52 protein-coding genes (1 of these 52 running past the window's edge) are annotated in these 57,092 nt (G+C 64.3%); 21 read left to right on the top strand and 31 right to left on the bottom strand.

What is annotated here, in order from left to right:
• The 7 genes from CR105_RS17905 to CR105_RS17875 all read right to left on the bottom strand — a co-directional run.
• Positions 1-519: the 5' portion of a class I SAM-dependent methyltransferase gene (locus tag CR105_RS17905; RefSeq protein ID WP_099790659.1), read on the bottom strand. The gene continues 54 nt to the left of window position 1, outside the view; only the first 519 of its 573 coding nucleotides appear in the window; the start codon lies at positions 517-519; its stop codon lies beyond the left edge, outside the window.
• Positions 519-1,721: a tryptophan--tRNA ligase gene (locus tag CR105_RS17900; protein ID WP_099790657.1), complete on the bottom strand. Its 1,203-nt coding sequence runs from the start codon at positions 1,719-1,721 to the stop codon at positions 519-521. Before CR105_RS17900 ends, CR105_RS17905 begins: the two co-directional genes overlap by 1 nt.
• Before the next feature lie 6 nt (positions 1,722-1,727).
• Entirely contained in the window at positions 1,728-2,381 is a 654-nt protein-coding gene (locus CR105_RS17895; RefSeq protein ID WP_099790655.1) for a site-2 protease family protein, read from the bottom strand.
• A 70-nt stretch (positions 2,382-2,451) separates the two neighbouring features.
• Positions 2,452-3,072, bottom strand: coding sequence for an L-threonylcarbamoyladenylate synthase (locus CR105_RS17890; RefSeq protein WP_099790653.1), 621 nt, complete (start codon positions 3,070-3,072; stop codon positions 2,452-2,454).
• Between the two features lie 10 nt (positions 3,073-3,082).
• The gene (gene htpX / locus CR105_RS17885; RefSeq protein ID WP_099790651.1) at positions 3,083-3,964 is read right to left on the bottom strand and encodes a protease HtpX; all 882 of its coding nucleotides are present in this window, start codon (positions 3,962-3,964) and stop codon (positions 3,083-3,085) included.
• 127 nt (positions 3,965-4,091) lie between these two features.
• On the bottom strand, positions 4,092-4,925 hold the full coding sequence (locus tag CR105_RS17880) for a 3',5'-nucleoside bisphosphate phosphatase (RefSeq protein WP_099790649.1): 834 nt from the start codon (positions 4,923-4,925) through the stop codon (positions 4,092-4,094).
• A 117-nt stretch (positions 4,926-5,042) separates the two neighbouring features.
• Positions 5,043-5,927, bottom strand: coding sequence for an alpha/beta fold hydrolase (locus tag CR105_RS17875; protein WP_099790647.1), 885 nt, complete (start codon positions 5,925-5,927; stop codon positions 5,043-5,045).
• 148 nt (positions 5,928-6,075) lie between these two features.
• Here CR105_RS17875 and CR105_RS17870 point away from each other — a divergent pair, with 148 nt between their 5' ends.
• From CR105_RS17870 to CR105_RS17860, 3 genes are read left to right on the top strand one after another with little or no spacing between them, the layout of a single operon-like run.
• Positions 6,076-6,600, top strand: a complete 525-nt coding sequence (locus CR105_RS17870) for a gamma carbonic anhydrase family protein (RefSeq protein WP_099790645.1) — start codon at positions 6,076-6,078, stop codon at positions 6,598-6,600.
• Between the two features lie 3 nt (positions 6,601-6,603).
• Entirely contained in the window at positions 6,604-7,566 is a 963-nt protein-coding gene (gene hslO / locus CR105_RS17865; protein WP_099790643.1) for an Hsp33 family molecular chaperone HslO, read from the top strand.
• Positions 7,567-7,573: 7 nt separating this feature from the next.
• Positions 7,574-8,014, top strand: a complete 441-nt coding sequence (locus tag CR105_RS17860) for an acyl-CoA thioesterase (RefSeq protein ID WP_218968720.1) — start codon at positions 7,574-7,576, stop codon at positions 8,012-8,014.
• A 33-nt stretch (positions 8,015-8,047) separates the two neighbouring features.
• Here the strand turns inward: CR105_RS17860 and CR105_RS17855 are convergent, their stop codons facing one another.
• Positions 8,048-8,281, bottom strand: coding sequence for a hypothetical protein (locus CR105_RS17855; protein ID WP_131021756.1), 234 nt, complete (start codon positions 8,279-8,281; stop codon positions 8,048-8,050).
• 257 nt (positions 8,282-8,538) lie between these two features.
• A complete protein-coding gene (locus tag CR105_RS17845; protein WP_099790635.1) occupies positions 8,539-8,739 on the bottom strand; it encodes a hypothetical protein in 201 nt (66 codons plus the stop codon).
• A 259-nt stretch (positions 8,740-8,998) separates the two neighbouring features.
• Here CR105_RS17845 and CR105_RS17840 point away from each other — a divergent pair, with 259 nt between their 5' ends.
• The 4 genes from CR105_RS17840 to CR105_RS17825 all read left to right on the top strand — a co-directional run bounded on the left by CR105_RS17840 (position 8,999) and on the right by CR105_RS17825 (position 13,092).
• Positions 8,999-10,135, top strand: coding sequence for a sensor histidine kinase (locus CR105_RS17840; RefSeq protein ID WP_099790633.1), 1,137 nt, complete (start codon positions 8,999-9,001; stop codon positions 10,133-10,135).
• Positions 10,132-10,887 carry a LytR/AlgR family response regulator transcription factor gene (locus CR105_RS17835; RefSeq protein WP_099790631.1) on the top strand — a complete coding sequence of 252 codons (756 nt, stop codon included), beginning with the start codon at positions 10,132-10,134 and terminating at the stop codon, positions 10,885-10,887. The genes CR105_RS17840 and CR105_RS17835 overlap by 4 nt, the downstream gene beginning before the upstream one ends.
• A 3-nt stretch (positions 10,888-10,890) precedes the next feature.
• Entirely contained in the window at positions 10,891-12,027 is a 1,137-nt protein-coding gene (locus CR105_RS17830) for a sensor histidine kinase (protein WP_099790629.1), read from the top strand.
• Between the two features lie 63 nt (positions 12,028-12,090).
• Complete coding sequence (locus tag CR105_RS17825) at positions 12,091-13,092, top strand: formylglycine-generating enzyme family protein (protein ID WP_099790627.1); 1,002 nt, start codon at positions 12,091-12,093, stop codon at positions 13,090-13,092.
• Positions 13,093-13,176: 84 nt separating this feature from the next.
• On the opposite strand, the gene CR105_RS17820 is transcribed toward CR105_RS17825, so the two are convergent.
• The 5 genes from CR105_RS17820 to CR105_RS17800 all read right to left on the bottom strand — a co-directional run bounded on the left by CR105_RS17820 (position 13,177) and on the right by CR105_RS17800 (position 15,579).
• Positions 13,177-13,767 carry an RQC-minor-1 family DNA-binding protein gene (locus CR105_RS17820; protein WP_099790625.1) on the bottom strand — a complete coding sequence of 197 codons (591 nt, stop codon included), beginning with the start codon at positions 13,765-13,767 and terminating at the stop codon, positions 13,177-13,179.
• Between the two features lie 172 nt (positions 13,768-13,939).
• Complete coding sequence (locus CR105_RS17815; RefSeq protein WP_099790623.1) at positions 13,940-14,485, bottom strand: DUF2867 domain-containing protein; 546 nt, start codon at positions 14,483-14,485, stop codon at positions 13,940-13,942.
• A gap of 41 nt (positions 14,486-14,526) precedes the next feature.
• Positions 14,527-14,820 (bottom strand): type II toxin-antitoxin system RelE/ParE family toxin, encoded by a 294-nt coding sequence (locus CR105_RS17810; protein WP_099790621.1) that lies wholly within the window; start codon positions 14,818-14,820, stop codon positions 14,527-14,529.
• Position 14,821: 1 nt separating this feature from the next.
• A complete protein-coding gene (locus tag CR105_RS17805) occupies positions 14,822-15,106 on the bottom strand; it encodes a type II toxin -antitoxin system TacA 1-like antitoxin (protein ID WP_099790619.1) in 285 nt (94 codons plus the stop codon).
• Between the two features lie 77 nt (positions 15,107-15,183).
• Positions 15,184-15,579 (bottom strand): DUF3224 domain-containing protein, encoded by a 396-nt coding sequence (locus tag CR105_RS17800; RefSeq protein WP_099790617.1) that lies wholly within the window; start codon positions 15,577-15,579, stop codon positions 15,184-15,186.
• Between the two features lie 178 nt (positions 15,580-15,757).
• Here CR105_RS17800 and CR105_RS17795 point away from each other — a divergent pair, with 178 nt between their 5' ends.
• Positions 15,758-16,573 (top strand): AraC family transcriptional regulator, encoded by an 816-nt coding sequence (locus CR105_RS17795; RefSeq protein ID WP_099790615.1) that lies wholly within the window; start codon positions 15,758-15,760, stop codon positions 16,571-16,573.
• A 43-nt stretch (positions 16,574-16,616) separates the two neighbouring features.
• Here the strand turns inward: CR105_RS17795 and ftsB are convergent, their stop codons facing one another.
• The 4 genes from ftsB to pyrG all read right to left on the bottom strand — a co-directional run bounded on the left by ftsB (position 16,617) and on the right by pyrG (position 20,906).
• A complete protein-coding gene (ftsB, locus tag CR105_RS17790; protein WP_099790613.1) occupies positions 16,617-16,970 on the bottom strand; it encodes a cell division protein FtsB in 354 nt (117 codons plus the stop codon).
• Between the two features lie 42 nt (positions 16,971-17,012).
• Complete coding sequence (gene eno, locus CR105_RS17785; RefSeq protein ID WP_099790611.1) at positions 17,013-18,296, bottom strand: phosphopyruvate hydratase; 1,284 nt, start codon at positions 18,294-18,296, stop codon at positions 17,013-17,015.
• A 76-nt stretch (positions 18,297-18,372) separates the two neighbouring features.
• Entirely contained in the window at positions 18,373-19,227 is an 855-nt protein-coding gene (gene kdsA, locus CR105_RS17780) for a 3-deoxy-8-phosphooctulonate synthase (RefSeq protein ID WP_099790609.1), read from the bottom strand.
• Positions 19,224-20,906 carry a CTP synthase gene (gene pyrG, locus CR105_RS17775; protein WP_099790607.1) on the bottom strand — a complete coding sequence of 561 codons (1,683 nt, stop codon included), beginning with the start codon at positions 20,904-20,906 and terminating at the stop codon, positions 19,224-19,226. Before pyrG ends, kdsA begins: the two co-directional genes overlap by 4 nt.
• A gap of 163 nt (positions 20,907-21,069) precedes the next feature.
• Here pyrG and CR105_RS17770 point away from each other — a divergent pair, with 163 nt between their 5' ends.
• Positions 21,070-21,471, top strand: a complete 402-nt coding sequence (locus CR105_RS17770; RefSeq protein ID WP_099790605.1) for a PRC-barrel domain-containing protein — start codon at positions 21,070-21,072, stop codon at positions 21,469-21,471.
• A gap of 21 nt (positions 21,472-21,492) precedes the next feature.
• Here CR105_RS17770 and CR105_RS17765 read toward each other — a convergent pair whose 3' ends face one another.
• A complete protein-coding gene (locus CR105_RS17765; RefSeq protein WP_099790795.1) occupies positions 21,493-24,672 on the bottom strand; it encodes an error-prone DNA polymerase in 3,180 nt (1,059 codons plus the stop codon).
• 363 nt (positions 24,673-25,035) lie between these two features.
• Between CR105_RS17765 and CR105_RS17760 the strand changes: the two genes are divergently transcribed.
• Positions 25,036-25,566 (top strand): hypothetical protein, encoded by a 531-nt coding sequence (locus tag CR105_RS17760; RefSeq protein WP_229413991.1) that lies wholly within the window; start codon positions 25,036-25,038, stop codon positions 25,564-25,566.
• 211 nt (positions 25,567-25,777) lie between these two features.
• Entirely contained in the window at positions 25,778-28,174 is a 2,397-nt protein-coding gene (locus CR105_RS17755) for a TonB-dependent receptor plug domain-containing protein (protein ID WP_307189641.1), read from the top strand.
• A 61-nt stretch (positions 28,175-28,235) separates the two neighbouring features.
• On the opposite strand, the gene CR105_RS17750 is transcribed toward CR105_RS17755, so the two are convergent.
• From CR105_RS17750 to CR105_RS17735, 4 genes are all read right to left on the bottom strand, one after another.
• A complete protein-coding gene (locus tag CR105_RS17750) occupies positions 28,236-29,564 on the bottom strand; it encodes an ATP-binding protein (RefSeq protein WP_099790601.1) in 1,329 nt (442 codons plus the stop codon).
• Entirely contained in the window at positions 29,561-30,223 is a 663-nt protein-coding gene (locus CR105_RS17745) for a response regulator (protein ID WP_099790599.1), read from the bottom strand. The genes CR105_RS17750 and CR105_RS17745 overlap by 4 nt, the downstream gene beginning before the upstream one ends.
• A 42-nt stretch (positions 30,224-30,265) precedes the next feature.
• Positions 30,266-31,795, bottom strand: coding sequence for a DegQ family serine endoprotease (locus CR105_RS17740; RefSeq protein WP_099790597.1), 1,530 nt, complete (start codon positions 31,793-31,795; stop codon positions 30,266-30,268).
• Between the two features lie 180 nt (positions 31,796-31,975).
• The gene (locus tag CR105_RS17735) at positions 31,976-32,428 is read right to left on the bottom strand and encodes an Hsp20 family protein (protein WP_099790595.1); all 453 of its coding nucleotides are present in this window, start codon (positions 32,426-32,428) and stop codon (positions 31,976-31,978) included.
• Between the two features lie 225 nt (positions 32,429-32,653).
• Here CR105_RS17735 and CR105_RS17730 point away from each other — a divergent pair, with 225 nt between their 5' ends.
• Both CR105_RS17730 and CR105_RS17725 read left to right on the top strand, forming a co-directional pair.
• The gene (locus CR105_RS17730) at positions 32,654-34,555 is read left to right on the top strand and encodes a M61 family metallopeptidase (protein ID WP_099790593.1); all 1,902 of its coding nucleotides are present in this window, start codon (positions 32,654-32,656) and stop codon (positions 34,553-34,555) included.
• Positions 34,556-34,580: 25 nt separating this feature from the next.
• Positions 34,581-34,931, top strand: coding sequence for a hypothetical protein (locus tag CR105_RS17725; protein ID WP_099790591.1), 351 nt, complete (start codon positions 34,581-34,583; stop codon positions 34,929-34,931).
• An 86-nt stretch (positions 34,932-35,017) separates the two neighbouring features.
• Here the strand turns inward: CR105_RS17725 and CR105_RS17720 are convergent, their stop codons facing one another.
• Positions 35,018-35,590 (bottom strand): TetR/AcrR family transcriptional regulator, encoded by a 573-nt coding sequence (locus CR105_RS17720; RefSeq protein ID WP_099790589.1) that lies wholly within the window; start codon positions 35,588-35,590, stop codon positions 35,018-35,020.
• Between the two features lie 118 nt (positions 35,591-35,708).
• Here CR105_RS17720 and CR105_RS17715 point away from each other — a divergent pair, with 118 nt between their 5' ends.
• On the top strand, positions 35,709-36,422 hold the full coding sequence (locus CR105_RS17715; RefSeq protein ID WP_099790587.1) for an ABC transporter ATP-binding protein: 714 nt from the start codon (positions 35,709-35,711) through the stop codon (positions 36,420-36,422).
• The gene (locus CR105_RS17710; protein WP_099790585.1) at positions 36,419-38,830 is read left to right on the top strand and encodes an ABC transporter permease; all 2,412 of its coding nucleotides are present in this window, start codon (positions 36,419-36,421) and stop codon (positions 38,828-38,830) included. Before CR105_RS17715 ends, CR105_RS17710 begins: the two co-directional genes overlap by 4 nt.
• A gap of 79 nt (positions 38,831-38,909) precedes the next feature.
• On the opposite strand, the gene CR105_RS17705 is transcribed toward CR105_RS17710, so the two are convergent.
• Positions 38,910-39,668 (bottom strand): alpha/beta hydrolase family protein, encoded by a 759-nt coding sequence (locus tag CR105_RS17705; RefSeq protein WP_099790583.1) that lies wholly within the window; start codon positions 39,666-39,668, stop codon positions 38,910-38,912.
• 284 nt (positions 39,669-39,952) lie between these two features.
• On the opposite strand from CR105_RS17705, the gene CR105_RS17700 reads away from it, so the two are divergent.
• Positions 39,953-40,246 carry a helix-turn-helix domain-containing protein gene (locus tag CR105_RS17700; RefSeq protein WP_099790581.1) on the top strand — a complete coding sequence of 98 codons (294 nt, stop codon included), beginning with the start codon at positions 39,953-39,955 and terminating at the stop codon, positions 40,244-40,246.
• Positions 40,239-41,537 carry a type II toxin-antitoxin system HipA family toxin gene (locus CR105_RS17695; RefSeq protein WP_099790579.1) on the top strand — a complete coding sequence of 433 codons (1,299 nt, stop codon included), beginning with the start codon at positions 40,239-40,241 and terminating at the stop codon, positions 41,535-41,537. Before CR105_RS17700 ends, CR105_RS17695 begins: the two co-directional genes overlap by 8 nt.
• Positions 41,538-41,585: 48 nt before the next feature.
• Here CR105_RS17695 and CR105_RS17690 read toward each other — a convergent pair whose 3' ends face one another.
• The 4 genes from CR105_RS17690 to CR105_RS17675 form a co-directional block, all read right to left on the bottom strand.
• Positions 41,586-43,067, bottom strand: a complete 1,482-nt coding sequence (locus tag CR105_RS17690) for a Y-family DNA polymerase (protein ID WP_099790577.1) — start codon at positions 43,065-43,067, stop codon at positions 41,586-41,588.
• Positions 42,997-43,704, bottom strand: a complete 708-nt coding sequence (gene imuA, locus CR105_RS17685; protein ID WP_099790575.1) for a translesion DNA synthesis-associated protein ImuA — start codon at positions 43,702-43,704, stop codon at positions 42,997-42,999. Before imuA ends, CR105_RS17690 begins: the two co-directional genes overlap by 71 nt.
• A 99-nt stretch (positions 43,705-43,803) precedes the next feature.
• Positions 43,804-46,146, bottom strand: coding sequence for a hydrogen gas-evolving membrane-bound hydrogenase subunit E (gene mbhE / locus CR105_RS17680; protein ID WP_099790573.1), 2,343 nt, complete (start codon positions 46,144-46,146; stop codon positions 43,804-43,806).
• Positions 46,147-46,178: 32 nt separating this feature from the next.
• Positions 46,179-46,682, bottom strand: coding sequence for a sodium:calcium antiporter (locus CR105_RS17675; RefSeq protein WP_099790571.1), 504 nt, complete (start codon positions 46,680-46,682; stop codon positions 46,179-46,181).
• Positions 46,683-46,955: 273 nt separating this feature from the next.
• Here CR105_RS17675 and CR105_RS17670 point away from each other — a divergent pair, with 273 nt between their 5' ends.
• The 3 genes from CR105_RS17670 (at position 46,956) to hepT (ending at position 51,037) form a co-directional block, all read left to right on the top strand.
• Entirely contained in the window at positions 46,956-49,052 is a 2,097-nt protein-coding gene (locus tag CR105_RS17670; RefSeq protein WP_099790569.1) for a TonB-dependent receptor, read from the top strand.
• A 270-nt stretch (positions 49,053-49,322) separates the two neighbouring features.
• A complete protein-coding gene (locus tag CR105_RS17665; protein ID WP_370660694.1) occupies positions 49,323-50,579 on the top strand; it encodes a putative Na+/H+ antiporter in 1,257 nt (418 codons plus the stop codon).
• Between the two features lie 26 nt (positions 50,580-50,605).
• Complete coding sequence (gene hepT, locus CR105_RS17660; RefSeq protein WP_099790565.1) at positions 50,606-51,037, top strand: type VII toxin-antitoxin system HepT family RNase toxin; 432 nt, start codon at positions 50,606-50,608, stop codon at positions 51,035-51,037.
• Here hepT and CR105_RS17655 read toward each other — a convergent pair.
• Complete coding sequence (locus tag CR105_RS17655; RefSeq protein WP_099790563.1) at positions 51,017-52,150, bottom strand: extracellular catalytic domain type 1 short-chain-length polyhydroxyalkanoate depolymerase; 1,134 nt, start codon at positions 52,148-52,150, stop codon at positions 51,017-51,019. The genes hepT and CR105_RS17655 overlap by 21 nt on opposite strands.
• A gap of 284 nt (positions 52,151-52,434) precedes the next feature.
• Here CR105_RS17655 and CR105_RS17650 point away from each other — a divergent pair, with 284 nt between their 5' ends.
• Positions 52,435-53,016, top strand: coding sequence for a PRC-barrel domain-containing protein (locus CR105_RS17650; protein WP_099790561.1), 582 nt, complete (start codon positions 52,435-52,437; stop codon positions 53,014-53,016).
• 65 nt (positions 53,017-53,081) lie between these two features.
• Here CR105_RS17650 and hrpA read toward each other — a convergent pair.
• Positions 53,082-57,092, bottom strand: a 4,011-nt coding sequence (gene hrpA / locus CR105_RS17645) for an ATP-dependent RNA helicase HrpA (RefSeq protein WP_370660693.1), incomplete at its 5' end; no start/stop codon positions are given.

The following is a 57,092-nucleotide window of genomic DNA, read 5'->3' as shown; positions in this document are numbered from 1 at the left end:
GCCGCCGGCGCACAGGCGCTGCAGCATGGCCGGCTTCGGCGCGGCCGAGAAACCATCCTCGAAAGCGAGCACGGCCAGACCGTGCGCCTGGGCGAAGCGCAGCAGTTCGCCGCGCGCCAGCAGGAAGGCGGGATTGGACGGCTTGCCGAATGCCTCGTTGCCGATGACGAAGGTTTCGTACAGCAGCACGCCGTCCGGGCGCAGGCTCGCCGCAATCTGCGCCAGCAGCGATCGGTGCAGGTAATTGGTGACGACGATGCCGGCGAAGCGGCCGGCATCGAACGGCCAGGCGGCGCCGTCGGCTTCGAGGTCGTACTGCATCGTCGTGATGCCGGGGCCGGCGGCCAGCGCCAGCGCGGCGGCGTCGCGGTCGAGCGCGGTGACCGGGTGGCCGAGCGCGGCCAGGTGGCGCGCGTGGCGTCCGCTGCCGCACGCCAGGTCGAGCACTTCGCCGGGCGGAATGATCGTCGCGAAACGCGCGACCCAGTTTGACACTTGCGTTTGCGCGTGGGATGCCATCACGAGTACGCCAAGCCCATCGCCTCGCGCACGTCGCGCATGGTTTCCTGCGCCAGCTTGCGGGCAGTGTCGCAGCCGTCGGCGACGATCGCGCGCACCAGGGTCGGGTCGTCCAGGTATTGCTGGGCGCGCTCGTGCATCGGCTCCTGCTCGCGCACGATGGCGTCGATCACCGGCTGCTTGCAGTCGAGGCAGCCAATGCCGGCGCTGGTGCAGCCCTTCACCACCCACTCCTTGGTGGCCGGGTCGGAATAGACTTGGTGCAGCTGCCAGACCGGGCACTTTTCCGGCGTGCCGGGGTCGGTGCGGCGCACGCGCGCCGGGTCGGTCGGCATGGTGCGCACCTTCCTGGTGACGGACGCCTTGTCTTCGCGCAGCGCAATCGAGTTGCCGTAGCTCTTGGACATCTTGCGCCCGTCGAGCCCTGGCAGGCGCGACGCCGCCGTCAGCTTCGCCTGCGGCTCGACGAGGATCAGCTTGCGGCTGCCCTCGAGGTAGCCGAACAGGCGTTCGCGGTCGATCATCGAAATGTTCTGGGCGTCGTCGAGCATCGCGCGCGCCTGGTCCAGCGCGGCGTCCTTGCCTTCCTGCTGGTATTCGGTGCGCAGTTCGAGGTACAGCTTGGCGCGCTTGCTGCCGAGCTTTTTCACCGCCTCCATCGCTTTTTCCTCGAAGCCTTTTTCCTTGCCGTACAGATGATTGAAGCGGCGCGCGATCTCACGCATCATTTCGATGTGCGGCACCTGGTCTTCGCCGACCGGCACCTGGCTGGCGCGGTAGATCAGCACGTCGGCCGCCTGCAGCAGCGGGTAGCCGAGAAAGCCGTAGGTGGCCAGATCCTTGCTCGTCAGGTTGTCGATCTGGTCCTTGTAGGTCGGCACCCGCTCGAGCCAGCCAAGCGGCGTGGCCATCGACAGCAGCAAGTGCAGCTCGGCATGTTCGGGCACCTTCGACTGGATGAACAGCGTTGCCTGGGACGGATCGATGCCGGCGGCGAGCCAGTCGATCAGCATTTCCCATACGCTCTTTTCTATGATGGCCGGATCGTCGTAGTGGGTCGTCAAAGCATGCCAGTCGGCCACGAAGAACAGGCACGGCTGCGACGACTGCATCCTGACCCAGTTCTTCAGGGCGCCATGGTAGTGACCGAGGTGCATCGAGCCGGTTGGCCGCATACCGGAAACGACACGTTCGGGATACATGGTCGGTTATCTCAGCAGAAAAGAAATGGGGGTGGTGATAACGCCCAGCACGAACTTGGTGGCGGCGCTCATCGGCAAGAACCAGTAGTTCAGGATGTTGAAATATAACAGGCCAAGCACGATGAAAAAGCCGTACGGCTCAATCTTGGCGAACTTATACGCCATCCGGTTCGGCAGCATGCTCGTCAGGATGCGCCCGCCGTCGAGCGGCGGAATCGGCACCAGGTTGAACACGAACATCAGCACGTTGACGACGATGCCGGCGTGCGCAACCTTGTGCGGGAAGGCTTCGCCGACCTGGGTCGCGGTCAGCACGATCGCCAGCACCAGCCAGCCGAACGCCATGACGAAATTGGCCGCCGGACCGGCCAGCGCCACCCATGCCATCTGCTTTTTCGGATTGCGCAGGCGGTTGAAGTCGATCGGCACGGGCTTGGCGTAGCCGAACACGAACGGGGTGAACGCATACATCAGTATCGGCAGCACGATGGTGCCGAAAGGATCGATGTGGCGCAGCGGATTCATGCTCATGCGGCCGGCCGCGTAGGCCGTGGAGTCGCCGAAATACTTGGCCGCGTAGGCGTGGGCGGCTTCGTGCAAGGTGATGGCAAAGATGACCGGCAGTGCATAGACGGAGATCGCCGAGATAATTTCGTTCATGGGTGCGATTCTATCAGAGCAAGGTCGTTGGCCGACCTTGCGGGCAAAGGTTGAGAGGTACGAGGAATGCTTACAGGCCGAACATGGCGGCGTCGCCGCGGCCCTGGCGAACCAGCACGGGCTCGTCGGCAGAGAAGTCGATGACGGTGGTCGGCTCCATCGAGCAGGCGCCGCCGTCGATGATCAGGTCGATCTGCTTGGCAAGCAGCTCGCGGATTTCTTCCGGGTCGTTGAGCAGGACGTCGTCAGGGGTGATCAAGGTTGTGCCGATCAGCGGCTGGCCCAGTTCGGCCAGCAGCGCCTGGGCGATGGCGTTCTCCGGCACCCGCAGGCCGATCGTCTTGCGCGACGGATGCGACAGCCGGCGCGGTACCTCGCGGGTCGCTTCGAGGATCACCGTGTACGGACCCGGCGTGGCCGCCTTGAGCATGCGAAACTGCTTGTTGTCGACGCGCGCATACTGGGCGATTTCGGACAGGTCGCGGCACAGCAAGGTCAGGTGATGCTTGTCGTCGATGCCGCGCACGCGGCGCAGCTTTTCCACCGCCGCCTTGTCATCCAGATGGCACACCAGCGCATAGCAGGAATCGGTCGGCAGCGCGACGATGCCGCCGCTGCCGACGATTTGCGCGGCCTGCTTGATCAGGCGCGCCTGCGGATTGTCCGGGTGGATCTGGAAAAACTGACTCATGTAACTCCTGTTATCGAAGCTGCAGGCTCTGCAGCGCGGCGATGCGTTGTTCCATCGGCGGATGGGTGGCGAACAGCGCGCCCCAGCCGGTGTTGCCGCCGGAAATGCCGAGGGAATTCATGCCCTGCGGCAGTTCGCCCGGAGGAATGCCGCCCAGCCGCGCCAGCGCATGCTGCATCGGCACCGGGCTGCCGAGCAACTTGGCCGAGCCGGCGTCGGCGCGAAATTCGCGATGGCGCGAGAACCAGGCGACGATGATCGACGCGAGCAGGCCGAACACGATCTCGCAGACGAACACGGTGACCATGTAGCCGATGCCGAGGCGTTCGCCATTATTGCGCAGCAGTACCTTGTCGACGAAGAAGCCGACCACGCGCGCCATGAACACGACGAAGGTATTGACGACGCCCTGGATCAGGGTCAGCGTGATCATGTCGCCGTTGGCGACGTGGGCGATTTCGTGGCCGAGCACGGCTTCGACTTCGTCGCGGCTCATGCTTTCCAGCAAACCGGTGGAGACGGCGACTAGCGCCGAGTTCTTGAAGGCGCCGGTGGCAAATGCGTTCGGCTCGCCATCGTAGACGGCCACTTCCGGCATGCCGATGCCGGCGCGATCGGCCAGCTGGCGCACCGTGTTGACCAGCCACAGCTCGGTTGAGCTCGATGGATTGTCGATGACGCGCGCGCCGGTACTCCACTTGGCCATCGGCTTGCTCACCAACAGCGAGATGATCGAGCCGGTAAAGCCGACCACCACCGAAAACACCAGCAGCGCGCCGACGTCGATGCCGGCGCCGGTGACCGCCCTGCCCACGCCCAGCACATTGAGCACGAGCGACAGCACCAGCACGACGGCCAGGTTGGTTGCAAGGAACAGGACGATGCGTTTCATTTTCTACAGGCTCCGAGAAATGCTCGCTCAGCAGGGCTTCCCGCCTGCGCGGGAACCCCTGCCACACGTGAATAGTGATGACACAAGGCTAAGATATGGCCGCAACTGCTGAATTTCAAGAGGCGCGTCAGAACCAGTCGTGCCAGACCGGCTTGAGGCCGGACGGCAACGGCGGCAGCAGCGCGAATTCGGCGCGCGACTCGCCCGGCGCGTGAAAATCGGTGCCGCGCGAGGCAAGAAAGCCGTAGCGCCGGGCAAGTTCGGCATACACCGGGTACTGGTCCGGCGTGTGGCTGCCGGTGACCACTTCGATGGCGGTGCCGCCGATCTGCTTGAACTCGTCGAACAGCGCCCCTTCAGCCACCGGGCTGAACTTGTAGCGGCCCGGGTGGGCGATGACGCCGATACCGCCGGCGGCGGTAATCCAGCCGAGCGCCTGTTCCAGCGAGGCCCAGCGATGCGGCACATAGCCCGGCTTGCCTTCAGTGAGGTACTTGCGGAACACGTCGGGGATGTTGGCGCAGACGCCGATCTCGACCAGATAGCGGGCGAAGTGGGTGCGCGACATCAGGTCGGGGTTGGCGACATACTTGAGCGCGCCTTCATAGGCGCCGGCGATGCCGGCGCGCGCCAGTTGCGCCGCCATCTCGCGCCCGCGCGCGTCGCGCCCGTTGCGGGTGTCTGCCAGGCCCTGCAGCAGCACCGGGCTGGTTTCATCGACGCGCAGGCCGACGATGTGGACGGTCTGGCCGGCCCAGGTGATCGAGATTTCCACGCCGGGGACAAATTGCATGCCCACTTGCGCCGCCGCCACGCGGGCGGCGGCAATGCCGCTGACCTCGTCATGGTCGGTCAGGCCCCAGACGTCGACGCCGGCCTTGCGCGCGTACTGCGCCACCGCGGCAGGCGCCAGGACGCCGTCGGAAACGTTCGAGTGACAGTGTAAATCTACGTTCAGCATGGGAACAATATGGCTTGCAATCAGCGGCTTAGTGGCGAAACGTCCATTGTACGCTGTAGGGTCGGACCTCGGCTTTTCTGCGTGCCGCGGGGGCTGACCCCGGTGTTGCCAACGCCGCTAGCGCGCCGCTGTCAGAAAATCCTCAATCAATTTCGCCAGCTGTTCGGGCTGGTCGTGATGCAGCATGTGGCCGGCGTCGGCGATCATCTTCGCCTGCACGTTGTTCAGGTGACCGAGCCGGCGGTCGACCTCGATGCGCGCCTGCTCCTTCGGCCCCATCCATTGCCACATATTGGTGTCCTCGGCCTCGACCCACAGCACCGGCGCGGTGATGGCGCTCCAGCACGCCATCACTTCTTCGATCCGGTAGAGCATCGGACTTGGCTTCTTGTGCGCCGGGTCGCCCAGAATCTCCCATTCGCCGGCGTCGTTCTGCGCCGACCAGTGCGGCGCGAGGAAGGCGGCGCGCTGGTCCGACAGGCGCGGATTGGTCTTTTGCAGGCGCCCGGCCACCGCGGCCACGCTCGGATACGTGCGCAGCACCGGCGGCTCGCGCAACTGGTCGAGCCATTTGGCGTACTGGCGCGGCGCCTGGTCCGGCCGGGTCGCCGGCATGCCGAAGCCTTCGAGGTTGATCAGGCGGCGCACACGCTCCGGCCGTACCCCGGCGTAGATGCCGGCAACGTTGCCGCCCATGCTGTGGCCGAGCAGGTTGACCGCCGCGCCAGGCGAGTAATGGTCGAGCATGACGTCGAGGTCGGCGATGTAGTCGGGAAACCAGTAGGTGTCGGCGTGGGCGCGCTCGGTCAGGCCGAAGCCGCGCCAGTCGGGCGCGATGACGTGCCAGTTGCCGGCGAGGCTGTCGGCAACGAACTGGAACGAAGCGCCGACATCCATCCAGCCGTGCACCATGAAGAGAATCGGCGCGTCATCCGCGCCCCAGTGGCGCACGTGGGTGCGCAAGCCGCGCACGGTGATGAATTCGGATCTGGATGGTTTCATGGGCTGCCTGGAATGAATAAAAGAACGACCGTTCGAATTATACGCCGCTGTTGATTTCTTGCCATACGGCCCCATTTGCTCTCGTCGGACCGCAATGCGCGCGACGGCGTAAAATAACCCCATTCCAACGAACCCTTCCCTACACACCATGGCTATCTATCAACTCGGCGACGACGCACCCCAGATCGATCCTTCGGCATGGGTCGCAGACACGGCCAACCTGATCGGCAAGGTCAAGATCGGCGCCAACGCCACGGTGTGGTACGGGGTGACGATCCGCGGCGACAATGAACTGATCAACATCGGCGCCGACAGCAATGTGCAGGAAGGCACCGTGATGCATACCGACATGGGCTTTCCGCTCGACATAGGCGTCGGCGTGACGATCGGCCACCAGGCCATGCTGCACGGCTGCACGATCGGCGACGGTTCGCTGATCGGCATCCAGGCCGTCGTCATGAACGGCGCGGTGATCGGCAAGGGTTGCCTGGTCGGCGCCGGCGCGCTCGTCACCGAAGGCAAACAATTTCCCGACCACACGCTAATCCTCGGCAGCCCGGCGAAGGCAGTGCGCACGCTGGCCGAGGCCGACGTTGCCCGCCTCGGCGAAAGTGCCGCCGGCTACGTCGCCCGCGGCAAGCGCTATCGGACAGAACTGAAGAAAATCGGATAACACATGCTCAAAGACATCAACACCAGCCAAGACACCCTGCAAAAATTTATCTTCGACAATGCCGCCGTCAAGGGCGAGTTCGTTGAACTTTCCGACACCTGGCGCGAAGTCCAGGCCCGCCACGATTACCCGCCGGCGGTCAAGACCGTGCTCGGCGAGATGCTCGCGGCGGCCGCGCTGCTGTCGGCCAACCTGAAATTCAACGGCGCCATCATCATGCAGATCCATGGTGACGGCCCGGTGCGCCTGCTCGTCGTCGAATGCGACTCGGACCTGCGCCTGCGCGCCACCGCCAAGCTCGGCGAAGGCGTCACCGTGGCCGACGACGCCAGCCTGACCGACATGCTCAACGTCAGCGGCAAGGGCCGCTTCGTCATCACGCTCGACCCGCTCGAAAAGATGCCGGGGCAGCAGCCGTACCAGGGCATCGTCCCGCTCGACGGCGACGACATGGCCACCGTCATCGAAAACTACATGCTGCGTTCCGAGCAGCTCGACACGCGCCTGTGGCTGGCTGCCGACGGCACCGTCTCGCGCGGGCTGCTGCTGCAAAAGCTGCCGCGCCACAGCGGCAAGGACGACCAGGTCGAGCAGGCCAGCGAAGCCGACGAGCTCGAGACGTGGAACCGCGCCGTCATGCTGGCGTCGACCTTGAAGCAGCAAGAGCTGCTGTCGACCGACATCCAGACCTTGATGAATCGGCTGTTCTGGGAAGAGACGATCCGCGTGTTCGAGCCGGCCCATCCGCATTTTCATTGCAGCTGCACGCGCGAAAAAGTCGGCAACATGCTCAAGATGCTGGGTCGCGAAGAAGTCGAAGACGCGCTCTCCGAGCTCGGCCACCTCGGCATCAATTGCGACTTTTGCGGCAAGCACTACGAGTTCGACAAGGTCGACTGCGCGCAACTGTTCGTCAGCGACACGCCGGTCGAAACCATGATCGCCGCCAGCGACATCAAGCACTAAGGACACAATGCGCGATTCGCCCCGCTCGTCATTTCCCCACTTCCTGGCCATTCCGACCAGGTGGATGGACAACGACAGTTACGGCCACGTCAACAACGTGCAGTACTACAGTTACTTCGACACCGCCGTGAACCAGTTCCTGGTCGCGCGCGGGGTGCTCGATATTCACAAGGGCGAGGTGGTGGGCTTCGTGGTCGATTCGGGCTGCGCGTATTTCAACTCGATTTCGTTTCCAGACACGGTGCATGCGGGCATCCGCGTGGCCAAGCTGGGCAACTCGAGCGTGCGCTACGAAATCGCGCTATACCGTAATGACGATCAAATGCCATGCGCAGCGGGACACTTTGTACACGTCTACGTCGAGCGCAGTAGCAACCGTTCTGTGCCGATTCCAGACAGTGTCAGAACCGTCCTGTCGACAATATGTTCCGCAACGGCGAAGTCATAGCGACCATATGGCAAGGAAAACAGTTTGTTGCTTTTACGCTTCCGGCGCGGACTCGGCTGTAGTGAGCTTCACGTACTGAACATTAAGCGTCTTCACATCCTGGTATCGAAGCACGAAAGAATCGCCATCGATGTCGTAAAACCGCTCCTCATTAGCGCCACCTTCCGGGGAAGCCGCAGTTTTATCAACACTCAACGGACGCCGTGCCACACTCTGCAAAATCAAGCGATCAAGATTCCCATCTGAATCGAAAAAGATGTCATCCAATACGCTGGTGCGGACGAGAGCAACTTCAAGAGCACTGCGGGCTCAAACCGCTGAGAGAACATGAAAAAGGACAGGAGCAGCCACAGAAGGTGCGCGAAAATCGCCCATAGTATTGCGTCAGCAGCGACGCGACCGAACGGAGAGAAGTCGAGCGAAGTCCGCTCTGCCAGTTTAAAGCGAGCCCGAAAAAATAAACCCTGGAAGCAATAATAAAAATGCGACAAATGCGGGGAGCGCAATATTCATTCAGGATGAATCTACGCCGTTCTTGCTTTGGGCACCAGCACCGCCGTGACGGAACCTCCGCTTTCACGCTCGATCTTGGTAACGTCGCTAACCGCCCGCCGGTGCGACGCAGCAGCACCAAGGCGCTTGGCGACCATGAAGCGCCGAAGCTGCTCTCTCGCTTTGGGGTCAGCGAGCAATTCCGAAGCGAGCTGGCTTTTGAGTGCTTTCATACGCCTACTATGCCATGTGTAGGAAAAATGCGCAGTAAAGCTTGATTGACACTGATTGAACCGGAAGAGCATCGTCAGTCATGCCGCCTCCAGCCACGTCCACGAACGCCGACGACCTGATTGCGGTCAGCTTCCGCAACCGGCGCACCTGCCCGCGCACGCGAGACGCCGGATTGATTCGGACGCGCTCTGTCGGCCCGGCTGTCGATTCGTCGCACGCCAGTTTGCTGCCCGGCTTGCCCCATATAAAATAGCGGCAATGAAACTTTTGCCCATTCTCGTCGCCGCCTGGCATTCCCTATGGGTGCTGCAGAAGCAGCACAACGTACCGGCCTGGGCGCGCGTGCTGGTCTGCACCGGCATGGCAGCCGGTGCTGGCGCCGTCATGATGCTGCTGGCCGGCTTGCTGACCGGCCTGGCCAGCGATGGCAACTGGTGGCTTGCGATGGCGCCGGTTAACCTTACTATTTGCGTAGTCATCTCCAATACCGTGCTGGCGCTGTTTCGACTGCTCGAACTGACGCTGCCGGCGCGCGCGCTCGCATCGATTGCCGACGGCGGCGACCGGCGCACTACCTTGCTGCTGAACGCGATTGGCCTGGCCGGTCTCGTACTCGGTTTCGTGATCTCCATGCTGCTGCTGGCCACAACGGCCCAGCGCAGCCTGGAGCAGGTATATCGAAACATCGCCCAACAGGGCATCCAGGTCAGGATGCTGTTGTTCGTGATCGTGGTTGGCGCGGCGAACTGGTTCTGGTGGCGCCTGCGCGCCAATCGGCGCGCCCAGCGGCAACAGGCGACCGAATCCCAGCTGCGCCTGCTGCAGGCGCAAATCGAACCGCATTTCCTCTTCAACACGCTCGCCAATGTGCAAAGCCTGATCGGACACGACACGCCCGGCGCGCGCCAGATGCTGGTCGACTTCACCGCCTACCTGCGCGTCGGCCTGGACCAGTTGCGCCATGCCGACAGCACGCTGGCGCAGGAACTCGACATGGGGCGCAGCTACCTGCAGCTATTTCAAATCCGCATGGGTGAGCGCCTGCGGTTCAGCATCGATGCCGACGCACAGGCACGCGCCGCGATCCTGCCGCCGCTGTTGCTGCAACCATTGATCGAAAACGCCATCACCCATGGCCTCGAGCCGAAAGTCGAGGGCGGCGCGGTGCACATCCATGCCAGCGTGCGCGCCGGGCGGCTCGAAATCGCGGTGACCGATGACGGCCTCGGCCTTGACGGGCCAAGGCGCCAACGGCGCGCCGGCAACGGCATGGCGCTCGACAACATTCGCGCGCGGTTGCGCACGCGCTATGCCGGCAATGCGGCATTGAGCGTGACGGCGCGCGCCGTCGGCACCCGCGTTTCGCTCCACCTTCCGTACACGGCAAAACCATGACGACCGCCCTGATTGCCGACGACGAACCGCACCTTGCCCAGCACCTCAAGGAGCAGCTCACGCAACTGTGGCCGGACCTGCACATCGTCCACGTTGCCAGGAACGGCATCGAGGCGGCGGCCAAAATCGCCGAACTGCAGCCGGACCTGGCCTTTCTCGACATCCAGATGCCGGGCTTGAACGGACTCGAGGTGGCGCAGGACATCGAAGGGCCCACCCGGGTCGTCTTCGTCACCGCTTATGACGAGTACGCGGTGCAGGCCTTCGATCACGCCGCGCTCGACTACTTGCTCAAGCCGCTGAAAAACGAGCGACTGGCGCGCACGCTCGAGCGCGTCAGGCTGGCGCTGGCCACCGCGCAGGCACCGGACGCCACGCTCGCGCAGGCGCTGCAGCGACTGCTGACAGCCCCTGCCCACGCGCGCCAGCGCCTGCGCTATGTGCGCGCCGCGCAAGGCGCGCTGACGCACCAGGTTGCAGTCGGCGACATCATGTTCTTTCACGCCGACGACAAATACACGGTCGTGCAAACGGCCGCAGGCGAGCACCTGATCCGTACCCCGATTGCCGAACTGGCCAGCCAGCTCGATCCGGAGCAGTTCTGGCAGGTGCACCGTGCCACGCTGATCAATCTCGATTTTCTGGCCGGCACCCGTCGTGACGAGGCGAGCCGCCTGTTCGTGCGCCTGACCGGCCACGATGCCGAACTGCCCGTGAGCCGCGCCTTCGTGCACTTGTTCAAGGCGATGTAAGCGATGGGCATGATCGCGGGCGTGCGCCAGGCCTGGCCGGTATTCTGGATCCTGCGCAAGCAGCGACGCGAGCCGGCATGGGCGCGTGTCCTGATCGCCACCGCGCTCAGCTTGGCGCTCAGCTTCGCACTGGTCATGCTGGCCGGACTGTTACGGCTCAGCTGGTTCGACCCGGGCTGGTGGCGCACAGTCGCGATTCCGCTCATATGCGTGGGCGTCGCGATCGGCAATACGCTGCTGGGCTTGTTTCGGGCATTCGAACTCGGGACTGAAGAAGCCGCGCTCGAACACGTGCACGCGCAGGCGAGCTGGCGCTCCGGCCTCATCCTGAACGCCCTCGCCGCCGCCGGCATTTTGCTCGGCTGCTCAATCGGCATGGGCCTGGTCGGCATCGTTTACGATCCTGCGGTCTGGAACCGGCTTGCCGATCCACGCCAGCGGATCAACTTTGCGCTATTCGTGCTGGTGTTGGTGGCGGCGAATGTCGTGGCCTGGTCGCTGCGCGCGCGCCAACTGGCAATACAGCGTCGCGCGACCGAGGCGCAACTGCATCTGTTGCAGGCGCAAATCGAGCCGCAATTTCTGTTCAACACGCTGGCCGACGTGCAAAGTCTGCTCGAGCACGACACCGAACGGGCGCGCCAGATGCTCGAGGAATTTACCGACTATCTGAGAGCCAGTCTCGGCCAGTTGCGGCGGGCCGACAGCACCCTCGCCGCGGAACTGGACATGGCGCAGTGTTACCTGCAGTTGCTGCGGCTGCGCATGGGGGCGCGCTTGCGTTTTTCGATCGAGGCGAGCGTGCAGGCGCGCGCTGCGGTGGTGCCGCCGCTGCTGTTGCAGCCGCTCGTTGAAAATGCGATAAGGCATGGCCTTGAGTCCAGGGCAGAAGGTGGCAGCGTGCATATCTTCGCCGATGTCAGGTCCGGCCGGCTTGAAATTGCCGTACTCGATGACGGCGTGGGGCTGCCCGCCACGGGCGAGCGGGCCGGCCTGGCGCTGGACAATATCCGAGCGCGCCTGCAAGCGCGCCATGGGAGCAATGCCGCGCTGACGCTGGCCGCGCATGCGCCTGGCGTGCGCGCGACGATTGACTTGCCGTTTATCAGCGCTACTGTCGATTCGTCGCATAGCGACTAAGTTTTGGCAGGCCCTCCGGCACCCTCTTGGTTGTTCAAACAACATTCATAGAGGAGCAATGCCATGCAAACGAAGCGTCTTACTTTCCTTGTTCTGCTGGGCCTCGCAGGCCACACCTTGGCGGCCAACGAGAAGCCGTTCGAGCCTGACATGGTCGCCATCAAGGCCGGGCAATTCACGATGGGATCGAGCAACTGGAAAAGCACCTCGCCCGAACACACGGTTTCCGTCAAGGCGTTCAAGATGGGGAAGTACGAAGTGACGGTGAAGGAATTCGCGCAATTCGTCAATGCCGTGAACTACAAGGCGCCGCGTCAGTGCATACAAATGGCGGGCAATCCGTGGTTCGCGAGCATGGCCGGCAGCTGGAACGCCAACACGCTCTCGCGCAGCCGCTTCGAGCCGGTGACCTGTATCGGTCCCAGGGATGCCGATGCCTACATCACGTGGCTGGCGAAGGAAACCGGGAAGAAGTACCGCCTGCCGACCGAAGCCGAATGGGAATATGCGCACCGGGCCGGCAGCACGCGAAAGTATCCGTTCGGGAACAACGAGGAGCTCGCCTGCCGCTATGGAAATATCGCGGACCGCTCGGCCGAGGCCGCGTTCAAGCGCGACTACGACGGTCTCGATTCGAAGTCACATGTGGGTGTTGCGCCGTGCGATGACAAATCGGACTACGCGAGCATTGTGGGCATGTACGAGCCGAATGCGTTCGGCTTGTACGACACCCTGGGGAATATTTCCGAGTTCGTGCAGGACTGCATGAAGCCTGATTACACGGCAGCGCCTGCCGATGGTTCAGCGGTGATCGAGGCGAAGTGCGCATCCCGCGCCACTCGCGGCGGCAACTGGCACTGGGAGGGGTGGGCCGCCTACCGCCGTGCCGGCACGCCGATCGATTTTGCCGGAGTGCTGGAAGGATTCCGGGTGGCGCTTGATGTGGACGGCGCGGCCGATGGCGCGCTAAAAAGCGCACCGAGCGCGTTTGCCATCGAGCTGGCGGCCGAACAGCAGAAGGAGCGGGAAAAGCGCAGCAAGCGTGCGGCGATTCCAGCGAGCTGAAGCTAAACTGAATCGGAATTTCAATGGTCGACGCGCTGATTGGATGACATCTCACTACTATCGAAGCATGCGGCAACGTTGGCATCACCTGATGAAAGCGCGATCGTCGACCAGCGATCGCATGACGCTGCGAATCTCGGCCCTGACCTTCTGGTAGTCGATCTTCGCCCAGTCCTCGAGAAGGGGCAGATATTTGCAATCGCGTGTGTCGCGAATTTTTTCGAGAACGCGAAAGATGATTCCGCGGTGGCGATCTTTCAGGTAAAGCATGTCGTACGGCCGCTGCGCCTGGGCCAGCAGGCTGTCGAAACCGGCAACAATTTCATCGGCATATTGTTCGCATTCGATCGCCCATCCATCGGCCGTGTAGACCAATACTGGCAGCCGCCCCGCGTACTCAACGCGCAGATAATGGTGGAAGATGGTCCAGTCGATCCTGATCAGGACCTCTTCGTCGCTCAGGTGTTTATAGGCGCCAAAAGCGGGGTTGGTCTCAAGGCCGTGGGCAAGTACATCCCTTGCTTGCGAGCCTCGCAGAACTCTCGTCAGAAGGCTGCGGCCACCGACTGCAATCAAGGAATCGGCGGCGCGCAGGATCAGGCGAATATCGTCAAACGGCAACGACTTGAGTGCCGGATCGCGATGTAGATGGACAGGTTGCAGTGTTCGACGCATGTCAGTCTCGACAAAATTCGACGAAGGCGATATTACACCGATTGTTCAAAGTGGGGCCGAGCGCGGGGTGTCCGTGACTGCCGTTTGCATCGCAGCAAAAAGCCGACGACCTGATTGCGCGGCGGCACGCGTGCTTGCCGCAATGAGGAAAGCGCCGCTGCTCGCTCGCCAACTAGGCGTCGGATTGAACGGCCGGCAGCCAACCGATACGTGCCGCACGACGCAGACTGGCTTTCACAACCAGGCGATGGAAGGGAGCAATGACTAGCAAGTAGGCTCGTCCCAGTAGATTGTGACAGTGGACGACGGTCGAAATAGTCAGCTGCCGACCATCTGCGGGCCCACTCGAGCAGAGCACCGAGACCCTGAAATCGAGGTGTTTGTCGTCTTCCCCCAATACGGTCTCGGTTTGGCTTGTGCTATATACCTTGAAGATGCCGACACGATCAGCATTGGGATCGCTGGCCAGTGCTTCCAGATGCTTTCCCGTCTTCAGACCAAAGCGGGCAACGATGGCGTCTCGTACTCCCATGAGTTTGCGGACCCATGATGGCTGATGCGAGAAGATGAATCGGGCCAACAGGTCTGGGTCGCTGGATGCGCCGGGAGGAAGCCTGATCGCAAATGCATCCGCGAGATTCACCCCCTTGTAGAGATGCGTTACAGCAGACTGCGCGGGCAGCACGACGGCTGTTGCGAGCGTGAATTCATTTGGCATATCGGCTTCTTCCCGGTCTGACGTAAATTGGCGTTTAGATCTTATCTCCGATAGCCTGCTTCGCGCTGGCTGCGCACAGCGAGTACAAAGACTGTGTCTATATCATCCACGTACCGGTATAAAGCGACGCATCCTTGTGCCTTGCGTCCGATGACGAGTTCGCGATTGCCCTTGGCAACTGGCCGCCCGATCAACGGATTGTGGACCAATGCATCTAAGGCGTGCAATATTGCGCCGACCCCAGCGGATGCTTCGCCAGGCGCGTGATGCGACAGATAAGCGAAAATACGATCAATGTCGTCGACGACTTCAGGCGCGAACTCAACGCGCGCCATCTCAGTCTGACTTTTTCGTCACGACCGGCCTGGGAACCTGCTTACCAGCGGCTCGATCGATCAGATACTGTCGTACGTCGGTCCAAGGAATGGTTTCCCCCGTTGAAACGATTTTTGCGAAACGTGCCGCGGCTTCGTCGTCCAGGCTTGCGCGCATTTCTTCGGACTCCGCCTTTTCCGCAATAGCCTCGAGAATAAAACTGTGCGTCGTTTTGCCCGCGCGCTCGGCTGCGCAGGCGACCCGTGCCTTCAACTCTTCCGTTAAGCGAATTGTGGTTGTCGACATATGTCCTCCGTTGAACGGCTCAAATGTAGCACACTCGTGCTACTTGAGCCAATCAATCTGGTCAACCTGGACGGCCTTTAGGGCAGCGTGTAGTCGAATTCATAGAAGTGCTTGCCTTCCACTATTTTCAGCGACATCGTGCCGGCGATACCGGCCAATTCGTCAGTCCCCGAATCGGTAACCACGGCAATCGTCAGCTGCTTCGATCCGCCGCTCATCGTTCCGGTGTGGTGGATCGCGAAGCTGCCCTTCTTCCCTTTCAATGTACCACTGATGCGTTCGATGGCGACGTAGGCGGCCGAGCCTTGCGTATCGGTTACCGCAGTCAGCATCTGCCCGCTTCCGGTGGCGACGAGGTCGCCGGCGTACTGCTTGTCGAGCTGCGTGCGGCCAAAAGCCGTCCGCCCTTCATGTTCGGGCGCCCCTGTCGGCGTCATCGTCACCTCGAATGGTCCGTTGGCGTGCTGTGTCATGCGAGAAGCTCCTTGAATGTTGGTCGCGGTCGTGGCCGCGATTGCTGGGTTGGCGAATTGAAGGCAAGCAAATATAGTCGCTACGCTGCCAGCGAAATGGAATAATGTCATCTTTTTTCTTTGCAAGTGAAGGATCGGGTCGGACCCATGCACTCTACTGTCGGGAATCGAGAAAATATTGGATAAAGCCGACACCGCGCAGGCGCCGAAAGGCGTAGTCGACCCCGCCGGCGCCGCGCGACGGATTCGCCTGGCGACCTATCCGCCGTCGCTGCCGCTGCAGGCGTTCGTCGACTATTTTTGGCTGGTGGAATGGGACATGACCGGGCGCGCGCCGGAAGTGCAGCGCGTGCTGCCGTATCCGAACGCTCACCTGGTTTTCGACCAGGGCCAGACGGCGATTCACGGCGTGGTGCGCGGCGCGTTCGACAGGAAGGTCGAGGGTGCCGGGCGCGTGCTCGGCGTGCGCTTCAAGCCCGGCGGCTTGCGTCCCTTCATCGGCTTTCCCTTATCCCGGCTGGCCGACCGAACCATGCCGGTTGACGACATCCTGAAAACGCCCGGAGGGCAGGCGGAGCTACACGTGCTCGGGCAGAAGGATGACGCGTCGATGGTGGCAGCGGCGCAGGCCATGCTAATGCACGCGCTGCCGGCGCCCGATCCGCGCGCAGCGATTGCCGAACACGCCGTGGCGGCGGCTGCGGCGAAGCGCGGCCCGATCAACGTTGCAGCCTTGTGCGACCAGGTCGGCATCGAAGAGCGCGCGCTGCAACGGCTGTTCAGCAATTACGTCGGGGTGTCGCCGAAGTGGGTGATCCAGCGGTTTCGTCTGCAGGAAGCGACATGGCGCCTGGCCGCGCAAGGGAGCGTAGACCTCGCTGATCTGGCTTACGAACTGGGCTTTTTCGACCAGGCGCATTTCACCCGCCAGTTCACGGCGCTGGTCGGACAATCGCCGATGGAATATTGGAAGTCGCAACAGGGCCCGCGATGAGATGCGCGCGTGACCAAAATAGCTGTGTGCGCTACCCGGCAGGCTAGTGCGTGATCGGGTTTGCTCCCTCAGGCACCACCTTCGGTGGCGGCGCCGGCGTCTTCGATTCGGCAGGCTTGCCGTTGACGCCCAGCACCTGCACGTAGATTTCGTTCGACTTGATCATGCCGAGCTCGTAGCGAGCCCGCTCTTCGACCGCGCCGGTGCCGTCCTTGAGGTCGCGCACTTCGGATTCGAGCTTGGCGTTGCGCGCCTTCAGCTCGTCGGTCTTGCGGTGACTTGCCGCCACCTGCGTTTCGAGGTCGGACACGCGCAGCCAGCCGCCCTTCTTCCCCAGCCATAAGGGATACTGGATCAGCAGCAGCAGGACGACGAGGACGAGCGTAATGAGGCGCATATGTGGAAACCGGCCAGCAAGGCTGGCCGGTTGGTCTGGGAATTACTTCAGATTATAGAACGCGTCGCGGCCCGGGTAGCTGGCAATATCGCCCAGATCTTCCTCGATCCGCAGCAACTGGTTGTATTTCGCCATGCGGTCCGAACGCGACAGCGAGCCGGTCTTGATCTGCAGCGCATTCATGCCGACGGCGATGTCGGCAATGGTCGAATCTTCCGTCTCGCCCGAACGGTGCGAAATGACGGCGGTGTAGCCGGCGCGCTTGGCCATCTCGATCGCCGCGAAGGTCTCGGTCAGGGTGCCGATCTGGTTGATCTTGATGAGGATCGAGTTGGCGATGCCCTTCTGAATGCCTTCTTTCAGGATCTTGGTGTTGGTGACGAACAGGTCGTCGCCGACCAGCTGCACCTTCTTGCCCAGCGCTTCGGTCAAAATCGCCCAGCCTTCCCAGTCGCCTTCGGCCATCGCGTCCTCGATCGAGATGATCGGGTACTTGTCGACCCAGGTCGACAGCATGTTGGTGAAGTCGGTGGCCGAGAGCTGCATGCCCTCGCCTTGCAGCACGTACTTGCCGTCCTTGTAGAATTCGCTGGCCGCGCAGTCCAGGCCGAGGGCGATCTGGGTGCCAGGCTCGTAGCCGGCCTGCTCGATGGCCAGCATGATCAGCTTGATCGCTTCCTCATGGTTGGCGACCGACGGCGCGAAGCCGCCTTCGTCGCCGACCGAGGTTGCCAGGCCGCGCGCATGCAGGATCTTCTTGAGCGTGTGGAATACTTCGGCGCCGTAACGGACCGCTTCCTTGAACGACGGGGCGCCGACCGGGATGATCATGAATTCCTGGATGTCCAGGTTGTTGTCGGCGTGCGCGCCGCCGTTGATGACGTTCATCATCGGCACCGGCATCTGCATGGCGCCCGAGCCGCCAAAGTAGCGGTACAGCGGCAGGCCGGCTTCTTCAGCGGCAGCCTTGGCAACGGCCATCGACACGGCCAGCATGGCGTTGGCGCCGAGGCGGCTCTTGTTTTCGGTGCCGTCCAGGTCGATCAGGGTGCGGTCGAGGAAAGCCTGTTCGTTGGCGTCGAGGCCCATGATGGCTTCGGAGATTTCGGTGTTGATATTCTCGCAGGCCTGCAGCACGCCCTTGCCGAAATAGCGCTTCGGGTCGCCGTCACGCAGCTCGATCGCTTCGCGCGAACCGGTCGAGGCGCCGGACGGCACCGCCGCGCGGCCCATCACGCCGGACTCGAGCAGCACGTCGCATTCGACGGTTGGATTGCCGCGCGAATCGATAATTTCACGGCCGATAATATCAACGATAGCACTCATGTTTTTAGTCTCCGAAGGTGGGTAATTTTTTCGCGCAGCGAGTCCGACCCCATGGGGTCGGACCCAGGTTTCGTGATCAGGCAAAGCTGGTTTCGATGAAGCCGGCTTTCTTGACGATGCGGTCGATGTCGACCAAGGTCGACAGCAGCTCTTTCATGCGCGCCAGCGGCATCGCGTTCGGGCCGTCGGACATCGCTTCGGCCGGATTCGGGTGCGTCTCCATGAACAGGCCGGCGATGCCGGCTGCCACCGCGGCGCGCGCCAGCACCGGGATGTGCTCGCGCTGGCCGCCGGACGAGGTGCCCTGGCCGCCAGGCAGCTGCACCGAGTGGGTGCCGTCGAACACGACCGGGCAGTTCGATTCGCGCATGATGGCCAGCGAACGCATGTCCGAGACCAGATTGTTGTAGCCGAACGAGACGCCGCGCTCGCACGCCATGAAGTTGTCTGGGTTCAGGCCAGCCTGGGTGGCCGCCGCGCGCGCCTTGTCGATGACGTTTTTCATGTCGTGCGGCGCGAGGAACTGGCCCTTCTTGATGTTGACCGGCAGCCCGGTCTGGGCGCAGGCGACGATGAAGTCGGTCTGGCGGCACAGGAACGCCGGGGTCTGGATGATGTCGACGACCGCGCACACGGCCGGCAGCTCTTCGATCGTGTGCACGTCGGTCAGCACCGGCACGCCGATTTCGCGCTTGACGTCGGCGAGGATCTCGAGGCCCTTCTCCATGCCCGGACCACGGAAGGTCGAGCCCGACGAGCGGTTGGCCTTGTCGAACGACGACTTGTAGATGAAAGGGATGCCGAGCGCCGAAGTGATTTCCTTCAGCGCGCCGGCGGTGTCCATCGCCATCTGGCGCGATTCGATCACGCAGGTGCCGGCGATCAGGAAAATCGGCTGGTCGAGGCCGACGTCAAATCCGCAAAGCTTCATGCTGCGTCTCCTTGCAAAACTGGTTCGACGGCGCGCAGGGCTGGCGCGGACGCCGCGGCCTTGTGCGCGATCGCCGCCTTGATGAACGAAATGAACAGCGGGTGGCCGGTGCGCGGGGTCGACTTGAACTCCGGGTGGTACTGCACGCCCATGTACCACTGGTGCACGCTGCGCGGCAGTTCCATGATTTCGCACAGGTCTTCGGTCGGGGTACGCGCCGACACGATCAGGCCGGCCGCTTCGACGCGCGCCAGATAATGGTTGTTCGCTTCGTAGCGGTGGCGATGGCGCTCGGTGACGACGCTGCCGTAGATCTCGGCGGCCAAGGTGCCGGGGTTGACCGCGCAGGTCTGCGCGCCAAGGCGCATGGTGCCGCCCAGGTCGGAGCGCTCGTCGCGCTTTTCGACCTTGCCGTCGTGGTTCTGCCACTCGTTGATGAGGGCCACGACCGGCTGGTCGGTGTCCGGATCGAACTCGGTCGAATTGGCGTTCGCCATGCCGGCCATGTGGCGCGCGTACTCGATCAGCGCGACCTGCATGCCCAGGCAGATGCCCAGGTACGGGATGTTGTTTTCGCGCGCAAAACGGGCGGCCATGATCTTGCCCTCGACGCCGCGCTTGCCGAAGCCGCCAGGCACCAGGATCGCATCGTACTTGGCCAGGTGGGCGCAGCCTTTCGTTTCGATGTCTTCCGAATCGAGGTACTCGATGTTGACGCGGCTTTCGGTGTGGATGCCGGCGTGGCGCAGCGCTTCGGTCAGCGACTTGTACGACTCGGTCAGGTCGACGTATTTGCCGACCATGCCGATGGTGACGTCAGTCTTCGGATTTTCCAGCGCGTGAATCAGCTTGGTCCACATCGACAGGTCGGCCGGCGGCGCTTCCATGCCGAGCGCTTCGAGGATGATCTCGTCGAGGCCCTGGTCGTGCAGCACCTGCGGCACCTTGTAGATGGTGTCGACGTCCCACACCGAGATGACGGCCGCTTCTTCGACGTTCGAAAACAGCGAGATCTTGGCGCGCTCGTCGGCCGGAATCGGGCGGTCGGCGCGGCACAGCAGCGCATTCGGCGAGATGCCGATCTCGCGCAGCTTTTGCACGCTGTGCTGGGTCGGCTTGGTTTTCAGCTCGCCTGCCGAGGCGATGTACGGCACCAGGGTCAGGTGCACGAACGCGGCCGACTTGCGGCCGGCGCGCAGCGACAGCTGGCGCGCCGCCTCGAGGAACGGCAGCGATTCGATGTCGCCGACGGTGCCGCCGATTTCGACCAGCGCGATGTCGGCGCCTTCAGCGCCGCGGTAGATGTAATCCTGGATCTCGTTGGTGATGTGCGGAATTACCTGCACCGTCTTGCCGAGGTACTCGCCGCGGCGTTCCTTGCGGATCACCGATTCGTAGATCTGGCCGGTGGTGAAGTTGTTCACCTTTTTCATGCGCGTGCTGATGAAGCGCTCGTAGTGGCCGAGGTCGAGATCGGTCTCGGCGCCGTCGTCGGTGACGAACACCTCGCCGTGCTGCAACGGACTCATCGTGCCCGGATCGACGTTGATGTACGGATCGAGCTTGAGCATGGTGACTTTAAGGCCGCGCGATTCGAGGATCGCGGCGAGAGAGGCGGCGGCAATCCCTTTTCCAAGGGAAGACACAACGCCACCGGTGACGAAGACAAATTTGGTCATTGCAGATGGTGCCGAACGGCACGTGCGGGAAATTGAAATTATACCTTAAACCGGCCGATACTTCCGCTAAACAAGCCGGGAGCCGGCGCATGCGAGCGTGCGGGAGCGAACAGACCCATCCTTGCTGTTCGAGCATGCTGGTTCTTTTATTAAGGAGGCCACCATGTCTTATCTGAACCGCGACACCCTCGGCATGTATTCGAACAAAAACAACAAAGGCCCAGGCCCTGAATTGATGGGCGCCGACACGCTGATCGGCGACCACGTGCACAACCTGAAAAACGAGCACCTTGGCGAAATCAAGGAATTCATGCTCGACATGCGCAGCGGCAAAGTCGCTTACGTCGTGATGTCGAGCGGCGGCGTGCTGGGCATTGGTGAAAAGCTGTTCGCCGTGCCGTTCCAGGCGCTGACCCTGGATACGGCAAATCACCGCATGACGATGAACATGGACAAGGAAAAGATCGACGCCGCGCCAGGCTTTGACACCGACAACTGGCCTGACATGGCCGACCAGAGCTGGTCGAGCCAGATCCACGGCTACTACGGCACCAGCGCAGTCTAATCAAGTTCTGGAGCGTTACTGCTAGCAAAAATCGCGGCTCTGGGTGCCCAGCCGCCCAAGCAGCGCCGACATGTCCACCAGCCGCTTGGCCACCAAGTGGCGCACCTCCCCTTCCCGTTGCCACACGCCGTACACGCCCAGCAGCGGCGCGCGCAGCACTTCGCGGCGCTGTTCTTCCACCAGGCTCGGCCAGACAATCACGTTGACATTGCCGGTCTCGTCTTCGAGTGTCAGGAACAGCACGCCCTTGGCCGTGCCCGGGCGCTGGCGCACGGTGACGATGCCGCAGGCGCGCGCCAGCTGGCCGTTCTTGTAGTCGTGCAAGGTGGCCGCCGTCATGAAGCGCTGCTTGAGCAATTGCGCCCGCAATAGCGCCAGCGGATGGCGCCCCAAGGTCAGGCCCTGCGAGCGGTAGTCGCCGACGATCTCGTCGCCCTCGCTCGGCGCGCGCAGTTGCGGCGTCGCCTCGTCAGGCGTGGTCGGGCGCAGCAGGTCCTTGTCCGGCACGGCGCCGACCGCCTGCCACAGCGCCTGGCGGCGGTTGCCGGCCAGCGACTCCAGCGCGTTCGACGCCGCCAGCACCTGCAGGTCGCCGCGGTCGAGGCCGGCCCTGCGCGCCAGGTCGGCCACGCTGTCGAACGGCCGGATCGCGCGCGCGTCCTCGATGCGCGCGGCCACGTCGCGGCGCATGCCGCGCTGCAACGACAAGCCCAGCCGCACCGCCGGCTGGCTGGCGCGCGATTCGTCGGCCTCTTCGAGCGTCGACTCCCAGCCGCTGATGGCGATGTCGACCGGGCGCACCTCGATGCCGTGGCGGCGCGCGTCCTGCACCAGCTGCGACGGGCTGTAAAAGCCCATCGGCTGGCTGTTGAGCAGCGCGCACAGGAAGGCGCCCGGCTCGTGCCGCTTCATCCACGAGCTGGCGTAGGCCAACAGCGCGAAGCTGGCGGCGTGCGACTCCGGAAAACCGTATTCGCCGAAACCCTGGATCTGGCTGAAGATCGCTTCGGCAAACTCGAGCTCGTAGCCGCGCTCGAGCATGCCGCCGACGATGCGCTGGTAATACGTTTCCAGGCCGCCCTTGCGCTTCCACGCCGCCATCGCGCGGCGCAGCTGGTCCGCTTCGCCGGGCGTGAAGCCGGCCGCCAGGATCGCTACCTGCATCACTTGCTCCTGGAAGATCGGCACGCCCAGGGTACGCTCGAGCGCGGCGCGGATTTCCGGCTTCGGGTAATGCACCGGCTCGAAGCCCTGGCGCCGCTTCAGGTACGGGTGCACCATACCGCCCTGGATCGGTCCGGGCCGCACCAGCGCCACCTCGATGACCAGGTCGTAGAACTTGCGCGGCAACAGGCGCGGCAGCATGCTCATCTGCGCGCGCGACTCGATCTGGAACACGCCGACCGTGTCGGCCGCGCAGATCATGTCGTAGGTCGGCGTGTCGTCGTGCGGAATGTCCTGCATCTCGAACACGGTGCCGTGGCGCGTGCCGATCAGCTCGAGGCCGCGGCGCAGCATCGACAGCATGCCCAGCGCCAGCACGTCGACCTTCATCAGGCCGAGTTCCTCGAGGTCGTTCTTGTCCCACTCGATGACGCTGCGCTCGGCCATCGTGGCGTTTTCGATCGGCACCAGACGCGACAGCTTGCCCTGGGCGATGACGAAGCCGCCCGGGTGCTGCGACAGGTGGCGCGGAAAGCCCAGCAGCAGCTGCGCCAGCGTCGCCCACTGCTGCGCCAGGCTCGACTGCGGATCGAGCCCGCTTTCGGCCAGCCGGTTCACCAGGTCCTGCTTGCTGTCGAACCAGTGATGGGTCTTGGCCACTTTTTCGACGATGGCCAGGTCGATGCCGAGCGCGCGGCCGCTGTCGCGCAGCGCGCTCTTGGGCCGGTAGCTGATCACCACCGCCGCCAGCGCGGCGCGGGTGCGACCGTATTTATGGTAGATGTACTGGATCACTTCTTCGCGGCGCTGGTGCTCGAAGTCGACGTCGATGTCGGGCGGCTCGTTGCGCTCCTTCGAGATGAAGCGTTCGAACAGCAGGTTGGCGCGGGCCGGGTCGACCTCGGTGATGCCGAGGCAATAGCACACCGCCGAGTTGGCCGCCGAGCCGCGGCCCTGGCACAGGATGTTGTTGGAACGGGCGAAGCGGACGATGTCGTAGACGGTGAGGAAATACTGTTCGTAGCGCATCTCGCCGATCAGCGCCAGCTCGTGCTCGATCTGCCCCTGCACCTTGGCCGGGATGCCGTCGCGAAAGCGCCGGTGCGCGCCGATATAGGTTTCGCTGCGCAGGTAGCTGGCCGGCGTATGGCCGTCGGGCACCACCTCGTTCGGGTATTCGTAACGCAACTCGTCGAGCGAAAAGGTGCACAGGCGCGCGATGCGCACGGTTTCGGCCAGCACGTCCGGCGCGTAGATATTAGCCAGGCGCAGGCGCGCGCGCAGATGCTGCTCGGCATTTTGCGCCAGTTGATAGCCGCACTCGGCCACCGGCTTGCCGATGCGGATTGCCGACAGCGTGTCCTGCAAGGGCTTGCGCGATCGCACGTGCATGCAGACGTGGCCGATCGCGGTGATCGGCAGCGCGTGCTGCCATGCCACTTCCTCGATGGTGGCGCGGTGGGCGTCGTCGTAGGCGCGGTGCAGCAGGTTCAGGCCGATCCAGCTGCGGCCGGCAAACGTTGCCGCCATCCACGCGGCCTGGCGGTGCAGGCGGTCGACGTCGGCGGCGTCGTGGCCGGGGTAGGCCGGCAGCAATATCGCCAGGCAATCGGGCATGCCCTGCAGGTGCGCGTGGCTGGGCGGCGGCGCGGCAAAGTCGGCCAGCGTGAGCAGGTAGGTGCCCTTCTCGCTGCGGGTGCGGCCGATGGTGATCAGCTCGGCAAGGTTGCCATAGCCGTTGCGGTTCTGTGCCAGCAGCACCAGCGACAGCGCCGCGCTGCCGTCGGCGTTCTTCAGATGGAAATGGGCGCCGATCAGCAGCTGCAGGTCGGCCTTTTTCGCCTCGGCGTGGGCGCGCACGACGCCGGCGAGCGAACACTCGTCGGTCAGCGCCAGCGCCGCATAGCCGAGCTGAACGGCGCGCGCGACCAACTCCTCGGCGTGCGAAGCGCCCTGCAGGAAGGTAAAGTTCGACAGGCAAAACAGCTCGGCATAGTCGGGCAGGCTGGTCGATGGAGCAAAGGAAGGGGACGGCATGGACTTGAGGTGCGGCATCAAAATACTGTATATAAACCCAGTATAACCCACAGCCCGCGCCAAACAAGCAACCTCAAAAAATTGGGGTCAGACCCGTTTGATATTCGGCCAGACAGCCCACGACCATCTTTTAAACGGGTCTGACCCCAATATTAAAAATCGGGATTATCCCATCGTTACAGGTCCTCCAGCGAATATCAATTCGGGGTCAGACCCGTTTGATATTCGGTGACCGACGCGCCAGCTTGTTAATAACCGGGTCTGACCCCGGTTTAGAACTCGGTTGAAATGTGATTGTCCGCATGAGTTTTGCCATATATGATGGCAGCCGAAAACATTATCTAAAGGTACATGATGAGATTGATGACTACGCTAAGCCTGGCGGCGTTGATTGCCGCTTCGCCCGTCTCGTTCGCCGCGCCGCCAGCAGCGGCGCCGGTGCCGGCGCCGGCTGCCGGTGTCATCACCGTTGGCCACGTCAATGCGGTGTCCGCCTTGCTTAAGGCGATGCAGGCGGAAAAGATGATGCGATCGATTACCGGCTCGAGCCGCTACGCCAACGACACACAACGCCAGGCCGCCTACGCCAAGCTCGAAAAAGTGCCGCCGGCGCAGATTTACGCACGCCTGGCGTATCCGCTGGCTCGCACCATCAGCGCCGAAACGGCCACCGAGATGGCACGCTTCTATGCTTCCGACTACGGCAAGAAAGTCGTCCACCAGATGTACAACAGCGGACCGAGCATGGGTGCGCCGCGTGCCCCCATATCCACCCCCGCCGAGCGCAAGGACATGCAGCGTCCCGCATTTATCAAGGCCAACAAGGCGCTGGCCGAAGCGCAAAGCACCATCCGCCACGAAGGATTCGTGCTGCTGCAAGCCATCGCCAAGTAAACCGCCGGGCAACTGCAGCTAGAAACATTCGATTCATCCCCTCACATCGGGGTCGGACCTGGGTTTGCCCCCGATGCTGCACTAGCACAAATTAGGTCGGATAACCTATTCGTTTTGCCTATATCTTGATAACGTTGTGGTATTTTCACACCTGACGCATCGACACAGGTTCAAGTGTTTAAAATGAAATTTTTCATTTTGGAGAAGCCGCGTGTTCCAGCCAAGTACCCTCCGTAAAGCCATCCTGCTCAGCCTGTACGGCAGCGCCGCCCTCGCCGTCATGTCGCCCGCCGCCTTCGCGCAGAGCGCCGGCACCGTCGCCAAGGACGAGATCCAGACCGTCAACGTGGTCGGTTCGCGCCGCGCCGCCAACACCTCGGCCACCGAAACGGTGGTGCCGGTCGATTTCATCCCGATGACCAAGATCGCCGAACAAGGCGGCCAGTTCGACCTGGCCCAGACGCTGACCTACATCTCGCCTTCGTTTAACTCGACCCGCCAGACTGGCGCCGACGGCGCCGACCTGATCGACTCGGCAGCGCTGCGCGGCCTCGGCTCGGACCAGACGCTGGTGCTGATGAACGGCAAACGCCGCCACACGACCGCGCTGGTCAATATCTTCGGCGCGCGCAACCGCGGCAACACCGGCACCGACATGAATGCGATCCCGCTGCTGGCGATCAAAAACGTGCAGGTGCTGCGTCACGGCGCCGCCGCCCAGTACGGCTCGGACGCGATCGCCGGCGTGATCAACATCGACATGAAGAAAAGCCTCGGCTGCGAAACCGTTGTCGGCGCCGGCCAGTATTCAGAAGGCGATGGCCGCAACTACCTCGGCTCGGCCTACTGCGGCGTGCAGGTCGGCGACAAGGGCGTCATCGGCATCACCGCCGAAGTGCTCAACCGCGGCCGCTCGAATCGCGAAGTCGACAACAGCCCGCGCATCATCGGCGATTCGCTGGTGAAGAACCGCACGCTGTACGTCAACGGCGAAATCCCGACCGGCGCCGCCGGCCGCGTCTACTTCACCGCCGGCGTGCAGGATCGCTACGGTTCGAGCGCGGCGTGGGGCCGCGGCGGCATCGGCTCGGACGACATCCCGTCGAAAAATTCGGCGGCGATGTACCCGGACGGCTTCGCGCCGTTCATCAACGCCGACGTCGACGACCGCTTCGGCACGATCGGCTACCGCACCCGCGCCGGCGAATGGAATGCCGACCTGTCGCAGACCTATGGCTTTAACAAGATGGTCTACAACATCAGCAATACGCTGAACGCGTCGATCGCCAACAAGGATCTGCTGGCCGGCGGCAAAGGCATCAGCCCGAGCCAGTTCAACGCCGGCGGCTTCGAGTTCGAGCAGCTGACCACCAACGCCGACGTGAGCCGCTTCTACGGCGACATCCTCGGCGGCCTGAACGTCGCGCTGGGCGCCGAGTACCGCAAGGAGAACTACAAGATCTTCGCCGGCGAGCCAGGCTCGTACAACGACGTCGACGGCCTCGGCTTCGGCGGCAACGCCGGCAGCCAGGGCTTCCCGGGCTTTCAGCCGAGCGACGCCACCGACAAGGGCCGCCACAGCAGCGCCGCCTATCTCGACCTCGAGGCCGACGTCACCGACCGCATCAAGCTGCAGGGCGCCGTTCGCTACGAAAAATTCAGCGACTTCGGATCCACCGTCACCGGCAAGGTCGCCGGCTCGTTCCGCCTGGCCGACGCGGTACTGCTGCGCGGCTCGGCCAGCACGGGCTTCCGCGCGCCGTCGCTGCAGCAGGTGTACTTCTCGTCGACGTTCACCGACTTCGTCGGCGGCGTCGCCAAGGACGTGGTGTTCGCGCCGAACGGCGGCAACGTCACCAACGCGGCCGGCATTCCGAAGCTGAAGGAAGAAAAATCGAAGAGCTTCACGCTCGGCACGACGTGGACGCCGACGGCGTCGACTTCGGTGACGGCCGACCTGTACCGCATCGACATCGACGACCGCATCGTGCTGTCGGGCCGCTTCGACTCGGACAACTACCCGGCCCTCGGCGACATCCTGCTGAACCTGGGCGTGGCGTCGGCGCAGTTCTTCGTCAACTCGATCGACACCCGCACCCAGGGCCTGGACGTGACGGTGGCGAACAAGAGCGATGTCATGGGCGGCAAGCTCAATACCTTCCTGGCGCTGAACTTCAGTACCACCGACGTCACCAACATCAAGGCGCCGCCATCGCTGGCAGGCTTTGAAGACGTGCTGCTGTCGGAACGCGAGCGCCTGTTCATTGAGCAGGGCGGCCCGCGCCGCAAGGCTACCTTGGGCTTCGACTACACGCTGGGCAAAGTGAACACGGAACTGAAGATCATCCACTTCGGCCCGCAGTCGCTCGGCACCTTCTCCGGCCCGCCGACGCCACTGATGAAGTATGAGGCGAAGACGTCGGCCGACCTGGCGTTCACCTACGCCTTCACGCCGAAGACCAAGTTCACCATCGGCGCGGCGAACATCTTCAACGTCAAGCCGACCGCGCACGATCCGAACGAGACCGACAACGGCTTCAAATACGAGAGCGTGCAGTTTGGCTTGAACGGCACGTCGTACTTCGCGCGCATGTGGCACAAGTTCTAAGCCGTCGCACTGCCCCAGTTCCACCGGGGTCTGACCCAGCGGGTCAGACCCCCGGCGCCAACTACGCGTTCTTCGGGAACGTCACCACCGCACTCAGGCCACCGAGCCGCTCCGACTGGCCCAGCGTCAGCGTTGCCCCATGCCGTTCGGCGATCGCCTTGATGATCGCCAGCCCCAATCCACTGCCAGACGCCTCGCTGCCCGCAATCCGGTAGAAGCGGTCAAACACGCGCTCGCGTTCTTCGGCAGGAATCCCCGGCCCGCTGTCTTCGACCACAATGCGCGCGCCTGCCGCGTCCTGCTGCACCGCCAGGTCGATGGTGCCGCCCGGCGGCGTGTACTTGATCGCGTTGTCGACCAGGTTGCGCAACAGGATCATCAGCGCATCGCCCTGCCCGTTCACGCGCGCGTCATCGGCGCGCAGCAGTCCCAGGTCGACGCCCTTGTTCTGCGCCACGCCGGCCAGGTCGCCGACGGTGCGCCGCGCCAGGTCGGCCAGCGCCACCTGCTGCGCCTTGGCGCCGCCGGCCGCACCAGCCTCCTGCCGCGCCAGCACCAGCAGCTGCTCGACCAGGCGGGTGGCGCGCTCGATGCCGGCCGTCAGGCGCGACACGGCGACCTGGCGCGCGTCGGGACTGTCGGCCCGCTCCAGGCCCTGCACCTGCAGCTTCAGCGCAGCTAGTGGCGTGCGCAGTTCGTGCGCGGCGTCGGCGACAAAATTCTGCTGCGCGTCGAACGCGGTCCTGACGCGGCCGAACAGCAGGTTCAGTTCCTGCACCAGCGGGCGCACCTCGTCGGGCAGGCCCGACTCCGACACCGGCGACAGGTCGTCGGCCTGGCGCGAGGCCACCTGCTTGCGCACGCGCGCGACCGGCTCGAGCGATCCGCTCACTACCCACCACACGACCAGCATCAAGATCGGCATCATCACAGCGATTGGACCGACCGTGCGCAGCGCCACATTGCCGGCCATCTGGCGCCGCGCCGCCATGTCCTGCGCCACCTGCACGGTCTGGCTGCTGGTCTGCACCGAAAAAATCCGATATGTTTTGCCGTTCGCTTGAACATTCGAAAAACCCAGCACCGCCCGCTGCGGCAGGCGCGCGGGCGACACGCTGCGGAACACCTGCACCCCGTCCGGCGTCCACACCTGCACCACCAGGTCGCCGTTTTCGGCGGTGGCGTCGATGCCCGCGGGTGCCTCCATGTTCGACAGGGCCGCTCCCGAACGCAGCGACAGCGCCATTTGCTGCATGTGATAGTCGGAGATCTGATCGACGTCGGCCAGAGCCGTCCGGTACGCGATCGAGGCCTGGGCGATGGCGGCGATGCTGATCGCCGCCAGCAGGAACCACAGCAGGCGCCCGCGTAGGGAGTGCGTCACTTTCATAGCTTGGGCACCATGTAACCGACCCCGCGCACATTCTGTATCAGGTCGCTGCCGAGTTTTTTGCGCAGGCCGTGGATGTACACTTCGACCGCATTGCTGGACACCTCATCGCGCCAGCTGTACAGCTTTTCTTCGAGCTGGGCGCGCGACAGCACCGCGCCTGGCCGGGCGATCAGCGCTTCAAGCACGGCCCATTCGCGCGCCGACAGGCTGGCGGCAACGCCATCGACCGTCACTTCGCGCGTGGCCGGGTTGATCGAGATGTTCTTGTAGTCGAAGACCGGTTCGCCGCGCCCGGCCGAGCGGCGCAGCAAGGCGCGGATGCGCGCCAGCAGTTCATCGAGGTCGTAAGGTTTGAGGACGTAATCGTCGGCGCCGGCATCGAGCCCGGCGATGCGCTGGCCGACCGCGTCGCGCGCGGTGGCAACCAGTACCGGAGTGCGGTCCTTGCGGGCGCGCATGGCGCGCAGCACTTCCAGGCCGTCCTTGCGCGGCAGGCCCAGGTCGAGCACGACCAGGTCGTAGTTCTGCGATTGCATCAGGGCGGTGTCGGCCATTTCGCCGTCCTTGACCCAGTCGACGGCGTAGTGCTCGGCCCTGAGCAGGTCGAGCACCACTTCGCCGATCATCACATCGTCCTCCACCAGCAGTAAGCGCATTGCTTCCTCGTTCTTAGCATTACCGATGGAGGACTACCTTCATCAGCCGATCCGCACCGGAATGAAGATTTTGTCACCACCGCGCTGAATCAGCAAGGCCACCGACTTCGACGACTTGCCGACGACGTCGCGCACCTGCTCGATGCTGGTGACCGGACGGCCGTTAATCGACAGCAGTACGTCGCCCGGCTGCACGCCCGCACTGGCCGCGGCGCCGCCGGTTTCCTCGATCACCAGGCCCGATGCGAGGCCCGACTGGCGCCGCTCCATCGGCTGCAGCGGCCGCAGCGACAGGCCAAGCTTGGAGCCGGTGTCCTCAAGCGCCGCCACTTCGCGCTCGGCGCGCTGCGGCTTTTCGCTGGCGTCGCCGAGGCGCGCGCCGAGCTGCACGATCTTACCGTCGCGCCAGACGTCGAGCGTGACCTTGTCGCCAGGGCTGGCGACACTGAGCATCGCCGGAAGGTCTCCCGATGCGACTATCGACTGGCCGTTCAGCTTGCGAATCACGTCCCCCGACTTGATACCCGCTTTGTCAGCCGCACCACCCTTTTCGACATTCGACACCAGTGCTCCCTCCGGCGACTCCAGCTTGAAAGCGTCGGCAAACCCCTGCCCCACTTCCTGCACCGTCACGCCCAGCCTTGCGTGCTTGACCGTGCCGGTTGCAACCAGCTGCTCCTTGATCTTGTTGGCCACATCGATCGGAATCGCAAACGACAGGCCCTGGTAGCCGCCGGTCTGGCTGTAGATCTGCGAATTGATGCCGACCACTTCGCCGCGCGTATTGAACAGCGGCCCGCCCGAGTTACCGGGGTTGACGGCGACGTCGGTCTGGATGAACGGCACGCTGTCGTCGGGCAGCGAGCGGCCCTTGGCGCTGACGACGCCGGCCGTCACGCTGCTGTCGAGGCCAAACGGCGAACCGATCGCCAGCACCCATTCGCCGACGCGCAGGTCGTTCGATTTACCGATCGGTACCACCGGCAGGTTCTTGGCATCGATCTTGAGCACAGCGACGTCCGTCTTCGGATCGGAGCCGAGCACCTTGGCGCGGTATTCGCGCCGGTCCTGCAGCTTGACCGTGACTTCGCTGGCATCGCGCACCACGTGCGCGTTGGTAAGGATGACGCCGTCCGGGCTTACTATGAACCCGGATCCGGCGCCAATAACGGGAGTATTCCGCTGGCCGCGCGGATTTTGCGGTCCCTGGAAGCGGCGGAAAAACTCAAAAAATGGATCGTTCTCGTCGAGCTGCGGACCGCCGCGGCCCTGCGGGCCGTTCATGGCGGTCTTGGTGCTGCCGGTGACGCGGATGTTGACCACGGCCGGTCCCATGCGCGCGACAATCTGCGTAAAGTCAGGCAGCGCCATTGCCACGTTCGCGCCGGTAGCCGCCAGCGGCGCCGGCGCCACGTAGTTCGGTGCGGCCGTGGCTGCGGCCGCACCGGATGCGACTGCGTTGTTATGATTGACTGCGATCGCGCCTACCGCGCCGCCGATCACGCCGGCGGCGGCCAGGGCCAGCATCAGCTTCTTTGCGGTGATGGCAGTAACGGCACCTTGGTTATGCATTGTCGTACTCCTGCGAGATAGTGGTTTGTCGATGACTGCAGTGTGCACCTGCAGACTTAGGGTTAGCTTAAGTGTGCAAAAGGGCGCCCCGTGCATGCGAGCGCCCTTTCCATTTCGGCCGTCGGCGCGTGCGGGATCTGACCCTGCGTGACCAGCCCCCTTCATGCGGCCTGGGCGAAGTTACGCCGCCTGGCGCTGCTCGATCGCCTGCACGTTGTCGCCACCGTCGATGACGATTTTGCGCGGCTTGAGCGCCTCGGGCACTTCGCGCACCAGTTCAATGGTCAGCATGCCGTTGTTGAAGGTGGCAGTGGTGACCTTGACATGGTTAGCCAGCTGGAAGCGCTGCTCGAAGTCGCGCGCAGCGATGCCGCGGTGCAGGTAGGTGCGCTGCTGGTCATCCTTCTGCTTGCGACCGGCAATGTGCAGCGAATCGCGCTCGGCGATGATCTCCACTTCCGAACGGTCGAAGCCGGCAACGGCCATCACGATCCGGTACTGGTCTTCGCCGACCAGCTCGATGTTGTATGGCGGATAGCTGGGCTGGGCGTCGGCGCGCTGCTCGAGCAGGTTGGCCAGGCGGTCGAAGCCGATAGCGGAACGGTAGAGAGGGGTCAGGTCAAATGTACGCATGATAAATATCCTTTTAGAAGTTAAGCGATAAGTTTCGGACCTCTGATGAGCATCCGATGCATCCAATCTAGTGATGGGCAAGAGGCATTTCAAGGCCTTGAAAAATACGGTTTTTTGCCCAATAGACCGAAAAATATTTGCCGATACTTGCCGACACACCCCCGTTTTGCGCCGTGCTACACTCCGAAACCTGTTTCTTTAGACCACTTAACATTCTTCGCCGCCATGACCGCACCGTTCAAGTTCCGCCTCCTGCCCCTCGTCGCCCTGATCGCCGCGATCGCCCTGCCGGCCAGCGCCGCGGTGCCGCCGCCGCTCGACCAGCCGTATCCGGGCACCATCGTGCTGAAGGTCGATGCGACCAACCTGAGCCAGCAAATTTTCCGCATGAAGATGTCGATCCCGGTCAAGCCGGGTCCGCTGACGATGCTGTACCCGCAGTGGCTGCCCGGCAATCATGGTCCGAGCGGCCCGCTGACGCAGCTGGCCGGCCTGAAGTTCACCGGCAACGGCAAGCCGGTCGAGTGGGTGCGCGACCCGGTGCATGTGCACGCCTTCCACGTCACGGTGCCGGAAGGCGTCAGCACGCTCGAGGCCGAGTACCAGTTCCTGTCGCCGCTCGACAGCGCGCAGGGACGCATCACGATGACCAACGAGATCCTCGGCGTGCAGTGGCCGTCGGTGACCTTGTATCCGGCCGGCTACAACAGCCGCCGCATCACGGTGCAGCCGAACCTGACCTTGCCGGACGGCTGGCAGTTCGGCAGCGCGCTCGAGACGGCCGGGCGCAACGGCAACGAAGTGGCCTTCAAGCCGCTGGACCTGGAAACGCTGATCGACTCGCCGCTGTTTGCCGGCCGCTACTTCAAGCGTATCGACCTCGATCCGGGCGCCAAGGTGCCGGTACACCTGAACATCGTCGCCGACAATCCGGAAAGCCTGGAAGCGACGCCGGAGCAGATCGAGGCGCACCGCGCGATGGTCAAGCAGGCGGCCAAGCTGTTCGGCTCGTATCATTACAACCATTACGACTTCCTGTTCGCCCTGTCGGACGAGTTCGGCGGCATCGGCCGCGAGCATCACCAGTCGAGCGAGAACGGCGTCAAGCCGGGCTACTTCACCGATTGGGCCAGGAGCGAGTCGGGGCGCGAACTGCTGCCGCACGAATACGTCCACTCGTGGGACGGCAAGTTCCGTCGCCCTGCCGGCCAGGATGTGCCGAACTTTAACGTGCCGCTGCAAAACGAATTGCTGTGGGTGTACGAGGGCCAGACGCAATACTGGGGCAAGGTGCTGGCCGCACGCTCCGGCCTGATCTCCGAGAACGGCACGCGCAACGGCATTGCCGCGCTCGCCGCGCTGTACGACAACGTACAGGGCCGCTCGTGGCGCGCGATGCAGGACACCGTCAACGACCCGATCATCAACGGCCGGCGCGCGCTTGGCTGGAGCAACTGGCAGCGCAGCGAAGACTATTACGTCGAAGGCATGTTCATCTGGCTCGACGTCGACACCAAGATCCGCGAGATGTCGGGCGACACCCGTTCGCTGGATGACTTCGCGCGCGCCTTCTACGGCATCAACAACGGCAGCTTCGTGCCGGCGTTCTACACCTTCGCCGACGTCGTTGCCGCATTGAACAAGGTGCAGGCGTTCGACTGGGCGCCCTTCCTGCGCAGCCGCCTCGACGGGCACGGCAGCGGCGCGCCGCTCGACGGCCTGGCGCGGGCCGGCTGGAAGCTGGTCTACAAGGACGCGCCGAGCGACGCCACCAAGGCCAGCGAAGAGCGCAGCAAGTCAAGCGACTTCAGCTATTCGCTGGGCATCTCGGTCAAGCAGGATGGCGCCATCGCCGGCGTCGTGTGGGATGGCGTCGCCTTTCGCGCCGGGCTGGCCGGCAACAGCAGCATCGTCGCCGTCAACAACCGCGCCTACAAGGCCGAGGTGCTGAAGGCTGCCATCAAGGCGGCCAAGGGCAGCAAGGCGCCGATCGACTTGCTGGTGAAACAGGGCTCCAACTACCGCACCATTGCGCTCGATTACCATGGCGGCGCGCGCTACCCGCACCTCGAGCGCATCGCCGGCAGCAAGGACCGGCTGGGCACGATCCTGAAGGCCGTCAAGTAATTTCCTGATGGTGTATGCTGAAACTATGACTACAGATACCGACATCCAACTGAGTGGCCCGTTCAAGGCCGCCGACAGCAGCGGCCGTTCCCACGACGTCAAGGCAATTCGCATTTTCGATGAGGGCTACGGAATTATTGACGTGTACGTGGACTTCTCGCAGCCCATCGAAAGCGGGCTGTACAAGGACAAGGCGCTGGTCGGCAACATCATCGACCGCCTGCGCGCGCTGGGCTACGTTGGGCCGAACTTCGAGCACAGCGATCCAGGCCTGCAAGACAGCAAGCTGATCGTGCTGGAAGCGCCGGAAGAGTTCAGCGAGTTCGCCAAGAAAAAGGGCTGGAAGAACCTGGCCGAGGAATTTGACGACGAGTAGTGCGTGGGTGGCGTTTTAACCTTCGTTGCATCTGCAGTTTGGCAGCCGTCCTCCTCGCGGCTCGCCCGTTGCCGCTTACAGCCCTGCTACAGTTTCTCGCCCAGTGTCACATCGAGCCCTGGGAACGCAAGCCGCTGAAAAATCGCATTGATCTCGGCCGGGGGCAGACGCATGCCGCTTGCCACCCACCAGACGATGATCGACCATAGCGCACCAATGACGTAATGCACTGCCAGCTCCACAGCGGCAGCCTGCGCACCTTGTCCGCGGCGATTCGCCAAATCTTCGCGCACCAATCCATCGAGCATCTGGCGGACATGCCGCTCGACCGACATTTCGCTCGCCGGCGCGATCGATTTTTCGTAGATCGCGCGGTGCGATGCCAGATGCTGAAATAACGGTAGCGTGAATCCCAGCCGCTGGTCCGGCTCGGTGCGCCATGCTTGAACGAGCCACGTACGCAGATTCGCCACGCTGCCGGCGAGCAGGTCATCCTTGCTGTCGAAATGGGCGTAAAACGTGGCGCGCCCCACATCGGCGCGTTCGAGCAGATTCTGAATCGTGATGCGCTCGTATCCCCGCTCCATCATGAGTGCGGGCAGCGCATTGAGCAGCGCTGCGCGCGTCTGCCGAACCCGGCGGTCTATCTTGTCTGCCATCGTTCTCGAACATATCTCATAGAGCTATTCCACAGCGAACAAAACAATGCGCTCTGTTCGGGCCTTTTCATCTTCCGAACAGTATGTTCCATATTCCTAACAACAACAAGGAACATGCATGAGAACCAACCAGTCAGGACAGATCGTTCTGGAGAACATCGGCCGCGACTACATCACCGGTTCACGCCGGTTTGCCGCACTTTCCGGCGTCAGCATTGATATCGGCGCAGGTGAATGCGTGGCCGTGGTCGGTAAATCGGGCAGCGGTAAAACCACCTTGACCAATTTACTCACCGGAATTGACAGCCCAAGCACGGGAACGATCTACATTGGCGGCAACCCGATACACAGCATGTCGCAAAACGCGCTGACGGCGTGGCGCGGCCGTCATGTGGGCGTGATTTTTCAATTCTTTCAATTGCTGCCGACATTGACCGTCGCCGAGAACGTGATGCTGCCGATGGATTTTTGCGCCACCTTCGCACGCGCCGAGCGCCGTCCGCGTGCCATGGCGCTGCTGGAGCGGCTTGGGATTGCCGACCAGGCCGACAAACTGCCGGCTGACCTGTCGGGCGGCCAGCAGCAGCGGGCTGCGATCGCGCGTGCGTTGGCCAACGATCCGCCGATCCTAGTCGCCGATGAGCCAACCGGAAATCTCGATTCGGCCACTGCCGACGATGTGATGTCTTTGCTCGCCGCGCTCGCGAAGGAAGGCAGGACGCTCATTATCGTTACCCATGAACACGACTTCGCCCGGTTTTTTACTCGCACCATCACGCTGTGCGACGGTATCATCACCAGCGATGTGCAGTCGCCGAGGGCAAACAAATGAGCCCGCGCTGGATCAAGATCCTGCGCGATGTACGCCTTGCACGAGGCCGCCTGCTGATGGTCGTTCTGGCGCTTGCCGTCAGTATTGCCGCGGTCGTTACCATGCTTGGCGCCTACACCGTGCTGGCGCGCGAGGTCCCGCGAAACTATAACGACACCAACCCTGCATCGGCGCAGCTAGAGACGGTTGGCCAGATCGATGCCGATCTGCTGGAGCAGATTGCGCGTCGGCCCAATATTGCGGCTGCAGAACTCGCCGCGACTACCACGGCGCGTGTTGAGATCGCGCCGGGTAAATGGTTACCTATGCGCATATTTGTTGTTCCCGACTTTGCGCAATTGCGCATCAATACGCTGGGTCGGGAGGCCGGCAGCTGGCCCCCGCCCGCAGGGACACTGCTCATCGAGCGTAGTGCGCTTGGCTTGTCGGCAGGGGCGCTCGGGCAAAGCCTGACCGTCGAGTTTCGGCGCGCGGGAAGCCATCGTATTGTCGTTGGCGGCGTGGTCCACGATCCGGGGCTCGCACCGGCGCGCCAGGAGCAAGTCCTTTATGGCTATGCAACACCGGCAACGCTGGCGCGCTTCGGCGAACAGGTGCCTCTGAACTTGCTCAAGATCGTCGTCGCCCATGGGACCGCCGATAGCGCTGCCATCGAAATTACAGCGCGCGGGCTGTCTCAGTGGCTGCAGGCGCGTGGCGTTCAGGTGCATGAAGTGCGTATTCCGCCGCCGATGCAGCATCCGCATCAGTCCCAGATGAATACCGTGCTGCTGATGCTATTCATATTCAGTCTGCTTGTGCTGCTGCTCGGTAGTGTACTGACCGCAACGATCATCAGCGGACTGCTCAGCCAGCAGGTGCGCCAGATGGCTATCATGAAGGCAATCGGCGCGAGCCGGCTTCAGCTGTCGGGCCTGTATCTTGGCATGATCGGCGCTCTCGCGGGCCTCGCTCTTGTCGTCGCGTTGCCGCTTGGCGTGATGGGCGGGCGCGCATTGGTGGCCGCTGTGGCGGAACTACTCAATCTGCGCATTGCCAGCATGGCCCTTCCCTGGCACCTGTACGCAGCGACCATCGTCCTCGGTGTCGCAGCCCCGCTGGCCGCAGCGCTGGCGCCTATCCTTGCGGCCACTCGCTTGACAGTGCAGTCGGCGATGCAGGACCGGGACGTCAGCCGCGACACGCCGGGCGCTGCGTGGACACGGCGCTGGCTCCAGCGCGCCGCTGTGCGCGATCCTGCTTTCACGCTTGCCCTGCGTAACGTGCTGCGGCGGCGTTCCCGATTCTTGATGACCATCTTGTTGCTGTCGGGCGCAGGCGCGATGTTCTTAACCAGCATGAACCTGCGGGCAGCCTGGGAAAACAATGTCGCCCAGGCTGCGGCCGATCGCAAGTTCGACCTTGAGCTGCGATTGGACGAAGCCGCGCCGTCCGATCGCCTGATGGGGTTGATCGGCGCCATTGCGGCGGTACGGCGGGCGGAGGGATGGAGCATTGCGCCGGCAGCGCTCGCCGGGGAAGGCGGCATTTCCATATCACGCCGCTACCCCGACGGTGGGCATGGCAGCTTCTCGTTACGCGCCGCCCCTGCCGATACGACATTGGTCGCCTTGAACATGCTTGCCGGTCGCTGGCTGCGGCCTGAAGACAGGGGCGCCGCAGTACTAAATCATCAAGCACTGTCAACGGTATTTCCTGGCGCTAAAGTCGGCGGCATGATCACCGTGAAGATTGAGGAGCAGACACGAACGTTCAAAGTGGTGGGCATTGTGCGAGACATCCTGGCGCCAGGCGCGGTCTACGTGTCGCCGGCGGACTTTGCCGAGACCACCGGCTCCGGTGGCGCCGTCAATGCGGTGCGAATCTCGCTCATTGACAAAGCGCAAGTTCCATCGGCTGCGTCAACGGTCATCACAGCCCTGGCGGCAGGTGGCGTCAGCGTAAAAACCTCGCTGACCGAAACATCGTTTTCGGCAGCGCAGGGGGCGCACATATATATCCTGGTATGGGCGCTTGGATTTATTGCAACCATGATGGCCGTGGTCGGCCTGCTCGGACTTGCCTCATCGCTTGGCAACAGCGTGCTGGAACGAACCAGGGAATTCGGTGTGATGCGCGCGCTTGGCGCTTCTTCAGGCGCGGTGGTACGCAGCGTACTGTATGAGGGAATACTGACCGCGTTCGCCAGCGCGCTGGCCGCGGTCGCGGTCGCAGCGATGCCCTCGGCAGCGGTGGGTGCAATGCTGGCATCCATTTCCAACCAGAACATCTCGCTACAGTTGTCACCGGTCGCAGTTGCCCTCTGGTTTGCAGTGGCCGTGTCGGCAGCGTTGGTGGCCAGTTACATTCCGGCGACGCGTGCCGCAAGGCTTACGATCAAGCAAACCCAGGAGTGGCAATACGCGTGAGAACAACGCGGCAGCAGCCTGGGGCCAGCGATCCGGTGATTGCTTTGCGACTCCTGTAATGCGGTCTACTTGAAGTACGCTATTTCAAGTACCGCTCGCTCCACACGGCGATCATCGCCGCCACGTATGTCGCGTCTTCCCTGCGCGCGAGCAGGTGATCGGCGTCGTCGAGCGAGATGAAACTCTTCGGGTGCTTTGCCGCTGAAAAAATCGTCAAGGCATTGCTGATGTCGACCGTCGCGTCGCGCGGCGAATGCATCACCAGCAGCGCCCGCTTCAGGGTGGATATCTTCTGCGTCAAATGATGGCTGGCCGCGTCGATCAGGAACTGGCGCTTGATCTTGAAAGGCCGCCCGGCCAGTTGCACGTCGGCCTCGCCGCTCTCTTCGATCGCGCCCAAGGAATGGCCCAGCAAACCGCGAACGTGCTCGGGGTCGCTTGGCGCGGCCAAGGTGACCACTGCCTGCACTTCAGGCACCGCCGCGGCCGCCGACAGCACCGCCGCGCCGCCCAGGCTGTGGCCGATCAGGATGCGCGGCGCCTGCTTGCTGGTGCGCAGAAAGTCGGCAGCCGCGACCAGGTCGGCCACGTTCGACGAGAAGTTGGTGTTGGCGAACTCGCCTTCGCTGGCGCCCAGCCCGGTGAAGTCGAAACGCAGCACCGCGATGCCATGCTCGGTGAGCGCCTGCGCGATGCGGCTTGCCGCGAACACATCCTTGCCACAGGTGAAACAGTGGGCAAACAGGGCGTAGGCCCTGATCGGGCCGTCCGGCGCATCGAGCCGCGCCGCTAGCTGCTGGCCTTCCGCTCCGGGAAAATCCTGTCGTTCGCTTCGCATGTCCGGCCCCCGCTTCCATTGGTATTGTTTGTTGCACTGTGCGCCATATCTTCACGATCGGCAAGTGTGCGCACTCAACCGAACAGGCCGTGCAGGAACCAGCGCGGCTCGCTTATTCCGAGCACAATTCAGATGGCATTTTCCTTTTTCTGGCGATCGGCAGATTTAGCTTTAACAATAAAAATGTCTCATAATATTAGTGTAGAAGCAAATTTAGCCCTTTGTCGACGCGGATTATGTTAGTCTTAACGCTAAGATGAATAACTAAATTTAGTCTCGACGCTATGAAACTCTCGGAACTTCTCAGCGCCCGCCGCACGCGATCGGGCCGTACCTTGCAGCAGATTCACGACGTCACGGGCATCGCGACGTCGAGCATCAGCAAACTGCTGAGCGGAAAGTCGGAGGCGAAAACCGGCACACTCGAAGCACTGGCAGACGCGCTCGACGCTACTTGGGTGCTGGTGCCCAAGCATCTGCTTCCCGAAGTGCAGCGGCTGCTGTCCGGTAAGGCCATCGGCCCCGACCAGGCGCCGTCGACCGTCGACCAGCTGTTCGGAGCTGGCGCCAATGAGTAGCGAGCTCATGCCGCGCTACCTGGACGTCTTCCTGCAAGGTCAGCATATCGGCTGGCTGTGCGAAGCCGGGCGCGTCACGCGCTTCGTTGCAACGGACGAATATGTGGCGAACGCCCGCCGGCCTACCTTGTCGATTTCGATGACGGTACCCGGCGAGGACGAGCTGACCCGCAAGACCATGACCAACTACTTCGACCAGGCGGTCTACCGTGAGCGTGGCGAGCTGCCCCCGTTCTTCGCCGGCCTGCTGCCGGAGGGCGCGCTTCGCCGGCGCCTCGCGGCAACGCGCAAGGACCCCCGCGACATGGATGACTTCGGCGTGCTGGCCGCCGCCGGCGAGGATTTGCCAGGCGCGGTCCAGGTGCGGCCGGCCGTGCTGAACAAGCTCACGGCAATTGCAAGGGCATTCGGCGTCACGGGTGGCTCCGACCACCTCGAAATCGGTGTGCCGGAGCAGGCGGCCGAGGGCGCCGCGTCGCTGTCGGGCATCCAAGACAAGCTGGCGCTGTCGAGCGCACACAACGGCCAGCGCTACTGCATGCCGGTCAAGGGCACGCTCTCGGACCTCGTTGCCAAACTACCGGCCAAGGGTGACGACTCGCAGGTCTTCAACGAATATGCGAGCATGCAGCTGGCCGCGCAGGCCGGCGTGAACATCGCGCAGTGCCGCACTGTGCCGATGCGGGAAATGGTCGGTCGCGACGAGCTGGTGGCGGCCCTGGGTCCGGACACGCATTTCCTGGCGGTTGACCGGTTCGACCGTGGTCCCGGCAGCGCGGTGCACATGGAAGATGCATGCCAGCTGCTTCGCCTGATGCCGGGCCAGAAGTACGCCGGCCGCGAATACTTCGTTCGCCTGGTGCAGGTGCTCAACCGCTTCAGCACCCGCGGCATCGAGGACGTGCGCCAGTTCTTCATTCGCCAAGTAGTGAACACACTGCTGGGCAATTCGGACGCGCACCTGAAAAACTTCTCCGTGCTCTATCACAACGGCGTGATGCCCGAACTTTCGCCGGCCTACGACATCGTGTGCGTCGCGGCGCTGCCGGGCTTCCAGGGATTCGGCACCAACGTTGCCATCGACAAGTACCAGCGCAAGGAAACGGTCGACGACTACCTTGCCGTAGCCAAGAGTGCCGGCATCTCCGAGCGCATTGCCAAGGCGGCGGTCAAGCAGACCGTCAACCTGGCCAAGCAAGTGTGGCCGGACGCGCTGGCGAAGTTGAACGCGCCGGCGGCGGTGCGCACCGAGATTCTAGACCGGCTGGCCACGCTGCCGCTGGCGAAATAGCGCGCCTGCTGCACGTCGACCTCGCCGTTCGCTTCGTCGCGCGCGCACTCAGCCGAACAGGCCGTGCAGGAACCAGCGCGGCTCGCTGTCTTGCTGGGCGCCGACGATGCGCTCGCGGTATACCCAGTAATGCGCGTGATCCTCCCCTTCGGCGATGAAATAGTCGCGCGTTTGCGACTGGCTCCACCAGCCGGCCTCGATCCGCTCCGGCGTCGACGCCATTTTGAGCGGCGAACCGTAGAACGGCCGGTGATTGCGCATCAGCAGTGCGATCGGCTTGGCCAGCAGCCAGGTCGGACGCGGCAGGCTGAGCACGTCGGGCGGCATCTGCGCATCGCGCACCGCCGCGCGGATCTTTTGTTGCACCGGCACCCAGACGTTGGCCAGCTCCGGCCGGTAATCGGCTTGCGGCGCGGCCTGCAGCACGTTTTCCGGCCCCAGCCGCGCCACCAGCAGTTCGAGCATGCGCAGCTGGTCCTGTTCGCTGCCGCCCGGCTCGGGAAACAGCGAGTCGCTCGGCGGCGCCATCGCCTGCACCTGCAGCGCCTCGAGGCACAGGCCGATGACCGGCGCCTCGAGCACCTGCTTGCCGAGCCGCTCCTTGAGCAGGCGCACCAGGTGGTCGTCGCGCCAGGTGGGCTCGGCGAGCACGATTTCGATCAGGGTCGGCGCGCGCGCGACCCGGCCACGCTCGTGCTCGAGCTGCAAGGTGATGCGTTCGACCGCCAGCTGGCGCGCGCACAGCCAGCCGGTCAGTTGCAGCAGCAGCCGGTGGGCGCCGAACAGCAACGCCTCGGCGTTTTCGACGCGGTCGAACAGTTCGAGCTTGGCGCTGAAGGTGGTGGGCGCCTCGATCCAGTCAAACAGCTCCGGCGTCATGCCGTAGGCGGCGTCGAGGATATCGAGCAGCGGCCGGCCGCAGCGCCGCTGCAGCCCGGGCCGCGGCAGGCGCCGCATGTCGCCCAGACTGAAGCAGCCGATGCCTTCGAACCAGGCGGCGAACGGGCGCGCCGGCGGCGGCAAGGCGCTCGGCAGCCGGTCGAGCCGGCGCACCAGCGAGGCCATCTTGATGGTACGCGCGCCGCCATGGCGCGCCAGCATCCAGGCGCCGCGCGCAGTCGGCGCGCAGCTGAGCTGCGCGGTAAAGCCGAGCGCGCGCAGGTTGGCGCGGATGCGCCGGCACAGCGCGCGGATGCCACCGAACAGGCGCAAACTGGCGCCGATGTCGATCAGCAGGGTCGATTCCTCGGCCTGCGCCACCAACGGCGTGTACTGCAGCAGCGCCATCGCTACCGCATGCAGCGCCTCGGCCTCGCGCTCGGCGGTGCGCTCGTACAATTTGGCCTCGGGCATGAGCATGAGCACGCCGCCGCGCCGCATGCCGGCCTGCACGCCGGCAGCCTGCGCGGCCGGCGACACGGCCAGCACCCGTTCCTGTTCGAGCACGACGCTGGCACTGTCACTGGACCAGTTCGGGCAGAACACTTCGAGCGGTAACTGGGGCAGGTAGAGCCCGATCCAAAGACGCATGGCGCTGCAGTAAAGAAGGAGTCAGGGGCAGGAACAGCGGCGCATCGCGCTGCGGTCCCCGGCGTTTTACGAATTCGATGTTGAGGCCGCCGGCGGCTGGCCGCAGCGACAACCGCAGCGGCGCCGGCGAACTGTCTTGCGCGGCCGCCAGCGGGCGCAGCATGAAAAACAGCGTTTCGCCGCTTTGCGCGGCAAGGTGCAGCCGGCGCAAGGTTTCGCCGCGGGCGTGGTTTTGCCAGAACAGCACGGCGCCGCAACTGCCGCTGCGCAGCACCTGTTCGGCCGCCCACAGCGCGTCGCTGCTGCGGCTGGTGCGCACCCACACCAGCTGCGACGGCGCCAGCCCGAGCGCGGCCAGCGCCAGCGCCTGCGGCGGATGGGGCGGCTGCAGCAGCACTATGCGGCGCCGCGCCGCCGCCACCAGGGCCGGACGCAGCAGACGCAGTTCGCCGATGCCGGGCTGCTGCTGCATCAGGTCAATCAGGGTGCCGGTCGGCCAGCCGCCGCCAGGCAGCTGCGCCGACAGCGCCGGATGGCCGGTATCGACGCAGCGCGCGGTAGAATGGGCCAGCTGCGAGGCCAGCCAGAGCGAAGGGTGCAAGGCCTCAGGCGAGGCAATAGATTGATGAAGTGTCATGGTGGATCCGCTTAAAACTACTGTATGAATACACAGTACTATTCGGATCCAGGTTTGGCAAGGCCTATCTTTTATTGTGCGCGGCAGCTTGACTTGGGCTTATCCATCTGGCACATGCACACGCCCAGCCGGCCATGCCTGGGTCGATAAAAGGAGGCGAACTGAGTCAGTTCGGTTCTTCAACGTCGGCCCTCGACGCCGCGGCGCGCGCCAGCGCGTGCGGCGCGCCAGCGGCCATGCCGCCACGGCCGCCAGCAGGACGACGGCGATCTCGCCGAGCGTGTCGAGGGCGCGGAAGTCGACGATGATGACATTGACGACGTTGCGCCCATGCGCCTGCGGCACGCTGTGCGCGAGGAAATAGTCCGCCATCGCGGCGTCGAGCGGCCGGCCCGACAGCGCCAGCAGCACCGCGCCCAGCAGCAGGCCGAACGCCAGCGCGACGCCGGCGCGCCAGCCATCGCCGCGCGCGCTGTCGCCGGCGCCCTGGCGCTGGCGGTAGCGGCGCAACGCCACCGCGGCCACCACCACGAACACCGTCTCGACGGCGAGCTGGGTCAAGGCCAGGTCGGGCGCGCCGCGAAACAGAAACACCACCGCGCTGCCGGTGCCGACCGCGCCGGCGCCAAGCAGGCGCTGCAGCGTGTCGCGCGCGCGCACGGCCAGCACGGCGCCGGCGACGAGGGTGACACAGCCGACCAGCACGCCGGCGTCAGCGGCCATGAGCGCCGCCGGTGGTGGGAACGTCAGCGCGGCGACCCACGGCGCGGCCAACACCACCGTGGCGGCAGCGCTGACGCCGAGGTAGCGGCCCAGGCGGCGCGCCTGCAGGCCACGCGCCAGCACGCCGGAGCCGTGTTTCAAGCCGCGCAGCGCGGCGTCGTAAGCGGCGGCGGGGCCGGAATGGTCGAGGTGGCGCAGCCGGTGAAACAGCCGGTACAGGCGGTCCCAGCCGAGGTACACGGCCGCGCCGACCGCCCACACCGCGGCGAAGCTCTCGAGGCGTAGCAGCCATGCCGGTTGCAACGACGCGTCGGCGCGCTGCAGCGCCGGTGAAATCATCCGCGCCGCGTCCGTCACCAGCAGTTCGGCCAGCGCCGGGAACAGCCCGAGCGCGATGCCAACGCCGGCAAGCGCCAGCGGCGGCAGCGTCAGCCGCCAGCCGCCCTCGTGCGGCGCGCGCCCTGGCGGATGGACCAGGCGGCCGAAGAAGATGCGCACCGCCGCCACGCTGGCGACCGCCACGCCGACGGTACTGACCAGCAGGCTGGCGCCTTCGACCAGCCACAGCACCCCGCTCACTTCCTTGGCGGCCTTGATGCTGTCCTTGGCGATAAAGCCGACCGTGGCCGGCAACCCGGCCATCGACAGGCCCGCCAGCACGGCCGCCAGCGCGGTTGCCGGCATGCCATGGCGCAGCCCGCGCAGCCGGTCGATCAAGCGCGTTCCGATGGCATGGTCGACGTTGCCGGCGACGAAGAACAGCGGCGCCTTGTACAGCGCGTGGGCCAGCAGCGTGGCGGCGAAGGCGAGCGCGCCCAGTTCGTTGGGCAGGCCGATCAGCACCGTCAGCGTTCCCAGCGTGGAGACGGTGGACCATGCCAGGATGCGCTTCAGGTCGCGTTCGCGCGGCGCCTGCACCGCGCCCCACAGCGCGGTGATCGTGCCGATCGACAGCAAGGCAGCTTCCCACCAGGGGACCGCGCCCATTGCCTCGTCGAAGCGGGCCATCACATACACGCCGAGGTTGACCATCGTGGCCGAATGCAGATAGGCCGACACCGGCGTCGGCGCGGCCATCGCGCCCGGCAGCCAGAAGTGGAAAGGGAACTGGGCCGACTTGGTCATGGCGCCGGCCAGCACCAGCGCCACCCCCGCTTGGAAGCCGCCATCGCCCAGCACGGCCGGATCGAGCTGGGCCAGGTCGCGCAGCCGCAGACCGGGTGCGGCCAGCAGGATCAGGACGATGCCGGCAAGCAGCGCCAGCCCGCCGGCACCGGTGACCAGCAGCGCCTGGCGCGCGCTGTCGCGACTGTCCTGGTTGTCGTGGTCGAAGCCGACCAGCAGGAACGACAGCACACTGGTGGCCTCCCAGAACAGCAGCAGCAGCAGCAGGTCGTCGGCCAGGATTGCCCCCAGCATGGCCAGCGTGAAGGCGATGAGCAGGCCCATCAATTGACCGAGGCGGGCATGGCCGCGCAGGTAGCCGGGGGTATAGGCCAACACCGCCGCGCCGACGCCGCACACGAGCAGCAGGAACAGCCGCGCCAGGCCATCGGCGGCGAAGCCGAGGCGGATGTCGAGCGGCGCCACCCATGGCACGGACCAGCTTGCAGGCTCGCCGGGCAGGCCGGCCACCGCCGGTAACAGCGCCAGCGGCAGCAGCCAGGCCCAGCGGATCCATATCGCCGGTTTTGCCTGCGGAAGCACTGCATGGATCATGTCGTTTTCCTGTCGAGAAACAGAACCCTGATTCAGCCGCCGCGCCGGCCTTGCCACTCGCGCCAGGCGATGCCCGCCAGCGTCAGGGCGACCAGCGGCAGCACCGCCGTCGCCATCACGGCGCTGTACGGGCGCAACGCGTCATGCTGCTGGGCGGCCAGCAGCACATAGGCCATGTAAGCGGCGTACAACCCCAGAAACATGGCGCCTTCCCAGCGCGCAATCAGGCTGCCGGTGAAGAAGATCGGCAGGCAGGCGAGCATCACCGCGATCATGACCGGCAGGTCGAACGCCAGCACCGAGGGAGCGACCGCGATCCCCGCCGGGCTGACCAGGGACGACAGACCGAGCACGCCGAGAATGTTGAACACGTTGCTTCCCACCACATTGCCGACCGCGATGTCGCGCTGGCCGCGCAGCGCCGCGATGATCGACGTGGCCACCTCTGGCAGCGCGAGCGCGGAAGCACCGCGCACCAGCGCCTCGGCGCCGACGACAAGCAGAACCAGTCCGAGCAAGAACCAAAGCAGTTCCATCGATGCGTCCCCTTCCCACGTTTGGTCGGCAATGCGAGACGCCAGACGGCACGCCGCCGGGCGCTGCCGTCGCTCCCTGGCGCTTGTTCATCACTTATACGAGCCTTCGATGCCGGACGGCGCGCCTGATGACCGGACACTGCGCTGGCGCTGCCGGCCTGCGCAGACGGGCCGCGGTGCAAATACGGCACTTCCCACTTGTCAGCAAACATGTCTTGTATTAGTATTGCGAATTGTTCTCATTCTCATTATCATTCCAGTTCAAATAAAACCATGACCTCGCCATTCCCATTTAGCCGGCCGACACGGCTCGCCCTCGCTATCGCCAGCACCTTCGTCACCAGCGCCGCCTTTGCGCAGGAAAACACAGCCGTCATGCCTGTCGTCACAGTGATCGGCTCTGCCGACAGTGGCTATGTTGAAAAAACCTCGGCCTCGGCGATGAAGACCGACACGCTGCTGCGCGATACGCCGCAGTCGGTTACCGTGATCACGCGCCAGCTGATGAACGACCAGGCCATGCAGAGCATCGCCGACGCCATCTTGTATGTGCCGGGCATCGTTGCAGCCCAAGGCGAAGGCAATCGCGATGCCGCGGTCTTCCGCGGCAACAGTTCGACCAGCGATTTCTATGTCGACGGCGTGCGCGACGACGTGCAGTACTATCGCGACTTCTACAATATCGACAGCGTCGAGGCCATCAAAGGCGCCAGCGCGATGATCTTTGGCCGTGGCGGCTCGGGCGGCGTGATCAACCGGGTCAGCAAGGAGGCCGGCTGGGCACCGGTACGCACGGCAAGCGCCAGCGTCGGCAGCTACGGTCACCGGCGCGCCGCCGTCGACGTCGGCGGCGCCATCAGCGACGACGTGGCGGTGCGCGTGAATGCCTTGGCCGAGCAATCGGAGAGCTACCGCAATGGCGTGGAACTCGAGCGCAAGGGCATCAATCCAACGATGACGCTGCGCGCCGGCAAGAACACCACCATCAACCTCGCTTACGAGCACTTCCGTGACGACCGCATCGCCGACCGCGGCGTGCCCTCGCTGAGCGGGCGTCCCTACGATACCGATCCGTCGGCCTTCTTTGGCAGCGCCGAGCTGAGTCCGACCGGCGTGCGCGTGAACGCTTTCTCGGCCTACCTGAAGCATGATTTCGGCAACAACGTGGTGCTGCGCAACCGCACCCGGATTGCCCACTATGACAAGTTCTACCAGAACGTCTACGCCAACAGCGCCGTGAGCCCGAGTACCGGCCGGCTCGCCCTGGGCGCCTATTACGACGCCACCGAGCGCAGCAACAGCTTCAACCAGACCGACCTGACGTTCTCGATCGCGACCGGCAGCGTGACCCACAAGGTCGCCGCCGGGGTCGAGTTTGGCCGCCAGGAAACCGATAACCTGCGTCGCGCTGGCGTGTTTGCGGACAACTCGAGCGTGCCAGCGACCAGTCCGGTGTACACCGGCGCGATCAGCTTTCCGACCCTGATCACCAGCAACGACAGTATCGCCAATGTCGCCTCGGTGTATGTGCAGGATCAGATCGTGTTCTCGCCACAGTGGCAGGCAGTGGCAGGCTTGCGCTACGACCGCTTCAGCGTCGACTTCAACAACCGTCTGGCCACCAGCAACGCGACCTTTGACGTGACCGACACGCCGGTATCGCCGCGCGCCGGCCTGATCTACAAGCCGATGGAAGCGATGTCGCTGTACGCCAGCTACAGCCGCGCCTATGTGCCACGCGCCGGCGATCAGCTCACCTCGCTGACCGCCAGCAACCGCGCATTCGATCCTGAGAAATTCGACAACGTCGAAGTCGGCATGAAGTGGGACGTGAGCCCGGCACTGTCGGCCACGGCCGCGATCTACCAGCTCGACCGCACCAATGTCGTCGTGCCCGGTGCTGCCGCCGGCAGCAGCGTGCTGGTCGACGGCCAGACCACCAAGGGCGTCGAACTGGCATTGTCAGGCCAGGTGACGCAGGCCTGGAGCGTAATGGGCGGCTACGCCTACCAGGACGCCAAGTTGACGGCCGACCAGTCCGCCACGGTGCGTTCCGGCGCCAGGCTGGCGATGGTGCCGAAGCACGCCTTCTCTCTGTGGAACCGCTACGACATCGACGATCAGCTCGGCGTGGCCTTGGGCGTGGTGTATCGGGATAGCCTGGCCACCTCGACCTCGAACACGGTGACGCTGCCGTCGTTCACCCGTGTCGACGGCGCCATCTATTACCGTCTCAGCAAACAGTATCGCCTGCAGCTGAACGTGGAAAACCTGCTGGACAAAAAGTACTGGGCATCTGCCCACAACGACAACAACATCACGCCGGGCGCCCCGCGCAGCGCAAAACTGTCGCTGTTCGCCAGTTTCTGAGCGCTGGCATGATCGTCAACGGCGCCCCGCGGGGCGCCGTTTGTCATTAAACGCACGCGACGTCCCCGCAAAGCCGGTCGCACCGGAACCCGGTTTGGCCAAACGACGGCCTTGCTGTGCTCGATCGAAATCTAAGCAAAGTAGAAAGGTTCACCGCGCGATACGGCATAATAGCTGACCGTATTGTTAAGGTTTTAGAATGAAGATATCCTCAATGCTGTTCGCGCCGGCCTCGCTGCGCCGGCGCCGGAAATAGCCTTCGTGGACACCATGCAAGTAGTCGGCGCGGTGCTGTTCGCCTGCGCGCTGATCCACACTTTCTCGGCCAAGGCATTCGACCTGCTGGCCCACCGCCACCCGCGCCACGCCGGCCTGTTCGACCTGCTGGGCGAAGTCGAGGTGGTATTCGGCTTCTGGGCCTTCCTGCTGATCATGGCGATGGCGCTGCTGTCGGGGCCGCAGGCGGCCATCGACTACGCCGAATCGCGCCAATATACCGAGCCGCTGTTCGTCTTCGTCGTCATGGTGGTGGCGGCGTCGCGGCCGGTGCTCGACAGCGTGCGCGCCCTGCTCGGCATGCTCGCGCGCCTGGCGCCAGTGCGCACCGAACTGGCGCTGGCGTGGCTCGGGCTGGCGCTGGTGCCGCTGGCCGGTTCGCTCGTTACCGAGCCGGCCGCGATGACGCTGGCCGCGCTGATGCTGGCACCGCAGATCTTTCGTCCACACGTACCCGAATGGCTCAAGTACGGCGCTCTTGGCGTGCTGTTCGTCAACGTCTCGATCGGCGGCACCCTGACCGCCTACGCCGCGCCGCCGGTGCTGATGGTGGCAGGCACCTGGGGCTGGGACAGCGCCTTCATGGCCGCCACCTTCGGCTGGAAGGCCGCGCTGGCGGTGTGTATCAATGCCACCGGCGCCATCGTGCTGCTGCGCCGCCACCTCGAGGCCGAACCTTACACGGCCTCCGCCGAAGCGACGTCGCCCGAACTGGTGCCGCGCATGCCGCGCCTGGTCGCGCTGATTCACCTGGCGTTCCTGGCCGCGGTGGTGCTGCTGGCCCATCATCCTGTGCTGTTCCTCGGCGTGTTCTTGATGTTCCTCGGGTTTACGCAATCGTACCAGCGCTACCAGGATCCGCTGATCCTGAAGGAAGGCTTGCTGGTGGGTTTTTTCCTGGCGGGGCTGGTGGTGCTGGGAGGCATGCAGCAATGGTGGCTGCAGCCGGTGGTGTCGAGCCTGGGGCCGACCGCACTGTTCTTCGGCGCGCTGGGGCTGACCGCAATTACCGACAATGCAGCGCTGACCTACCTCGGCTCGCTGATCATCGGCCTGTCCGACCACGAAAAATACATGCTGGTGGCCGGCGCGGTTGCCGGTGGTGGCCTGACAGTCATCGCCAACGCGCCCAACCCGGCCGGCGCGGCGCTCCTCAAGCGCGGCTTCAACGACGAATCGATCGGCGCGGTCGGCCTGTTCCTCGGCGCGCTGATGCCGACTGCGGTGGCAGCGGCACTTTTCCTTGTATAAGGCGTCAAACCTGACCGGAGGCGAGCATGGACGATGCAGTATTGGTAAGCAAAACGGCGACAATCGCACGCGCCGTGCGCCGCGCCCGCGAAGAATACGAGAAGGATCCGACCACATTTGTGGGCGACATCACGCGTCAGGACGCGGCCACGCTCAACGTGGTGCGCGCCTGGGAGGCGGCGGTGGAAATGGGCGACTACGTCATCGGCGCCTGCGCGCTGGGTACCCCAGCCGACGAGCGCGCGGTGTTTACGCTGCTGCACGAAGCCGGCTGGATCGACGCCGGGCTGGCCGAAGAGCTCAAGCGCACCGGCGAATTTTGCCGTGCCGAATGGGATTACCAGGCCGCGCCGCTGCCGGCGCTGGTGACCATCATCAAGCGCGGGCTCGACGAGCTGCAGACCTTCGCCAACACCCTGGTGGCGCGCAACGCCGCCTCAGGCGCGCCGGTGCCTTGAAAAGAATTCGAGCATCATCTTGCTGGCGTCAGGACCGGGCGCCGAATTGAACGATACCCGTTCGTCGCCGCCGCTCCAGGCGTGCTTCAGTTCGGCCACGCGCGCCACCCGCAGCATCACCTTGCGCCCGCTGTAGACGTCACGCAACTGGTAGGAGCGCCCTCCCTTGACCTTCTCGGCCACCTGCTCGGGGCTATCGGGTGCCAGATTATTCACCATCATGGCCTGGCGCGTCAGGTGCGCGAGGTTAATGGGACGCACGACGGGGTCGTCCTCGCCATGGATCAGGATGGTGGGCAACGGATGGAACTGGTCGCGCCGGCCCAGCACTTCGGCGATCGGGCCGTCGACCCGCGTGCCGGCGCCATGCTGCATCAGCGTCAGCGCGCCGATGGTGCTGTGGGCGCCGCCGAAACTCGGCCCCGAATGCAGCCCGAGCCCGGCAAACAGGTCGGGATGGTTGAGGGCAACGATATTGGCCATTGCGGCACCGGCCGAAATCCCGCAGATATAGATGCGCGAACCGTCGATCGGATAGTTGGCGCGCACCTTGTTGATGATGCCGACGATCATCGGCACGTCGCCGCCGCCCTGCTGGGTCGCGCGGTCGAACCATTTCCAGCAGCGGTGGCGATGGCTGCTGACCGATTGCTGCGGATACAGCACCGCGTAGCCGGCCGTCTCTGCCAGCTGGTTCATGCGCGTGCCCTGGGCAAACAAGGTGGCGGTCTGCTCGCAGCCGTGCAGCATGACAATCAGCGGCAGGCCGGCGGCGGAGTCGGCGGGAGGATGGTCGGGCAGATACAACCAGTAGCTCATGCGGCGCAGCGCGCCGCGCTCGGACACGCCGGAGAGATAAGAGGCGAGCCACTTGCCCGTGGCGGGCGCGGCAGGCTGGGGCGCCGGCGCAGCCGTTGTGGCACGCTTTGATTTCAGCGGCGCAACCGTGGCGGGCACGGCGGCGGCAGGCGCCTTTGGCCGCGGCTTGGGCTTGGCCCGGGCCGCCGGCTTGGGTGGCGCCAGCAACGTACCGATGACGCGGGCCACCGAACGTTGCTGCTTCTTCCCGGCGCGCAGCAAGCCGCGCAGCCAGGGATTGCTTGTTTTTACCATCGGAACCTGGTTATGGGTGAATTCAAGCGCGCAAACAATTCCGCGGCAAACGAGCGGGTTGGGATCGATTTGCCGAGTGGGCCAGCGTTGTTGCAGCGCGCATTGACGAACATCATTTGGGTTGCCTCCGTGTTTTTTTACAAGCATAGCGAGCGCCACATCGTCGTTCTGTGCGTTGGCGCGCATAGGTGCGAGAACGCAACAAATCGCGCTGGCAGGCACTGCCCGGTCAAGCCCGGCACGATTGATCCGGCTACACCCACATTCCATTAAGGAGACGTACCATGACTTTCGAAGACAGCGACACATACGGAATGTACAAACGATATGACAAGTCGGGGCCCGGCCCAGAACTGATGGGCGCCGGCACCCTGATGGGCGAGGACGTCGTCAACCGCAGCGACGAAGACCTCGGCGACATCAAGGAAATCATGCTCGACATGCGCAGCGGCCAGGTGGCCTACGCCGTACTGTCGTTTGGCGGCATGCTCGGCCTCGGCACAAAACTGTTCGCCGTGCCTTGGCAGGCATTGCAGCTCGACACGGTCAACAAGCGCTTCGTGCTCGACATCAGCAAGGATCGCCTCGAGTCGGCGCCCGGCTTCGATCCCGACGCCTGGCCCGACATGACCGACGTCACCTGGACCAACCAGATTCACACCTTCGATGGCACCGACGCTTCGCGCAGCGGCAGCATGCAAGCCGGTAGCATGCCGATGGGTGGCATGAGCGCAGGCACGGGCATGGGCGCCGGCGCCGGCAGCATGGGCGCCGGGCATGCGGGCACCGCGGCCAGCACCGGCAGCGGCATGGCCGGCGGCAGCGGCGCGCCCAGGAGCGGCGCCGGAGGCGGTGACGGCCTGTAATTGCACGCGTGTTGACGCTGCGGCAGCAGGGGTCTGAGCCGCCGTTTGGGGTCAGACCCCTGCTCCTACCGCTGCATCGACTCCCACACCTTTTGCAGCCGCTTGGCCGATACCGGCATCGGCGTGCGCAGCTCCTGCGCGAACAGCGACACGCGCAATTCCTCCAGCATCCAGCGAAACTCGGTCATGCGCGGGTCGGTATTCTTGCCGGCCTGTACCTTGGAGATGCGCAGGAACTGGCTGGCAGCGCCAGTCCACTCGGCCATCGACTTGGCGTCGCGCGCCGGATCGCCGCGCAGCTTTTCGATCCGCACGTTGATCGCCTTCAGGTAGCGCGGAAAATGCGCCAGCTGCGCGTAGTCGGTCTCGGTGACGAAGCGCTTGTGCACCAGCGCCTGCAACTGCGCCTGCACGTCGGCCGCCGCCGCCGGCTGCACGCCCTGCAGCTTTTTCGGCAGGCCATGGAATTCGGTCAGCACCTGCGACACCAGCCGCGCGATCTCGTTGACCAGGAGGCCAAGGCGTGACTTGCCCTCGTCCTTGCGCTTGTTGAACGAGGCGGCGTCGGTCGGCAGCGGATCCTGCAGGCAGGCGATGTCGATCGCTTTCTGGATGATCTGGTCGCGCAACTCCTCCTGCGAGCCGAGCGCCATGAACTGCATGCCCATCTGCTGCATCGACGGGATGTTCTTCTCGATGAACTTGAGCTGCTCCTTGAGCTGCAGCGCGAACAGGCGGCGCAGGCCGATGCGGTGGGTGCGCGCCGCGACCGTCGGGTCGTCGAACACTTCGAGGTCGCAGTGTGCGCCCTTGTCGACCAGCGCCGGGAAGCCGATCAGGGTCAGCTTGCCCTGCACGATTTCAAGCAGCTCGGGCAGCTCGCCGAAGGTCCACGACGTCAGCCCGGTGTGGGCGCTGACGACCGGCGCTGCTGCGGCCGCCGGCGCTACGCCCTTCCCTTTGACCGGCGCCGCGACGACCGGCTCGGCCACGGTCTGCGCGGTGGCCTCGGCCAGCTTCTGGAAGCTCTGGCGCGCCTGGCCGCCGAATTCGGCCTGCAGCGTGGCCAGGTTGCGGCCCATGTCAAGCTGGCGGCCATGCTCGTCGATGACCTTGAAGTTCATGAAGTGGTGAGCCGGCAGCGTCTCGACCTTGAAGTCAGTGGTCAACACGGCCAGGCTGGTCTGGCTGCGGATGTCGGCGATGATGGCGTCGACCAGGTCGCCGCGGCCGAACATGCCGGCGTCCTGCATCCGATCGCAGAAGCGCGCGGCGTAGTCCGGCAGCGGCACGCAATGGCGGCGCAGCTTTTGCGGCAGCGATTTGAGCAGCAGGTGCACCTTCTCCTTCAGCATGCCGGGCACCAGCCACTCGACGCGCTCGCGCGGCAGCTGGTTCAGCGCAAACAGCGGCACCGCCAAGGTGACACCATCGCGCACGCTGCCTGGCTCGAAGTGGTAAGTAAGGCCCATCTCGATGCCGGTGACGGTCAGCGTTTTGGGGAACAGCTCGGTGGTGACCCCGGCCGCCTCATGGCGCATCAGCTCTTCGCGATTGAGAAACAGCAGTTTCGGATCGTCACGCGTAACGAGCTTGTGCCAGGCTTCGAAGCCGGCGCCGTTGACCACGTCGGCGGGAATGAGCTTGTCGTAGAAGGCGGCGATCAGGTGGTCGTCCACCAGCACGTCGAGCCGGCGCGACTTGTGCTCCAGGTTCTCGATTTCCTTGACCAGCTTGTGGTTATGGGCGAAGAACGGCGCGCGCGTGTCGTAGTCGCCGCCGACCAGCGCCTCCTGGATGAAGATCGCGCGCGCCTCGAACGGATTGAACTGGCCGTAGTTGATGCGGCGCTGGCTGTACACCACCAGGCCATACAAGGTGGCGCGTTCGGATGCGGTGACCTGCGCGGCGCGCTTTTCCCAGCGTGGTTCGCCCCACGATTTTTTCAGCAGGTGGGCGCCGACGCGCTCGACCCACTCGGGCTGGATATTGGCGACGGTGCGCGCGTACAGGCGCGTGGTGTCGACCAGTTCGGCCGCCATTACCCACTTGCCGGGTTTCTTGATCAGCGAGGAGCCTGGCCAGACGTGAAAGCGGATGCCGCGCGCGCCGAGGTAGCCGGCGCCCGGCTCGTCGTCGCTCTTGAAGCCGATGTTCCCCAGCAGGCCGGTGAGCAGCGCGGTGTGCAGGTTCTCGTAAGTGGCCGGCAGCTCGTTGAGGCGCCAGCCCTGCTCCTTGACGATGGTGAGCAGCTGCGAATGAACGTCGCGCCACTCGCGCAGGCGCACCTGCGACAGGAAATTGGCGCGGCAGGTTTCCTGCAGCTGGCGGTTGGTTTTCTTGTGCTCGATGGCTTGCTCGAACCAGCGCCAGATCTTGATATAAGTGAGGAACTCGGACTTCTCGTCGGCGAACTTTTTATGCGCTTCGTCGGCCGCCTGCTGGTGTTCCATCGGGCGGTCGCGCGGATCCTGCACCGACAGCGCGGAGGCGATGATCAGCATCTCGGTGAGGCAGGCGTTTTCCAGCGCGGCCAGGATCATGCGGCCCACGCGCGGGTCCAGCGGCAGCTTGGCCAGCTTGTGGCCGAGCGGCGTGAGCCCATTGGTGTCGTCGACGGCGCCCACTTCCTGCAGCAGCTGGTAGCCGTCGGCGATCGCCCTGCCCTGCGGCGGCTCGATGAAGGGGAACGTCTCGACGTCGGTCAGGTGCAGCGCCTTCATGCGCAGGATGACCGCCGCCAGTGAGGAGCGCAGGATCTCCGGCTCGGTAAATTTCGGCCGCTCGAGGAAGTCCTTTTCTTCGTACAGTCGGATGGCGACGCCGTCGGCGACGCGGCCGCAACGGCCGGCGCGCTGGTTGGCGGCCGACTGCGCGATCGGCTCGACCTGCAGCTGCTCGACCTTGTTGCGGAAGCTGTAGCGCTTTACGCGCGCGAGACCCGCGTCGACGACGTAGCGGATGCCCGGCACCGTCAGTGACGTTTCGGCGACGTTGGTGGCCAACACGATGCGGCGCGCGTTACTGATCTTGAAGACGCGCTCCTGCTCCTCGACCGACAGGCGGGCGAACAGCGGCAGGATTTCGACATGCGGCGGATGGTGCTTGCGCAGCGCTTCGGCGCAGTCGCGAATTTCGCGCTCGCCCGGCAGGAACACCAGCACGTCGCCGGAGCCGAGCCGGCACAGTTCATCGACGGCGTCGACCACCGCGTCCATCAGGTCGCGCTTTTCGCGCGCGGCCTGCGCCTTCGGCAGCGGCTTGCCGGTGTCCGGCGCGCCGCTCAAGACCTGGTCGCGCTCGACCGGGCGGTAGCGCACTTCGACCGCGTACAGGCGGCCCGATACTTCGATTACCGGCGCGAGCTTGCCGCCGACGCCGAAGTGGCGCGCGAAGCGGTCGGCGTCGATCGTCGCCGACGTGATGATCACTTTCAGGTCGGGCCGGCGCGGCAGCAGCTGCTTCAAGTAGCCGAGCAGGAAGTCGATGTTCAGGCTGCGTTCGTGCGCCTCGTCGATGATGATGGTGTCGTAGTTCTTCAGCAGCGGGTCGGTCTGGGTCTCGGCCAGCAGGATACCGTCGGTCATCAGCTTGACCGAGGCGCCCGGCTGCAGCGTGTCGGTGAAGCGCACCTTGAAGCCGACGTGCACGCCGAGCGGCGAGCCGAGTTCCTGGGCGATCCGCTTGGCGGTCGACGACGCCGCGATCCGGCGCGGCTGGGTGTGGCCAATCATGCCTTTCTGACCGCGTCCGAGCTCAAGACAGATCTTCGGCAGCTGGGTGGTCTTGCCCGAGCCGGTCTCGCCGGACACGATGATGACCTGGTTTTCCATGATCGCGCGGGCGATGTCGGCGCGCCGGCCCGATACCGGCAGCTCCTCGGGGAAGGTAATCGGCGGCAGCGGCGTGCGCGCGACCTCGCCGCGTGGCGGCCGGGCTTCGCGCGGCGGCTGGCCGGCACGCGGCTCTTGCGGCGCACGCGGTTCACGCGGCGGGCGCGGCTCGCCCGGCGGCTGGCCGGCCCGCGGCTCCTGCGGCGCGCGCGGAGCACGTGGCGTCTGCTGCGCGCGCGGCTG

The organism is Massilia eurypsychrophila (assembly GCF_002760655.1).
In the GTDB taxonomy this organism is placed as follows: Bacteria; Pseudomonadota; Gammaproteobacteria; order Burkholderiales; family Burkholderiaceae_D; genus JAFCUW01.
The sequence above is the reverse complement of the archived record's forward strand: the minus strand, read 5'-3'. Positions and strand labels throughout refer to the sequence as shown.

Coding starts and splice junctions, on each gene's coding strand:
- CR105_RS17725 (WP_099790591.1), top strand. CDS start 34,581: ATGACTACAGATACCGACATCCAACTGAGTGGCCCGTTCAAGGCCGCC.
- CR105_RS17895 (WP_099790655.1), bottom strand. CDS start 2,381: ATGAACGAAATTATCTCGGCGATCTCCGTCTATGCACTGCCGGTCATC.
- CR105_RS17745 (WP_099790599.1), bottom strand. CDS start 30,223: ATGCGCTTACTGCTGGTGGAGGACGATGTGATGATCGGCGAAGTGGTG.
- CR105_RS17810 (WP_099790621.1), bottom strand. CDS start 14,820: ATGGCGCGCGTTGAGTTCGCGCCTGAAGTCGTCGACGACATTGATCGT.
- imuA (WP_099790575.1), bottom strand. CDS start 43,704: ATGACACTTCATCAATCTATTGCCTCGCCTGAGGCCTTGCACCCTTCG.
- CR105_RS17765 (WP_099790795.1), bottom strand. CDS start 24,672: ATGCCGTCCCCTTCCTTTGCTCCATCGACCAGCCTGCCCGACTATGCC.
- eno (WP_099790611.1), bottom strand. CDS start 18,296: ATGAGTGCTATCGTTGATATTATCGGCCGTGAAATTATCGATTCGCGC.
- CR105_RS17800 (WP_099790617.1), bottom strand. CDS start 15,579: ATGACACAGCACGCCAACGGACCATTCGAGGTGACGATGACGCCGACA.
- CR105_RS17720 (WP_099790589.1), bottom strand. CDS start 35,590: ATGGCAGACAAGATAGACCGCCGGGTTCGGCAGACGCGCGCAGCGCTG.
- CR105_RS17815 (WP_099790623.1), bottom strand. CDS start 14,485: ATGCCAAATGAATTCACGCTCGCAACAGCCGTCGTGCTGCCCGCGCAG.
- CR105_RS17735 (WP_099790595.1), bottom strand. CDS start 32,428: ATGCGTACATTTGACCTGACCCCTCTCTACCGTTCCGCTATCGGCTTC.
- CR105_RS17730 (WP_099790593.1), top strand. CDS start 32,654: ATGACCGCACCGTTCAAGTTCCGCCTCCTGCCCCTCGTCGCCCTGATC.
- ftsB (WP_099790613.1), bottom strand. CDS start 16,970: ATGCGCCTCATTACGCTCGTCCTCGTCGTCCTGCTGCTGCTGATCCAG.
- hslO (WP_099790643.1), top strand. CDS start 6,604: ATGCTCAAAGACATCAACACCAGCCAAGACACCCTGCAAAAATTTATC.
- CR105_RS17690 (WP_099790577.1), bottom strand. CDS start 43,067: ATGCGTCTTTGGATCGGGCTCTACCTGCCCCAGTTACCGCTCGAAGTG.
- CR105_RS17750 (WP_099790601.1), bottom strand. CDS start 29,564: ATGAAAGTGACGCACTCCCTACGCGGGCGCCTGCTGTGGTTCCTGCTG.
- CR105_RS17670 (WP_099790569.1), top strand. CDS start 46,956: ATGACCTCGCCATTCCCATTTAGCCGGCCGACACGGCTCGCCCTCGCT.
- CR105_RS17870 (WP_099790645.1), top strand. CDS start 6,076: ATGGCTATCTATCAACTCGGCGACGACGCACCCCAGATCGATCCTTCG.
- CR105_RS17710 (WP_099790585.1), top strand. CDS start 36,419: ATGAGCCCGCGCTGGATCAAGATCCTGCGCGATGTACGCCTTGCACGA.
- kdsA (WP_099790609.1), bottom strand. CDS start 19,227: ATGAAGCTTTGCGGATTTGACGTCGGCCTCGACCAGCCGATTTTCCTG.
- CR105_RS17700 (WP_099790581.1), top strand. CDS start 39,953: ATGAAACTCTCGGAACTTCTCAGCGCCCGCCGCACGCGATCGGGCCGT.
- CR105_RS17665 (WP_370660694.1), top strand. CDS start 49,323: ATGCAAGTAGTCGGCGCGGTGCTGTTCGCCTGCGCGCTGATCCACACT.
- htpX (WP_099790651.1), bottom strand. CDS start 3,964: ATGAAACGCATCGTCCTGTTCCTTGCAACCAACCTGGCCGTCGTGCTG.
- CR105_RS17825 (WP_099790627.1), top strand. CDS start 12,091: ATGCAAACGAAGCGTCTTACTTTCCTTGTTCTGCTGGGCCTCGCAGGC.
- hepT (WP_099790565.1), top strand. CDS start 50,606: ATGGACGATGCAGTATTGGTAAGCAAAACGGCGACAATCGCACGCGCC.
- CR105_RS17705 (WP_099790583.1), bottom strand. CDS start 39,668: ATGCGAAGCGAACGACAGGATTTTCCCGGAGCGGAAGGCCAGCAGCTA.
- CR105_RS17900 (WP_099790657.1), bottom strand. CDS start 1,721: ATGTATCCCGAACGTGTCGTTTCCGGTATGCGGCCAACCGGCTCGATG.
- mbhE (WP_099790573.1), bottom strand. CDS start 46,146: ATGATCCATGCAGTGCTTCCGCAGGCAAAACCGGCGATATGGATCCGC.
- CR105_RS17820 (WP_099790625.1), bottom strand. CDS start 13,767: ATGCGTCGAACACTGCAACCTGTCCATCTACATCGCGATCCGGCACTC.
- CR105_RS17715 (WP_099790587.1), top strand. CDS start 35,709: ATGAGAACCAACCAGTCAGGACAGATCGTTCTGGAGAACATCGGCCGC.
- CR105_RS17875 (WP_099790647.1), bottom strand. CDS start 5,927: ATGAAACCATCCAGATCCGAATTCATCACCGTGCGCGGCTTGCGCACC.
- CR105_RS17860 (WP_218968720.1), top strand. CDS start 7,574: ATGCGCGATTCGCCCCGCTCGTCATTTCCCCACTTCCTGGCCATTCCG.
- CR105_RS17695 (WP_099790579.1), top strand. CDS start 40,239: ATGAGTAGCGAGCTCATGCCGCGCTACCTGGACGTCTTCCTGCAAGGT.
- CR105_RS17760 (WP_229413991.1), top strand. CDS start 25,036: ATGACTACGCTAAGCCTGGCGGCGTTGATTGCCGCTTCGCCCGTCTCG.
- CR105_RS17845 (WP_099790635.1), bottom strand. CDS start 8,739: ATGAAAGCACTCAAAAGCCAGCTCGCTTCGGAATTGCTCGCTGACCCC.
- pyrG (WP_099790607.1), bottom strand. CDS start 20,906: ATGACCAAATTTGTCTTCGTCACCGGTGGCGTTGTGTCTTCCCTTGGA.
- CR105_RS17650 (WP_099790561.1), top strand. CDS start 52,435: ATGACTTTCGAAGACAGCGACACATACGGAATGTACAAACGATATGAC.
- CR105_RS17835 (WP_099790631.1), top strand. CDS start 10,132: ATGACGACCGCCCTGATTGCCGACGACGAACCGCACCTTGCCCAGCAC.
- CR105_RS17675 (WP_099790571.1), bottom strand. CDS start 46,682: ATGGAACTGCTTTGGTTCTTGCTCGGACTGGTTCTGCTTGTCGTCGGC.
- CR105_RS17840 (WP_099790633.1), top strand. CDS start 8,999: ATGAAACTTTTGCCCATTCTCGTCGCCGCCTGGCATTCCCTATGGGTG.
- CR105_RS17880 (WP_099790649.1), bottom strand. CDS start 4,925: ATGCTGAACGTAGATTTACACTGTCACTCGAACGTTTCCGACGGCGTC.
- CR105_RS17890 (WP_099790653.1), bottom strand. CDS start 3,072: ATGAGTCAGTTTTTCCAGATCCACCCGGACAATCCGCAGGCGCGCCTG.
- CR105_RS17655 (WP_099790563.1), bottom strand. CDS start 52,150: ATGGTAAAAACAAGCAATCCCTGGCTGCGCGGCTTGCTGCGCGCCGGG.
- CR105_RS17740 (WP_099790597.1), bottom strand. CDS start 31,795: ATGCATAACCAAGGTGCCGTTACTGCCATCACCGCAAAGAAGCTGATG.
- CR105_RS17805 (WP_099790619.1), bottom strand. CDS start 15,106: ATGTCGACAACCACAATTCGCTTAACGGAAGAGTTGAAGGCACGGGTC.
- CR105_RS17770 (WP_099790605.1), top strand. CDS start 21,070: ATGTCTTATCTGAACCGCGACACCCTCGGCATGTATTCGAACAAAAAC.
- CR105_RS17830 (WP_099790629.1), top strand. CDS start 10,891: ATGGGCATGATCGCGGGCGTGCGCCAGGCCTGGCCGGTATTCTGGATC.